This is a genomic window from Streptomyces jumonjinensis (assembly GCF_009600885.1).
In the GTDB taxonomy this organism is placed as follows: domain Bacteria; phylum Actinomycetota; class Actinomycetes; order Streptomycetales; family Streptomycetaceae; genus Streptomyces; species Streptomyces jumonjinensis.
In genome coordinates, this window is the sequence record NZ_VCLA01000002.1 from 1 (window position 1) to 57671 (window position 57671).

Genomic DNA, 57671 nt, shown 5'->3' on the forward strand with positions numbered 1-57671 from the left:
CGCACCGCACCCAGCCCACGCCGGAGCGGCCCGGAGCGGACCCCGGCCTCAGCACACCGCACCCAGCGGCACCCCGAAGCACCCGGACCCGGCAAGGACCCCAGCCCCGAAGCACCCCCGCCCCACCCCGAAGCCCCCGGAGCGGACCCCCAACCCCGCCCCACCCCACCCCCGTTCGTCTAGCATCGCCGCCATGGATGCCTCCGCCGCCGTCGCCGTCCGACTCGCGTCCGCCGCTGTGGCCCCCCTGGTCAAGAGACTCTTCGTACGGGAGGGCCCCGGCGCGCGCCTGGTCGAGGAGCCGGTGCGGATATCGGGTCTCGTCTCCTTCGGGGGCCTGCGGGGAGTCCAGGGCGTCCGGGGCGAGAAGAACAGCCTCGGCGAACAGGATCTGCGCAAGCTCACCGCCGAGCTGGTGGCCCGCGCTCTGCGGTCGTACGGCCCTCATGACGGCCCGGACGACGCCGTACGCGCGGAGCTCGCCGACGCGCTCGCCCTCGCCCTCCACAGCCTGGGCGATCTCGCGATGGACGACGTCCAGGCCGTACGCCTGGGACCTGGCGAGTTCGCCGGACGGCTGGCCCGCCCCGTCGCGCTGTCGGCGGACGCCGAGCCGTACTACGGGCCCCTGCTGGACACCGCCTGTCTGCATATTCTCAACTTCTTCACCCAGCGTTCCCACTTTGTCGCCCGCACCCTGGTGGAGCAGACCCGCTCTCTCGACCGGCTCGTCGCGATCGCCGATCTGCTCGCGGAACGCGTCCCCTCCCAGCGCGCGGAGGACACCCGTTTCGAGCAGCGGTACACCGAGCACATCACCCGCAAGCACAGCGAGCTCACCATCTACGGGCTCGATCTCGCCCAGGCCCGCGAGTGGCGGCTCGACTCCGCGTATGTCTCGCTGGAAGCCGTGGCCATGGGCGACACCGCCGTACCGCTGCCCGCTGAACGCGCGCTCGCCGGACGTGACAAGGTGCTGTTGCGCGGCGGAGCTGGCTCCGGGAAGACCACCTTGGTGCAGTGGCTCGCGGTCGCCGCCGCGCGCCAGGACTACGACGAGCTCGGCGAGCATCTCACCCATCTCATCGGCCGCCTCCCCTTCGTCCTGCCGCTCCGCCGGATCATCCGCGACGGCCTGCCGCCCACCCCCGACGACTTTCTGCGCGCCGTCCGCAGCGCCGTCGCCGGGGCCCAGCCGGACGGCTGGGCCGACCGGGTGCTGCGGGCCGGGCGGGCGCTGCTGCTGGTCGACGGCATCGATGAGATCCCGCGCCGTGAACGCGAGGAGACGCGCCGCTGGCTGCGCGAGCTGATGGGGGAGTTCCCGGGCAATCTCTGGCTGGTCACCGCCCGTTCCTCGGCGGTGGGCGAGGACTGGCTCGCGGGCGACGGTTTCACGGAGCTGACGCTCTCGCCCATGTCACGCGATGACGTGACCCGGTTCGTACGCCGCTGGCACACGGCCGCCGGTGCGGACCCCGCACTGGCCGACGCCCTCCTCGGGGCGATCCGCACCAGCGCCGACCTCGGCGGGCTCGCGGTCAACCCCTTGATGTGCGGGCTGCTCTGCGCGCTCCACCGCGAGCGGCGGGGCTTTCTGCCGCACGGCCGCCGGGATCTGTACGACGCCGCGCTGCGGATGCTGCTCGAACGCCGGGACACCGAGCGCGGCATCGCCCCGGGCGACGGGCTGCGTCTCTCGTCCGAGACCCAGACCCTGCTGCTCCAGAAGCTGGCCCACTGGCTGATCCGCAACGACAGTGTGGAGATGGAGCGCGCCGACGCGCTCACCCAGCTCGGCCGGGCGCTGGAGTACATGGCCCATGTCGACGCGCCGGTGGACCGGGTACTGCGCCATCTGCTGGAGCGCTCGGGGCTGCTGCGGGAGCCGGCGCCCGAGCGGATCGACTTCGTCCACCGGACCTTTCAGGACTATCTGGGGGCGAAGGCCCTGGTGGAGGAGGGTGATTTCCCGCTGCTGCTGAAGAACGCGTATCGCGACCAGTGGGAGGACGTGGTCCGGATGGCGGTCGCGCTGGGGCGGCCCGCCGAACGGGAGCGGATTCTGCGCGGTCTGGTCGCGGGGGTCGATCCCCAGGATCTCATCCGCCGACTGGGGCGTACGGGGGCGGGCACGGACCCCGAGTGGGCGCTGCGCCGGGTGCTGCTGGCCGCGACCTGTCTGGAGCACGCGACGGAGATCGCCCCGGGCATCCGGCGCCATATCGAGGAGCTGGTCTCGTCCTTCGTCCCGCCGAACGGTTCGCACTGGGCGCGGGTGCTCGCCGAGCAGGGCGGCCCCCGGGTCCTCGGTCTGCTCCCGGGGCCGGAGGGGCTGACGGAGCAGGAGGCTCTGCATGTGGTCGTCACCGCCGCCCGGATCGGCACGGACGCCGCCCTGCCCGTCATCGCCCGCTTCCGCGAGCATTCCTCGCTGCGGGTGCGCCGTCAGCTCACCTGGTCGTGGTCGAAGTTCGACACCCGGCAGTACGCGGATGAGGTGCTGGCCCATCTCGACCAGGGCGACCTCTACTTCACCGCCCATAACGTGGAGCATCTGGATGCGTTGAGGGCCATGGGCGGCCGGGCGCGGATCCAGCTCACTCGCGCCTATCCGCCCGAGAGCCTGGTGCGTCTGATCGACACGGAGCGGCTCACCCATCTCTGGCTGCACAGCGCCCGGACGCAGTCGGACTCCTTGGCGTGGCTGAGCGCCTTCCCCCGGCTGGAGGTGCTGGTGCTGCCCGCCACCGATGTGGCCTCGCGGCTCGGCATCCCCGGGCACATCACCGTCATAGACTCCAACGCCACGGCCAAGGACTGACGGCCACCGACACCTCCAGGACCAGGACCTGGCCCCGCCCCGGGCTCCTCAGTCCTCCTCGGAGTTGATGCGGGCGATGACCGCGTCCCGCTCCGGGGTGTCCTCCGGCTTGACCAGGCCGATCACGATGTACAGCACCAGTGAGATCGCGAGCGGCACGGACACCTGGTACTGAAGCGCCACATCGGTCCGCGCCGTCCCGTCGATCTCATAGTTGAGGAGGAAGAAGGCGACCAGTCCGGCCGCCCAGCTGGTGAGGGCGGCGGTGGGCCCCGACTTACGGAAGGGCCGGAGCAGCCCGAGCATGAAGGGGATCGCGATGGGCCCCATCAGCCCGGCCACCCACTTGATGACGACGGTGATGATGTCCTTGAAGGCGGGCGAGTTGACCTGTGTCGCGACCGCCATCGACAGGGCGAGGAAGGCGATGGTCGACCAGCGCGCGGCGAGCAGCGCGGCCCGTTCGCTCCATCCCCGGGCATTTCTGGAGAGCACCGGGGCGATGTCGCGGGTGAAGACGGCGGCGATGGCGTTGGCGTCGGAGGAGCACATGGCCATGGTGTGGGAGAAGAAGCCCACGATGACCAGCCCCAGCAGACCGTGCGGCAGCAGCTGTTCGGTCATCAGGGCGTAGCTGTCGGAGGCGTCCGGCTTGTCGCTCTTCACCAGCAGCGGCGCGCACCACATGGGGAAGAACAGCACCAGCGGCCAGACGAGCCAGAGCAGGGCGGAGAGCCGTGCGGAGCGGGTGGCCTCGCGGGCGTTCTTGGTGGCCATGTAGCGCTGGGCCTGGTTCCACATGCCGCCGTTGTATTCGAAGGTCTTGATGAAGAGGAACGCGAGCAGGAAGGTGACGGTGTAGGGGCCGGCGGTGGGCTCGGCGTGGCCTTGGAGCTGTGGTTCGTCCCAGACGGTCCACAGGGTGCTGAAGCCGTCGAGCTCGCTCATCACGGCGAAGAGCATCGCCAGCCCGGCGAAGAGCTGGATGATGAACTGGCCGAGTTCGGTGAGGGCGTCGGCCCAGAGCCCGCCGATGGTGCAGTAGACGCCGGTGATGACGCCGGTGATGAGGATGCCCTGGTTGAGCGAGATGCCGGTGAAGACGGAGAGCAGGGTGGCGATGGCGGCCCATTTGGCCCCCACGTCCACGATTTTCAGCAGCATGCCGGACCAGGCCAGCGCCTGCTGGGTCTTGAGGTTGTAGCGGGTCTTCAGATACTCCAGCGGCGAGGCGACATGGAGTTTGGAGCGCAGCCGGTTCAGCCGGGGGGCGAAGAGCTTCGCGCCGATGAAGATGCCGATGGCGATGGGGAGGGACCAGGTCACGAAGGAGGTGACGCCGTAGGTGTAGGCGATCCCCGCGTACCCGGTGAACATCACCGCGCTGTAGCCGGACATGTGGTGTGAGATCCCGGAGAGCCACCAGGGCATCCGGCCGCCCGCGGTGAAGAAGTCGCTGACGTTGTCGACGCGCTTGTGCGACCAGAGCCCGATGGCGATCATCACGCCGAAGTAGCCGATGAGCACGGTCCAGTCGAGACCGTTCATATGCCCCCTCCTGGGGTCCGCCTGGTGAACGACCGGCAGTGCACTCCGTCGGCGCGCTCGTTCCCTGGCGTCCCCGTGCGGGAGGAGGGGACTGCGGTGATTGAACTCCCCGTGCGGGGGTTGGTCAAGAGGGTCATCCTGGTCAAGGATGTGAACGCAGATCAGAAAGCAGAACGATTTTGCCTTTTCTTGGCTTACGGAGTCGTTGTCGCGCACCGGACGGCGGACCCACGATGAGCGGGCGCTTCGTCGGTACATCAGTGGGCGCGTCGGCTGTTGGGGCGCGGCTGGGCACGGCCGTCCGGGATGCGGGTCCCGTACGGCCGCGAGAAGGGGGTGAAGCAGGGGAGACGGGTTCCATGAAGGGGCTATCGCATCAGCTCCCCCGCGTTGACCAGCAGCGACTGTCCTGTGATCGCCCGTGCCCGGTCGGAGGCGAGAAACACCGCCGCCTCCGCCACATCCCCGTCCGTGGCCAGCTCGGGCAGCGCCATCCGCGCGGCGAGCCGGGCGAGCACCTCGCTCTCCGGCACCTCCTCGGTCTGCGCGGTGAACCGGACGTACGTCTGCACCGGCGGCCCCCACATCCAGCCCGGCAGCACGGTGTTCACCCGGATGCGATCGGGCCCCAGCTCCCGCGCGAGTGAGTACATCGCGGAGGTCAGCGCCCCCTTGGAGGCCGCGTAGGCCGTCTGCCGCACCTGGGAGGGGGCCGCAACGGACGACTGGGTGCCGATGATGACGACCGAGCCGCCGCGCTCGGCGAGGGCGGGCAGACAGGCCCGGGTCATCCGCAGCGTACCCAGCAGATTGACCTCGAAGACCGCGCGCCAGACGTCGAAGTCCGCGTCCGCGAGGCCCCCGAAATAGCTGTCCCAGGCGGCGACGTGGACCACGGCGTCGATCCGTCCGAACCGTTCGACGGCGAGCGCAGCGAGCGCCTCGCACTGGGACTCGTCGGTGATGTCGGTGGCCCGGTGGGCGGTACGGGAGCCGCCCGGGTCGATCTCGGCGGCGGACCGCGCGAGATTGCCCTCGGTGCGCGCCCCGAGGACCGCGTTGCCCCCGTCCCGTACGACGGTCGCGGCGACCTGATGGCCGAGTCCCGCGCCGACCCCGGAGACGACGACGGTCTTTCCTCGCAGCAGCATCGGGTGCCTCCCGGCTCTGGCGCATCATCTGACGGTTCGTCAGAGTAGGTGGGTCCACCGACGAGGGGAAGGGAGCCGTGGCGATGAGCGAGCCCGGAGCGACCGAGGACACCTGGAGCGCGACCTACGCCCGACTGGCCTCCGTCGGGCCCTATGGAGTGCGCCCCGGCCACGCCCTGATCACCATGGTCGAGCCGCACCCCGGCCATGAACGCCGCTATAACCGCTGGTACGAGGACGATCACGTCTACGCGGGGGCCATGGCGATGCCCTGGATCTACGCGGGCCGCCGCTGGGTCGCCACCCGGGAGCTCCAGCTGCTCCGCTACCCCGAGCGGTCGGCGGTCGCCCAGCCGGTCACCGCCGGCTGCTATGTCTCCGTCTACTGGATCACCGAGGGCCGGTACGCGGAGCATATGAAGTGGACCGTGGCGATCAACAAGCGGCTGAACCGCGACAGCCGGGTGTACCACGACCGTACGCATGTGTTCACGGCCTTCCAGGACCATGCGGCGACGGTCTACCGGGACGGGGCGGCCGGTCCGCGCGACTTCCACGCGCTGGACCATCCGTACGCCGGTCTGGTGGTCGAGGTCATCGACGCGGAGAGCCCTGAGCAGAGTGCCGAACTGCTGGAGTGGCTCCGGGTGAGGCATCTGCCCCGGCGGCTGGCGGGCTCGGCGGCGGCGATGGCGACGGTCTTCAGGCCGACGCCGCTGCCGGGGGACCGGATGACCTATGTGAAGCAGGTGGAGGGCGTCGGGACCCGGCTCACCCTGCTGTGGTTCCTGGAGGAGTCCCCGCAGACCTGCTGGGCGGACTCCTTCGCCGGGCTCGGGGAGGCGGTCGCGGAGTCGGGGCTCGGCCGGGTGGAGCTGGTCGCGCCGTTCATCCCGACCGTGCCGGGGACGGACCGCTATGTCGATCGACTGCGCTGAGCGAGGGGCCTCGGCGACCCGGCGGCTCGGCGACTCGGCGGCGGGCACGGCTGAGCGGAGGGGCCGAGGGGCCGAGGGGCGCGGCTGAGCCCCCTCGGCCGGGACGGCGGACCAGTCGAGAGGGCTCTTCGGTGTCGCTTATTCAGTTGTGCCACGAGCGGTACCGCCTGCGCACGCGTTGTGCGGGGAGCGTGCTGGGCGGCCTCACGCGGCTCGGCGGAGTACTCAGCCGAGATCGAACGCGCCCTGGCCCACCTCACTTACGAACGCGTTCCACGAGCCGGGGACGAAAGTGATCGCCGGCCCTTCGGTGACCTTGGAGTCCCGGACCGAGATCGCCCGCTCGATAGGGGACCTGACCTCGACGCAAGCCCCGTTCCCCCCTGAGTAGGAGGACTTCGTCCAGGTCTCCGTGGCTCCCTGAATGATGGCCATGTTCGCTCCGCTTCGGCGAGTGGTGTGAGCCAACGTTTTTGTCGGCGTGAGGGACGCTACTCGCCACCACCGGCCCATGCGGAATGGTTTCACCCGGTCGGATGGCATATTCCAGATGGCTCTTCCGCCATGTCGCGGCGGGGTGTACCTTGCGCGTCCTCACTCCCGCCCCGGGACTCCCACTCGGGACTCCCACCGCCGGTCCGCCGCTCAGCCGCTCAGCTGGTCATGTACCGCTTGACGATGTTCTCGATGAACGACCGCGTCTGGTCCACGTTCAGCGCCTGAGCACGCAGATGCTCGTACATCACGCTGTACTTGTGCACATCGTTGGCCTTCTCCAGATACAGATCGCTGGTGACGCCCTCGATGTAGACGCCGCTGGAGTCCGTCGCGTCCGGGAACTCCAGGATCGCGTACTGACCGTTGATGCCCGGATGCGCGCCCATGTCGAACGGCAGCACCTGCACCGTGACATGCGGCAGCTGGGACAGCTCGATCAGATACTCCAGCTGCTCGCGCATCAGGTTCTTGCCGCCGACGACCCGGTGCAGCGCCGCCTCGTCGATCACCGCCCACAGCCGCAGCGGCTGGCCGTCCGCCTTGACCCGGTCCTGGCGGCGCAGCCGTACGCTCACCCGCTTCTCGATGTCCGGCACGCCGCTCTCCGGCAGCGCGCCCGCGATCAGCGCCTCCGCGTACTGCCGGGTCTGCAAGAGGCCCGGCACCACCTGTGGTTCGTACACCCGAAGACTGGCGGCGTCGGTCTCCAGACCGATGTAGACGCTGTACGGGATGTCGCCGAAGGCGTGCCACCAGCCCTGCTGGCGGGAGTCCTTGGCCATCTGCATCAGCGAGTCCACGATGCGGTGGTCGTCGACCTCGTAGACCCCGCACAGATCGCGGACATCGCGCTGGCTGATGGAACGGCGGCCGTTCTCCAGCCGGCTGATCTTCGACTGGGACACCAGGAGACGCTCCGCAACCTCTTCGGCCGTCATGCCCTTGAGCTCCCGGAGCCGGCGCAGCTCCAGGCCCAATCGGCGTCGCCTGACGGTGGGATTGACGTTGGACGCCACGGAAACTGCACCTCCGGACTGCTTAGCTGAGCGTATCTACTGCTCAGCAGACTGCCACCAAAAGGCGTGGACGCGCGGTGAAACAGGCACACGGGCCGTATTCACGGCGCCGCGCACCGGGGTTTCTCCCGCACGGCGTCGTACATCTGCTCGTGCAGGGGAACGCGCGGGGCAGTGTCCTGGCTGCCCCGCGCGGTCTGTGCGGCTCTCGTCGTATCTCGTCGTGTCCTGTCGTGCGGGCACCACTGCGCCCGCACCACTGCGCCCGCACCGCGACGGCCGCCGCCCGGGCGGCTGTCGCTCAGTGCGCGGCGACGCGGGCCATGCTCCCGCGGCGCGGTTGCATCGGCACGGCCGCCTGACGGCCGCCGTTCGTCGCTGTGGGGTTACGGCGCGGCTGCGCGGCCACACCGTTCTGAACGTCCATCACGGCGTGCGCCACGAGTCCGCCCATGGGGTCGTGCCTGATGAGATCCCGCAGCCGGGATCGCGAGGAACGCCCCTCGTTGCCGGGGTAGAGATGCTTGCCGAGGCCGACCGCGTGGGCCAGCGCGGCGAGCGCCGCGGTCCGCGGGTCCGGCGGCACGCCGGTGCGGATCGCGCTGTCCAGCCGGGCTCTGATGTCCCGGCTGATCGCCGTCTCCGTCGCTTGGTAGCGAGTCGTCGGCAGCACTCCGCACATCTGGCCCGCCACGGCATGCACCATGCCGCACCGCTCCAGATGCGCGAGATAGATCTGGCGCAGCCCCAGCCGGGGCCCGCCGATCCAGTGGACGGCCCGAACCGGGCTGCCGCGTCTGCGCAGCAGTTCCAGCGCGGAGTCCAGTGTCGGATCTCCGGTCGGCCGTGGCATCACCACGGCGATACGATCCCCGTCAGGGGCTATCCGTCCTGCCAGAGCCAGCTCTACTAGCTGGGCTCCGGCAAGGCCGAGGTCGAGGGACTGCGGCTGCGCTGTGGTGCCCGTGGCCGGGTCCAGAGCGAGCAGCAGAAGCTCCTCGGGAATTGTTCTGCGGCTCCTGCCCATCCATGCCTCCCCGCGTGGATGAATGACAGGGTGACCCCTCTCACATTGGTCTGTCGAGAGCGCCTGGGGGCTTTGTATGGGAACCGTTAGGTATGTCGTTCTCGTCTAGCCCCGGGAGCCGTGTTCTCACACAGGACACTGAGAGATGGTTCGGACAACACGGGCTGCCGATGGACAGCGATTCGTAGTGCGCCCTTATGGCAGTGGCGCATGACTCATGGAGGAGGCACGGTGGCGGGCGAGTCCCCCGACAGGTCGGAGCAGCGGAAGTCGTCGGGGGAGACGGCTCGGGGCGAACGCGATCCGCGGGACGCCGTGCGCGACCGGGCGGGGTCATCGGGCGCGGATCAGCCGACGGCGGTCTTCAGGCTCCCGGAGGAGCCGGAGCGCCGTGCCGGCGGCGAGACGCCCGAACCGGGCACCGAGACGGGCTCGGTGGAGAAGGACCGGCGGCTGCGGTCGGCGGTGGCGGCATGGGTGGCGTCGGCGGACGACGAGCCGGGGGAGTCCGCGGGCGACGCGGACGGTGCCGGCGGTGCCGGCGATGCGGACGTGGCCGAGGAGACGGCTGTGCTGCCGGCGCCGGTGAAGCCGGAGGAGAAGCCGGACGCGAAGGCGGAGCCGGAGCCCAAGCCGGGCACGGACTCGGACTCGGACTCGGACTCGGACTCGGACTCGGACGCGAAGCCTGGCACGGACGCGAAACCGGACGCGGACCCGAAGCCGAAGCCGGACGCGAAGTCCAAGCCGGACACGGCCCCGAAGCCGGTCGAAAAGCCGAAGCCGAAGCCGGGCACGGCCCCCAAGCCGGACGCGGACACGGACGCGAACCCCGGTACGGACGCGGAGCTCAAGGCGGACACGGACGCGAAGTCCAAGCCGGACACCACCCCCGGCCCCCGCCCCGAGCCCGCCCCCGCCGAGGCCGCGCCGAAAACCCCCTCTGCGCGAAACGGTTCTTCCGACGACGACAGCCCCACCACGGCGCTCAAGGTCCCCCCGGCCCCCCGCTCCGAGGCATCCCCGGCATCCCCCGTCCCGGCGGCTGCCGCCGAGCGCCCCAGTGTCTTCGTACCGCTGCGCGGCGACGACGCCGTACGGACCCCGTCGTGGGGCCAGGACAAGGGCAAGACCAAGAGCGAGCCCGAGCCCGAGCCCGAGTCCGTGCCTGAGTCCGAGCCCGTGGCCGACGACGAGCCCACCACCGCCACCCCGGTGCCCGCGGCCCTCGCCGAGAACGAGCGGACCCGGCAGCAGCCGCTGCCCCCGCAGCCGCCCCTCGATTTGCTGGCCGAGCTGACGAACACCCCGCCGACCCCCGTGCGGTCGGCGATGCGCAGAGTCAGGATCTGGACCCCGCTGGTCTTTCTGCTGCTGATCGTCTTCGCGGTCGCACAGGTGCTGCGCCCGCTGCCCGCGCCCTCGCTCGCCCTCACCGGAGACGCGGTGTACACCTTCGGCGGCGACAAGCTCGACCTGCCCTTCCCCGACGACGGCCAGGGCGCGGTCATGGTCGAGGGCATCGGGACCGTCGGTGTGTACGGCGCGCAGAAGCCCGCGCCGATCGCGAGCGTCGCCAAGACGATGACGGCGTACGTCATCCTCAAGGAGCACCCCCTCACCGGCAAGCAGGCGGGGGAGAAGATCATGATCGACAAGCGGACCGACGAGGGGTACGAGAAGGGGCTCGCCAACTTCGAGTCCGTGGTCGACGTCAAGGAGGGGACCGAGTACACCCAGCGGCAGATGCTGGAGCTGCTGATGATTCCGTCCGCGAACAACATCGCGCGGCTCCTCGCCCGCTGGGACGCCGGGTCCGAGAAGGCATTCATCAAGAAGATGAACGACGCCGCCGCGGACCTCGGGATGAAGGACACCGTCTACACGGACCCGAGCGGATTCACCCAGACCACCCTGTCGACCCCGCGGGACCAGCTCAAGCTGGCCGAGGCGGTCATGCAGTTCGACGTCTTCCGCGAGATCGTCGACACGACCATGCTCAATATGCACGGCATCGACGGCACGATCTACAACAACGCCGACGCCGCTCTGCTGGAGCCGGGGGTCAACGGCGTCAAGACCGGCTCGTCCACCCCGGCCGGCGGCAATCTGCTCTGGTCGGCCAGTGCGGAGGTGGACGGCAAGATCTACCGCATCCTCGGCATGACCATGGGCGTCCAGAAGGCGTCGAAGCTGGAGAAGAAGAAAAAGCTGGCCATCGAGCACAGCATCCGGGTGATCAAGGCGGCCCAGCAGGGCCTCACCACGACCACCGTCATCAAGAAGGGCCAGGTCGTCGGCGAGCTCGACAACGGTCTCGGCGGCACCGTGCCCGTGGTGGCCACCAAGGATCTGAAGGCGGCCGGCTGGGGCGGTCACCGCGTCGAGGTCGCGATCGACGACCTCGGCGAGACCCTGCCCCACGCGGCCTCCGCGGGTGAGGTCGTCGGCGAGATCTCGGTGGGCTCCGGTTCGGCGAAGACCACCGCGCCGGTCGCGCTTCAGCAGGATGTGTCGGAGCCCGGTTTCGGCGAGAAACTGACCCGGGTCGGCTGAGCCGGGGCCCGGGCCCGTACGCTCACGGGGGTGTTCCGGACCGCCGGAGCGCCCCCCGGACCGATGTCCGGGCGGCTCCGGAACCGGCAGCCGGGCAACTTCGGGACCGATGGACGGCGTCCTGGACAGTGAGCTCCCCCGGCGGGGACCGGACGAGAAGTACGGGCAGACGTGACGACCGAACACGGACGGGGAGAGCGCCTCGTGAGTACTGCTGAGCCGGTTCGCACCGACGGCCACAGCATCCGGCAAGGAACACAGGCGACGCAGGCGACACAGACGCCACAGGCGACTGCTTCGCGGTCCGGCGGGGACCCGGAGAGACCGGGCGGCACGGGGGTGCTCGCCGATCTCTGGGACCGGCTGACCCGGCGTCCCGTCCTGGTCACGACGGTGCTCGCCGCGATCGTCCATCTGCTCTGGTTCCTGTTCTTCGCCAACAGCGGCGGCGATCTCGCGGCCCAGGACGCCTGGACGGAGTTCGTCGGCCGCCACCCGGACTCGGCGTACAACCTGGCCTGGTACGGCGGGATGCACCCGGTCTCGTACAGCGTGGTCTCGCCGTATCTGATGTCCCTGATCGGCGTCCGCCCCACCATGATGGTCGCGGGCACGGTCTCGGCGGCGCTGACCGCGCTGATCCTGGTCCGGGTGCGGGCCGTGCGCAATCCGCTGGTGTGCTCGCTCGCCGGGGTCTTCGCCTTCCTCTGCAACGCGCTGTCGGGCCGGGTCACCTTCGGCCTCGGCATGATGTTCGCGCTCGGCGCGGTCGCGGCGGTCTTCTGCTGGCCCCACCGCTGGCGGTACAAGCGCTGGGCGAAGGCGGCGACGGCGGCCCCGCTCGCGGCCCTCGCCACCGCCTCCAGCCCGGTCGCGGGACTCTTCCTCGGCGTCATAGCCGCCGCGCTCTTCCTCAACAAACGCAGGCCCGGGGCGTACGCGATCGGTCTCGCGCCGGTCGCCGTCGTGGCGCTCTCGTCCTGGCTGTTCCCCTTCTCGGGTACGCAGCCGATGTCGCTCGGGTCGACCTCGCTCCCGTTCGTCTACGGGCTCGCGGTCTTCCTCCTCGTACCGAAGGAGTGGCGCACGGTCCGGGTCGCGGCGGCCGTCTACTCGATCGGCACCCTGCTGACCTGGGCGATCGACTCCCAGATCGGCTCGAACATCTCACGGCTTCCGATGCTCTTCGCGGGTGTGGTGCTGCTGGCGGCGCTGCCGTACACGGTGCCGCGCTCCCGTAAGTGGTACGCGCTGGCCGTCGCGTTCATAGGGCTGAACGCCTGGATCGGCTTCAAAGCCGTCGACGATCTCGTCCGCACCGCTCCGACCGCGTCCTGGAACTTCGAGCTCGCGCCGCTGGTCAACAAGCTCCAGGAAGTGAACGCCGAACGCGGCCGGGTCGAGGTGGTCCCCGCCAGCAGCCACCGCGAGGCGTCCGCGCTCGCGCCGTACGTCAATCTGGCGCGCGGCTGGAACCGCCAGGCCGATATGAAGCGCAACCCGATCTTCTACGACGAGGACACCCCGCTGACCTCGGCGGACTACCGTGCCTGGCTGGAGCGCTGGGCCGTGCACTATGTGGTGCTCCCGAACGGTTCCCCCGACTCCAGCGCCCGGCAGGAGGCGGAGCTGGTACGGGGCGGGCTGCCGTATCTGGAGCGGATCTGGGGCGACGAGAACTGGCAGCTGTTCGCCGTGCGGAACCCGGTGCCGCTGGCCGAGCCCTCGGCCGTCGTGCGCGAGGCGGGCGCGGACGAGGTCCGGATCCGGCTGACGGAACCGGGCCGGGTGCTGATCCGGGTGCCCTACTCGCCGTGGCTGAGCCTGGTCGACGAGAACGGCGACAAGGTGGCGGGCCCGCAGGAGACGGCGGAGTCCCAGCGGCGGCCCGAGGGGGCGCCGAAGACCTTCGACAACACCGAGGGCTGTCTGATCAAGGCGGAGGAGAACGCGGAGGGCGACGAGTGGACCGAGCTCGTCGCGCCCCGGGCCGGTGAGTACCGGCTGGCCGCGCCGTACGACTTCCCGCGCGGCACGCCCTGCCCGGAGGAGCTCCACTAGGGCGTCGCTGCTCTCTCGCGGCCTGATCCCGTCCCGCCCCTGTCGGAGTGCGGTCCACTGATGCATAGTGGACTCGTTTCGCCGGCATACCGAACAGTCGGTATTAGGACCGCGGGTGTGGGATGGCATGCGAACGATGCGGTGGCGCGGGTGGTGCGCTGCCGGGGATGAGATGCCCGGAGTGCGGGGCGGGCTCGGGCTCCGCCGTCCCGGACGGGTCGCGGGGGTCGCCGGCCGGGGGCTGGGTGGCGCGGGAGACGGTGCTGGGGCGGCTGTCCCTGCTGTCACGCTCGGGAAAGCTGCTGCTGGCGGGCGGGGTCGCGCTGACCGCGCTGGCGTTGGCGGCGTCGGTGGTCACGCTGTCGGGGGACGGTTCGGCTGGTTCGTCTGGTTCCTCCGGGACTGAGCAGGTGGCCGGGTCGGGGACGCCGGCCGACAGGCCCGGGGATCTGAGGGGCGTGCCGGAGCGGATCGAGCCGTCGGCACCGCCGTCGCCGCTGTCCCCGCGGCTGCCCTCGCCGCCGTCGAGCGCCGCGCCGGGTACGCCGGACGCCTCTGCGGACACTCGTGAGGAGGCTCCTGCGGACGCTTCTGCGGATGCCCCCGCGGACACTCGCGCGGACCGTGAACGCCCACCGTCCACGGGCCGTCCGTCGCCCCGTAAGACCCCGGTGTACCGGGCCTGGGCGGGCCCCGGCTGTTCCGGCGGCGGGCGCTACCAGGAGCACGGCCGCTACCGGGACGGCGAGGACGGCTGGTACACCCGGGACGGCGGGGGCCACCGGGGCGACGGCTGCGACGGGCGCTTCAGCGCCGTTCCGATGTCGGGGAGCGCGTCGAAGGACAGCGGCGGCGCGGCGACCTGGTCGTGGTACGTCGGCAGCGGCTATACGCGGTGCTCGCTGGAGGTGGTGGTGCCCCGGGGACGGCGGGACGCCGACGCGGCGGGCGACCCGACGGTGTACCGGGTCCTCGCGGACCCGGACGACGCGCACAGCTCGCTCACCGTCTTCGAGATCGACCAGACGGCGCTGCGGGGCCGGACCACGACCGTCCGGAACCTCCCGGTCCACGACCAGCGCCTGACGGTGCGGCTCCTGGACCGGGGCGAGGACTGGGGCGGCTCCCGGGAGGGCGCGCACCACGCGGCGGCGCAGATGCGGGCGGAGTGCCGGGACTGAGCGGCCGGGGCCGGGGCACCTGGACGCGGGGACGGGCGGGGCGGCGGTTACCCGTCACCGCCGCCCCCGGACCTGGAGGCCGCCCCCCGGCCGGTCCGCCCACCGTCCACCGTCCACCGTCCGCGCGGCTCTACTCCGTACGCAGTCCCTCCGGCCGCATCATCCGCCAGAGCGGCGGCAGGCTGAGCAGGGTGACGAGCAGGATCAGCGCGACCCCGACCCCGGTGACCGGCAGGAACACCCACCAGTCCGCGACCGGTTCGCCCACCATGGCCAGCAGGACCACTCCGAGCACCAGCCCCCCGAGGACGGCGAGCGTCAGCCCGAGCAGAACCGGGATGGCCGTCTGCCAGAGCACCGACCAGCTCAGCGTGGCACGCCGGGTGCCGAAGGCGACCAGCACGGAGAGCAGCCGCCGGCGGTCGCGGAGCTGCTCCAGTGTGGAGACCAGCAGCGAAGCGCCGATCAGCAGCATCGTCAGGGTCGCTCCCACGAAGAGCCCGGTGCGCACACTGGCGAACTGGCTGGTGTACTTGGTGTCGTGGAGCGCGTCCACCTGGGCGAGCGGGTCGAGACGGGCCGCTGTGTTCCGGACGTATTCCTCGGCTTCGGGCACCTCGGCGTCGAGCCGGAGCAGCGTGCTCACCGTGGGCCGCGACAGCTTGGCGAGATCGACGGCGGACGGGGTGGCCAGCACCCCGCCCGTCTGCTCGCCCATGGGCCCGGTGCGCATGCTGACCTGCTCGGCGGAGGCGGGAACGCGCCACAGCACCGCTTCGGTCTTCAGCGGCTCGCCGTCCGGCCCGAGGCGCTCCTCCGCGAGGTCGACCCGCTCACCGGCGCGCGGGAGATAGGGGTAGGAGTTCAGCTCGCGCTTCTCCCGGACCGTGAAGACGTCGCCGTCCTCGCAGGAGGGCAGGCTCGCCAGCTCGCGCAGCGAGGGACAGTCGCCGACGGTGAGCCGGGTGAAGGGGATGAAGTCCTCGTCCGCGCGCCGGGGTCCGGGACGGCTGATGGTCGCCTCGATGGTCCCGAACACGGCGTCGACGCCCTTGGTCCCGGCGTACGCCTCGAAGACGCGCGGCGCGACGGAGCCGTCCCGTACATCGGCGCGCGACGACAGCTGGGCCCGGCCGCTGTCCGCGCCGGTCGACAGGGTGAACCGGCTCTCGACGGAGGTGAACAGCATCTGGAGCGCGATGGCCCCCGCCGCGGCCACCACGATGCCGCTGACCGCGCGGGCCGCCGTGCCGCTGCTCAGCTGGAGCCGGCGGATGGCCAGCTGCCAGGGGACCGGGCCGCCGTCCAGCCGGCTGACCACGGCCTCCACCAGCCAGGGCACCAGCACGGTGACGCCGATGAGCACGAGGATCGCGCCGGCGGCGATCTGGTACGTGGCGATGTCGGCGCTCCCCATGGTGACCTCGCCCGCCTGGAGCAGCAGCAGCGCGAGGCCCACGGCCGGGGCGAGCAGCCGCCACCACACCCGGCGGCTGCTGCTCGCGGCGGCGTTCCGTACGACGCCGAGCGGTTCGATCGCCACATCGCGCAGGGCGAAGAGGGTGACCGCGACCGAGGCGATCGGCACGGCGGCGGAGATCAGCACGGCGAGCAGAGGGTTCGGCACGATATCGACGGAGAAGGCGTTGACATCCCAGATCGTCACCTCGCTCGCCGACAGGCGTGCCAGCGCGAAGAGCACCGCCCCGGCGGCCAGCCCGAGCAGCGCCCCGCCGAGCGACTCGCCCGCCGCGATTCTGCGGGTCGTCGCGCGGTCCGCGCCGACCAGCCGCAGCGCGGCCAGCCGCCGGTCGCGCTGCTCGCCGCCGAAGCGCACGGCGGTGGCGATGAAGACGGCCACCGGCATCAGCAGGGCCACACAGGCCATCAGAATGACGAGCAGCAGCACCGCGCCGAGCGGTTCGCCCTGCTGCTTGACGCCGCCGAACGCATCGCCGCGCCCGTCCGCGCTGTCGTCGTCGAGGGAGGTGACGCCCGCGTAGTAGCGCAGCTCGCCCGGCCCGATCAGCCCGGTGTCGCCGATGGTGACGGTGGTCCGGTAGGGCAGCCGGTTCTTGAGCAGCGCGCTGTCCGGGGAGGCGAGCAGTTCGGCGAGCGCGGGGGAGACGGCCATCTCGCCGGGGCCGGGCAGCCGTGTCAGCCCGGGCGGGGCGGCGGTCGGACCCCGGCCGTCCGGGCGGAAGACGGTCCCGGTGATCACATCGCCGCGGTAGCGGGTCTCGGTCTCGGCGAAGAGGAACGAGCGGTCGGACGGCGGCTTTCCGTCCAGGGCGCTCACCCGGCGGTCGTCCTCGCGGGCGTCCCGGCTCTGGAGGGCGTGCGGCAGGGACGCGGCCACCAGCAGCAGCGAGACGCCCAGCCCGACGCCGATGGCGGTGAGCGCGGTACGGGTCCAGCCGCGCCGGCCGCCGGTGACGGCGAACCGGGCGCCGAGGGCGAGATCGCGCACCCAGCCGCGTACCCCGGTGGCCTCGGTACGGCCGACCTCGATGGCGCGGCCGGGGTCCACGGCCCCGGTCCTGAGGCCGCCGGACCTGGTTCTGAGGCTGTTGTTCACAGCGGTTCTGCGGCTGTTGTTCACAGCGCGCCCGCCATATCGCGCACCGTGCCGTCGCGTACGACGACTTCGCGGTCGGAGTACGCGGCGACGCGGGCCTCATGGGTGACCAGGACGACGGCGGCGCTGGTCTGCCGGGCCGCGTCGGTGAGCAGTCGCATCACCCGCTCGCCGTTGAGGGAGTCCAGCGCACCGGTCGGCTCGTCGGCGAAGACCACGCGCGGCGAGGCGACCAGAGCGCGGGCCACGGCGACCCGCTGCCCCTGCCCGCCGGAGACCTCGCCGGGGCGCTTGCGGCCGACGTCGTCGACCTCCAGCCGCTCCAGCCACTCGAACGCGGTCCGCTCGGCGGCCTTGCGCCCGGCCCCGGAGAGCCGCAGCGGCAGGGCCACATTCTCGGCACAGCTCAGCTCGGGCACGAGCTGCCCGAACTGGAAGACGAAGCCGAACTCCGTACGCCGCAGGGTGCTGCGCTCGGCGTCGGTCATGGCGGTGAGATCGCGCCCGCCGTAGCCGATGGTCCCCGAGTCGGGGCGGACGATCCCGGCGAGGCAGTGCAACAGGGTCGACTTGCCGGATCCGGAGGGCCCCATGACGGCGACGACCTCGCCGGCCCGGATGGCGAAGGAGGCCCCGGCGAGGGCGGGGGTGGGCCCGTACGCCTTGCGCAGATCGCAGGCCGAGAGGAGCGCCTGTGCCGGCTCGCTGTGCTGCTGGCTCATGTCACTGTGCTGCCCGCTCACGCGCCGACCTCCTTCGCCAGCCGGTCCAGACGCGCCGCCGTCAGCTCCAGCCAGCGCAGATCGGCTTCCAGATGGAACAGGGCGTGATCGCAGACGAGTTGATCGGCGAGGTCGCCGCCGCGCTTGCGATCGGTGAGCACCCGCATCATCCGCAGATGCTCGGCCCGCTGCGTATCGAGCAGCCCGGCGGCGCTGCGCCCGGTGAGCAGCGCGAGAACGACCTTGGTGTAGAGGGTCGACTGAAGGTACGGCTCGGGTTTCTCGGGCTGCGTCAGCCACTGCCCGACATCGGCGATCCCGGCCTCGGTGATGGCGTACCGCTTCCGCTCGGGCCCGTCGCCGGGTTCGATGCCGTCGACGTCCACCAGCCCGTTTCTGAGCAGCCGGGACATGGTCGAGTAGACCTGCCCGTAGTGCAGCGGCCGGTCGTGCCCGAACTTCTCGTCGAAGGCGCGCTTGAGGTCGTAGCCATGGCGCGGGCCGGACTCAAGGAGCCCGAGGAGAGTGTGACCTATGGACATACGAGGGACTCTACACCGTGTGTATACATGGAGTGTATAGCTGCTTGGGCGGGCTTCCTGGACGGCGGCGACTGGCCGCTCAATAGGCGTGCAGGTCCTCAGTGAGCCCTGGCGGCGTCGTTCCCCGCGCGGCTGCGAATTGCGCGGCCGTGCTGTTATTCGATACGGGTGAGCACGCCCGGGATGTCCAGGTCGGTGATGGGAATACCGTCGGGGGTGCGGCACTCGAAGAGAGTCAGACGGCGCAGGCTTTCGAACCGGGTGAAGGCGTTACGGTGAGGAGGCACGACGCAATGGCGCAGATTCAGATGAGTCAACGACGGCGGCGCGCTCTTGAGCCCCGTGAGCCAGGCGTCCACGTCGTGCTCGTAGAGCAAGATTTTGTCAAGACGGGTCATGCTCGCGAGCTCATCGAATCCTAGCGGCGTGGCCTCGTCCTCCCCGAGCAACTCCATGATCCGGAGGCCGGCGAGCCTGGTCAGCGGGCTGAGGTCGGTCTCAGCCTTGGTTTGGCGCAATTGGAGGACTTCCAGCTCGGGAATCAGGCGCAAGATGTTCAAGTCCAGGTCCCCAGTGAGCGAAAGTGCCAGCGAGCGCAGTTCAGTGAGTTCCGTGAGAATCGATGTCCCTCTCATCGGGCCCTTGCCGAACAGCATGAGTTGCCGCAGACCGGGATGGCCCCGAAGGGCGGACAGGTCGGCCTCCTTGAGCATGCCGACCCACAGCTCTTGCAGGGGCGGGAGCTCGGCGAGAAACCCAAGTCCCCCCACTGGGTTATTTGTTCGGACGTACGTCAGGGAACGCAACCGGCTTGCCGCGCGCTGCTGACCGGAATGGGCGAGCCACACACTGTGTTCCGCCAGCGGCAACCGGGACAGAACATCGTCGGCGTAGACATCCGCGTCGAAGTAGTCCCATGCGCGGATGAGTTCATCGACGACATCCTCTCGCTCGTCTCCCACATAGCCCGCCAGCAGTTCCAGGGACTCCTCGCCCCCGATCAGCGCCACGGTCCGTATCGTCTGTACTGCGGCTTTCTCGGTCAGCTCCCCCAGGGACCGCGGCAGCCAACGCAGCAGTCCGGGCCCCACCGCCGCCAGCGCGGGCGGATCCGTCTCCCGTCTCGCCGGAAGCAGCTTGTTCACGGCCTCGTCCAGACGGTCCGCGAGCCCGTCCGCGATGGAGGGCAGCGTCTCCTGGCAGGCTGCCGCCAGCAGGCGCAGCGTGCGCGCGTGGCGGGGCTCCTCCTCGGCGCGGTCGAGAATGCCGCCGAGGAGCTCTTCCCGCTGGCGGGTGTTGGCGTGGCCCGCCGTCATGATGATCGTCTCCCGCCAGAGATCCAGATGCGCTCGGCTGACCAGGTTGCCGATGCGGTCCTCCTCGGCGGCCTCCTTGGCGGCGAGGTACTCCTGGAAGGTGCGGTGCACGAAGTCCATACGTCCGTCGGCGGGGGACCGGAGAATCCCGGAGCGGTGCCGTAGCTGCTCCAGGACCTCGTCGCCGTCCAGAACCTCCAGATGACGCATCGCCCGCAGCTTCGCCGAGACGAACACGGCCGCCTTCTTCAGGTCGATCTCGCTTCGGTTGTTGTCCGACAGCCGCCATGCGAGATCCCGCAGTATGACGAGTTTGTCGCCGAGGCTGAGCTTGCTGTCCACCGCACTCGGCACGTTTCGGTCCGCGTCCCGGTCGTGGATCAGGGTGTGCAGGGCGTTGCGGTACAGCTCCATGCGATCGCGCGGCAGCTGACGGCCCCTGTTCAGGTGCATCGCGCACAGCATGGCGGCCAGCAACGGCGTACCGGCCAGCGATTGGAGATGCGCGCGGTCCTTGAGGCTGGTGAGGAGGGACTGTTCGTACTGCGGAAGCTCGTCCACGGCGCAGGGCAGCTCGTCGCCCAGTTCCCGTACGGCGTGGTGCCACTGGCGTACGAAGGCCGCGAGGTCCGGTGGCGTCATCCGGTCCAGGTGGAGGGCGGTGAAGTCCTCGCGGCGCAGCCAGTCCACGCCGGCCGCCGTGGGGCGCGAGGTGATGACCACGCGTATGCCGTCGTACTGCCGCAGCAGCTTGCGCAGCCAGTCCCGTACCGCTCGGCGCTCCCGTTCGAGCAGCTCGTCCACGCCGTCGATGAGGAGCAGCGCCTTGCCGCCGTGGAGCTGCCGCTCCACCCAGCCCTTGGGCATGATCCCGGTGATGGGCCCGGCGATCCCGTCGAGCATCGCCTCCGGGCCCGGCGGCGTCCGGCCGCCGTACTCACGCAGCTTGATGAAAATGGGGGTGAGCCCGTTCCAGCAGGCCAGCTCACCCGTGAAAGCCCCGCGCGCCGCCATGACGGCCAGCCAGCGCAGCAGCGTCGTCTTGCCCGAACCGGCCTCGCCCCGCAGCAGTACCCGGGACGCATCGCTCAGCGCGGCCTCGACCCGCATGCCGGAGCTGTCGCCTCCGGCTTCTTCCCAGAGGCTCATATCGGGCCTGAGCTGCGGCCGGGAGCGGGCGGTGCGCCGGCGCCTCCCGTCGTCCCCGGTGGCCCGCAGGCTGACGTACGCGACCGACAGCCGTACGCGCGGTGCGGTCGCCTGCTCGGACGTACGGCGGAACAGCTCCACTTCGTCGAGGTCCCTGCTGACCAGCTCCAGGTACGTACGGCGGAAGGCCGTGTCCTGGTCCGTGCCGTCCGGCGCGAACAGCGACCGATCCGGCAGGCGCTCCAGAATGCGCGCCACCTCGGCACCGAGCGTGGCCGTCCGCGCCAGCAGCTCCGCCGCCGCCCGCTCCTCGAAGACGGGCAGGCTGCGCACGATGCGGACGTAGTACTCGACGCACTCGGCGAAGAGCATCTCGTACAGGCCGGTCTCCGCCTCGTTCAGTCCGACCGGCGCGCTGACGGAACCGGTGATGTGGCGGATGAGCTCGGCCGGGCGGGCGTTCGCGGCGAGGAGCGCCTCATCCGAGAGGTCCGCCTGCGTGAACATGTCGGCCACGGCGTCGATCACGGCCTGCCGCCCGCCCTCCTCCAGGCGCTGGAACGCGTGCTTCAAAAACGGTTCCAACCGGTCGAACACCGCATTGGCGATCTGCTCGAACTGCTGCCTGACCTCCCGCTGCAACCGCACCCCGGGCACCCGCACCCGAACGAGCTCCTCCATCGGCAGCAACCGCTCCTGCTTCCGCTGCCTGCTCCCCAGCCACCACTGCCCCGCCGCACTCGCCACGGTCGTCCCCAGCCGCAACGCCGCCGTCTCCGCGATCACCGAAACCCCTCCTTCGCGCGAACCTGGGCATTGTGGCAGCCGACTTGGCGTACACGGCATGGCGTTACCGAAATATCAGCGCCCAGCAGCCCTCACCGGACGGGCCTGTCCTCACCGCCATGCTGCGGGCTGCCCGCGAGCTGTCATGGGTGCCCGTGGGCGGGTCTCCGCACATCGGATGACGCGGTTCATGTCGGCGGGGCACAGCTGTACGGGAAACGCCGGAGGCCCTGTCGTCCCTCGGGTGACAGGGCCTCCGGCCTGCTGCTCTGCTGTGCCCCGGCAGGATTCGAACCTGCGACACCCGCTTGAGGAGATTTCTCGGGACGAGGCCGTGACCTGCGTAAACGTGGCCTCCAGTGTGCCTGAGCTGCGAAATCACTCCTCTACGGTTCTCGCGTGTTCTCGGCCCTTCCCGGCCTCATGTGTGCCGAATCCATTCCGGCTGGCCACTTGGTTGGGGCGGTCCCTGTTGACGAGAACGACCAGGCGCACGCCGTAAGAACTGCCGCTGTCGCTCGGCGGCCAGGCCGACGGACGCCCCGCTCATCCCCAAGGTTATGAGCGGGCAGGCGGAAACCCGTAGCCTGGGACCAGCAGCAGTACGCAGCCCGATGCGCGCGGAGGGGATGCCGATGACCACAGCTCCGAGCGGTGTGCCTCACCCGCCGTGCCCGTCGACACATCCGCTGCGGACCATCCGTGACATCCGGGAGTCCCTGCCTGAGGACCAGCGTCGGCACTTCGACGCGGAGCTCGCCGACACGGAGCTCGAAGCTCTACCCGAGATGCTGCACCGCTGGGTGACGCTGAGCAACGACGGCTTCGAGGAATTCCTGCTCTCCCAGCCCTTCGAGGGGCTGGAGTTCGGCGCCCGCTCCTACGATGCGCAGACGGACGCCGAGTGATCTACCTCTTCGACGCCAATGTCGTCGCCGAGCTCACGACCCGGGCGAAGCCCGACCCGCGCGTCCTGGCCTGGTTCCGGTCCACGGCCCGACCCAACCGCTTCCTGAGCGTGATCACCGTGGCCGAGATCGAGGCCGGTGTAGCCGCCGCCCCGGACCCCGAAAGGCAAGCCCGCTACGCACAAGCCCTCGCTGCGGTACGGCACGAATTCCGTGACCGCATCGCACCGACCGGCGAACCGGAAGCGGCTGCCTACCTCGCTGTCCACAAGACACTCAAGGCCGCCGGCACCAGCATCGACCCACCGGACGCCCTGATCGCCGCCACCGCCCTGGCCAACGGCTGGACGGTGGCCACACGGAACATCAAGCACATGGCCCGAACCGGGGCTCTGGTGGTCAATCCGTGGGAGCAGCAAGTGTAGGTGGCCGCGGTGTCGTTGCCGTATGTGTGCCGCCACCGCAGAGGCCCTCCCGTCTGCCGGACGGAAGGGCCTCTGACCAGGTGTTTCTCTGTGCCCCCGGCAGGATTCGAACCTGCGACACCCGCTTGAGGAGTTCTCCCGGGGCGGGGCTGTGACCTGCGGAAATGTCGGAGGTGTGCTCCTTGACCTGCGAACACACTCCTCCCTGGTTCTCGCGTGTTCGCGGGGCTTCCCAGCCTCATGTGTGCTGAATGCGTTCCGATGCGGGCAGCAGGTGACGGCTGCCGGTCCACCCTGGTCGCTCGCCGGCATTCATGGCCGAAGGGCTGTCAGCGCAAGCCGTAGGCGTGGCGTAGCACTCGGTAGCACCCGGTGCTACCGTGGTTGATATGAGTGTTCAGCCTGAAATCACCCAGCGGGATCTGCGCAATCGGTCCCGAGAGATCATGGACGCGATACAGGGTGGTCAGTCGTTCACCGTCACTCGCGACGGACACCCGGTCGGCCAACTCGTCCCCCTGCGGCGACGCCGACGGTTCGTCTCCCGCCAGGAGTTCGCCACGATGTCTCGGGCCGCTCCCGATATCCACCTCGACACGTTCCGCGCCGACCAGGACGCCACGGCTGACACTTACCTGGACGACCCCTATGCCCACTGAGCGTTCGACGTACGAGCAGGGACTCCTCGACACCAACATCATGATCCTGCGCCGGTGGGTGGAGCCCGAGGAGCTTCCAGACCAAATGGCGATCACTGCCATCACCCTGGCCGAGCTGTCGGCAGGGCCGCACGAGGTCCGTCGCAACGACGAACAGAGCGGCTATGACGAACACGCCGAACGTGCCCGCAGGCTCGATGTCCTCCAGCGTGCCGAGAACGAGTTCGATCCCATCCCCTTCGATGCCGAAGCGGCTCGCATCTACGGCCGCATCTGCGCCGCCGTGATCAGTGCGGGCCGCAAGCCGCGCCGCCGGGTGGCCGACCTGATGATCGCCGCCATCGCCGTGGCCGAGGACCTTCCCCTCTTCACCACCAATCCCGACGACTTCAAAGGGCTGGACGACCTACTCACCGTCGTACCGGTCACCCGCCCGAAGGCGCCCCACGAAGGCTGACGCCAGAGCCGGGGCCCGGGTGGGGGCGATCTCATAGGCTGCACCGTGCGCGTGTGGCGTGCATGCGAGCGATACTCGCGAGATCAACTCCCCGTCTGCTCACGCAAACGGCCCCGGACGAGGAGTCCGAGGCCGAGCGGAGCGCCTTCCTGGGGGAGAAACCCCAGGTCAGAGCGGTAATGCGTTGTGCCCCCGGCAGGATTCGAACCTGCGACACCCGCTTTAGGAGAGCGGTGCTCTATCCCCTGAGCTACGAAGGCGAAGGCGGGGACCTGTCGATAAACGTGCCGGAAAAGGGGGCGCGCATGCGACCGCTCTCTGGCGTGTTTTGGACAGGCGTGTGATCGACCGGTAAGGGTCTGCTCGCGGCCAGTGTAGCGGGTGGTGTGCTCGACCGGCTTACCGGTGGTGTGCTCGATCCACTGGGGGATGCTGCTCGCCGAGGGGCTTGTGCGGGGTGCCGAGGCGGCTGCGAGGCGGTCGCGCGGTCGTGCGGTGCCCGGCGGCTTGGCGGTGAGGGGCTGCGGGGCGGTGGCGAGCGGTCGCGGGCCGGGGTGTCGCCGGTCGCTCACCAGGCCCATCGCGGCTTCGGCGGCGGGGGCCGTCGAGGCGGTACGGCTGCCTTCGCCGTCGGTGGCGGTGAGGCGGCGGCCGTCGACCGCGAAGGGCCGCACCGCCTGACCGGATGCCGCAGAGCCACACGGTCGGGCGACCGTGTAACGGACATCGAGTAACCTGCCGTCATTTCGTGTCGAGGTTGAGTTCTTTCTGGGGCGGAACTGTGGCTTCCGTCACAGCGAGGTGCGCGGGGGGATGGTGAGGTGAACCATGATCATTCGGTTGCCCGGACATCCCTTATCCGGAAGTTTGGGTTCCGGCAGCATGTTCTCGAACGGGGTTGTCGTGCGGTGCAGGGGGATCATGGGCGGGGGCCGGCGATGCGGGGGGCCACGTCACGACGGATCGCCTCGCCGGTCTGCGAGTCCCCGGCATCGCGCAGCGCCGCACAGGGCTGTTCATCGGCGGTCCGGCGGGCCTCGGGCCGGACTCGGCGGAGGTGACCTGTTGAGGGCCACATGGCGGCGTCGGCTGTCCGGCCGGGACTGGAGCGGGTGCCAGATGCCGCCCACACCGGCATCTGCGCCTGTACCCGCACCGACGTCCGCAGCGGCTTAGCCGGTCCCGGAAGGTGTGCGGCAGCAACGAGTGCTCCCCCAGGACGGCCGCTGCGCCGATCCGTGTGGTCCGGAGCCCGCGAGTTCCTGTCAACAGTGCTAGAGGATTGAGCCTTGCGTTCGCTTTCGTTCAAGCTGTTGGGGCCGCTCACGGTTGAGGCGGACGGCGAACCCGTCCCACTCGGCGGGCCTCGGCAGCGTACTGTCCTGGCGACTTTGCTGCTGTCGGCGGGAACGCCCGTGCCCGTGGACGTGCTGATCGAAACGGTGTGGGGCGGTGCGCCGCCGGTCACCGCCCGCAATCAGATAGCGGTGTGCATCAACTCGCTGCGGCGGATCTTTCGTGACGCGGCTGGTGACGACCGGCTCATCGTGACCGGCCACCGGAGTTACGCTCTCGCTCCCGGGCAGCACGGCATCGATGTCCACGTGCTCGACCAGCTGGTCTTCCGTGCCCGGAATCTGGCGGGAGCCGATGAGTGCGCCGAGGCGGCGGAGTGCTTCCGGCAGGCGCTGGCGCTGTGGAACGGCACGGCACTGGAGGGGGTGTCGGGGGGCGACCTGGATGCCGCGCGGGCCTGGCTCACGGAACTGTGGCTCGATGTGAGCGAAGAACACGCCGGTCTTCTGCTCCGGTTGGGTCAGCACCGGTCGGTGGTGTCCCAGATGACGACCGTGGTGGAGAAGTGGCCGTTGCGGGAGCAGGCGCGGTTCCACCTGATGGTGGCCCTGTGCAGATCCGGGCGCAGGGCGAGGGCGCTGGAGGTCTACCGGTCCGGACGCAGGATCTTCATCGAGGAGATCGGTGCGGAGCCCGGCCCCGCGCTGCAGCAACTGCACCAGAGCATCCTGAGGGACCTGGTCACGGCCGAGCGGCCCGAGAACGGCGCCCTGACGGCCGCACCGGCGGCTGCCCCGGCGGCGACCGCGCTCCCCGCCCAGCTCCCGGCATCCGCAGCCGCCTTCACCGGCCGTGCGGCGGAGGTCGCGGAACTCGACCGGCTGATCGACGCCGCGAAGGGCGATGTGCCCCTGGCCGTCGCGGCGATCTCCGGTACCAGCGGTGTGGGCAAGACGGCGCTGGCCGTGTACTGGAGCAACCGCGTCGCCGGAAACTATCCCGACGGGCAGCTCTTCGTCGACATGCGCGGTCACGACGGGCACCGGCCTCCGGTCACGCCGATGCGGGCGCTGAACCGGTGCCTGCGGGCCCTGGGCGTTCCCAGCGCGGACATCCCCGACGACCTGGACGGGCGCTCCGCGCTGTACCGCAGTGTGCTCGACGGGAAACGGGTGCTGGTCCTGCTGGACAACGTCCGGTCGGTGTCGCAGATCCTCCCGCTCATCCCGGGCGAGGGCCTGTGCTGTGTCGTGATCACCGGCCGGGACTCCTTCGACCGGCTGGCGGGCGACTACGCGACGGTGAAACTCGGCCTCCAGCCGCTGGATCTCGAACACTCCGACCGGATGCTGGCCGCTGTCGCCGGACGCGCGTACACCGAGGCCCACCCGGACCACACGGCGCGGCTGCTGGAGCTGTGCGGCGGGCTGCCGCTGGCCCTGCGCATCATCGGTTCCTCTCTGATCGCCAAACCCTACGGCTCCGTACAGCTGGTGGTCAGGAGGCTGGAGGACAGGCGCCGCCGGCTGGATGTGCTCAGCCCTCATGAGGGCGGGGTGCGCGGCGGGATCTGGAACAGCTACCGGGAACTCCCGGCCGAGGCGGCACGGCTGTTCCGCCTGCTGGGGCTGCTGCCCGTGGAGGACTTCGCCGCCTGGGTGGGCGCGGCCCTTCTGGACGTCTGCCCGGAGCGCGCCGAGGATCTGCTGGACCGGCTGGTGGAGGCGCAGCTGCTGGAGGTGCGGTCCGGCGCGTCCGGGATGCCGCCGCGCTTCGGCCTCCACAGCCTGCTGCGCCTGTTCGCCTGGGAACGCGGCGTGGCCGAGGAGCACCCGGAGGAACAGCAGGCCGCGCTGGAGAGGGCGTTCAGGGCATGGCTCACCCTGGCCGACCGCGCGCACGAGCAGCTGCGCGGGCCGGGCCATGTCGCCGTGCTCCGCGACTGGGCGGGTCAGGAGCGGCCCCACTGGTTCACGGCCGAGGAGCCCTGGTCCGATCCGATGGCGTGGTTCGAGTCCGAGCGGCAGGCCACGGCCGAGCTGATCGGTCACTGGCGGGACGCGAACCATCCGGGGCACCCCTGGGAACTGGTCGTGCGCATGGTGCCGTTGTTCGAAGCGCACAGCTACCTGGACGCATGGCGTGCCGTCGCCGATACCGCATTGCAGGTCGCCCGTGCGACCGGGGACACCGAGGGCGTCGCGGCGATGCTGAGCTCCCTCGGCACGCTGGAGATCTATCAGCGCGACTACCCCCGGGCCAGGTCCCGGCTCCTGGACGCGAAGTCGATGCTCGAGGCCGGGGGAAACGCCCGTACGAGGGCCACCGTGCTGCGCAACCTCGCGCTGTGCGCCCGCTTCTACGGTGAACTCGACGAGGCCGGCGTTCTGTGCCGTGAGGCCATCGAATTCTTCGTACGGGCCGACGACCCCGCCGGGCGCTCCCATGCGACCGGGCTGCTCGCCCAGATCGAACTGGAGCGGGGCGAGAACAGGTTGGGCATCGCGCTGATCAGGGAGGCCATCGCCACCGGCCAGGGCAGCAGCTCGCTGCGCGTCGAGGCCCAGAACCTCTACCGGCTGGCGGAGACGCTGCTGCGCGAGGGGGAGGCCCACGAGGCCGAGCAGACCGGCCACGAGGTCGTCGCCATCTCCCGGTCCGAGGCGGACCGCCTGGGGGAGGCCCATGGGTGGCGCGTGTGCGGGGAGGCGCAGTGGCGGCAGCAGCGGACCGAGCGGGCCCTGACGTCGTTGAGTCAGGCCTTCCAGGCAGCCGCCGAGGTGGGCGACACTTTTCTGCAGGCCCGTATCCACCTCGACCTGGCCTGCGCCACGGCACTGCGGCAGACTCCCGTGGAGGCACGTGCGTATGTCGAGTCCGCCCTTTCCCGGCTCCGTGGCCTGTCCAGTCCTCACTGGGAGCAGCGCGCCGAGCGGCTGTACCGGTTCCTGGTCTGGATCAAGCCGGGTACCCCTGTTTCGCCGGGCGACCTCGTGCGGCTGATCGACGGCTCGGTCGCGTCCGAAGGGTCGGTCGTGCCCGACAACTCGGCCGCGCCCGACGGCCGTACTCCGTAGCGACGAGGCGGCCACGTGCAGCGACGAGGCGGCCACGCGGCGCCTCGGTCAGCGGACGGCTGGATGATGTCAGGTCCAGGGCAGGTCGTTGAGGACAGGGGGCGGGCCGGTCGGGGTGTCCTTCCCCGAGTGGGCGGTGTACGCGGCGTCCTGCCCCGACTGCCCGGCGAACGGGGCCGCCGCCGGGTGGAGAGAGACGCCGGACCCGTCCGGGTGCGTGGTCGTGGCCCCCAGGCCCACCGTCAGAGCCGCGCCAGCGGCAATGAACCAGGCGGTCACTCTTACAGACATGCGCACAGAGCCCTCCTTGTTTTTCTCGCACAACTGCTGCCAAACCTAAGCAGAGCACGGGATTTTCGAGGTTTTGCTTTTATTTTTTATGCGCCACATGACGGAAAAAGGCGAGAAATAGCCGGTCGTTACGCTGCCCGCAGAAGCTGTCTGGGACGTCTGCCGACGAGACCGCTCGGCCGGTGGACACCACTGTGACATGGGGGAATCATGGAAGACGACCTGGTCATGCTGGAGCAGCGACTTGAGAAGTGTCCGATAAGGGCCGTTCCTATCGACGTGCTGAAGCTCGTCGATTCTCCGAGAGTTGTCGGTGAGGATGACGGTCACATCCGGGCGCTCGCCGAATCGGAGGAGGACTTCCCCCCGATAGTCGTGGACGCCGGCACGATGAGGGTGATAGACGGGGCCCACCGAGTGCGGGCCGCCGCCCTGCGCGGACGGTCGGAGATCCGCGCCCGCCTCTACACGGCGGTCGGGGACGAAGCGTTCGTCCTGGCCGTTCTGCTGAACTCCCGCCACGGACTCCCGCTCACGACAGCCGACCGCCGGGCCGCGGCGGCGCGGATCATGGTCGGCTGCCCGCAGTGGTCCGACCGGAGGATCGCCCGCCTCGCCGGCCTGTCCCCCACCACGGTCGCGGGCCTGCGCAACCGTTCGACCGTCCGGAATGAACAGTCGAACACCCGGGTGGGAGCGGATGGCCGCACCCGGCCGGTCAGCGGTGCCGCAGGTCGGCTCCAGGCGAGAGAACTCCTGCTCGGCAAGCCCGAGATGTCTCTACGGGAGCTCGCGAGGGCGGCCGGCATCTCCGCGTCGACAGCGGCCGATGTACGAGCTCGCCTCAAGGCCGGCGACGATCCGCTGCCGCCGCGTCTGCGCGGGACCGCGCCCGCTCCCCGGCGGATCCGCGGCGACGCCGGCGCCCCCGTGACCGCGCTGCCACACCCCGCGCCATCGCACCCCGCGCCGCCACACCTCGCGTCGCCGCACCCCGCGCCGTCCGAGAGGGCGCTGCTTCTGCAGCGACTGCGCAACGACCCGTCGCTCCGGTTCAACGAGAGCGGACGGAGCCTGCTGCGCTGGCTCAGCCAGCACCCCGCCCACTCCGCCGAGCTGGCGGGGATCGCCGAGAACGTGCCCGCGCACTGCGCCTCGACGGCGGCGGCGCTGATCCGGGCGAACCTTGAGGTGTGGGCCGCGTACGCGGAGGAACTCCAGCGGCGGGCGGATTCGGTGACCGGCTCGTCCGATGCGCTGTGCATGCGTTGAGTTCGACGCACATTGACCGCCCGTCGGAACTGCCATACGTTCATAACGAATTCGAGAGCAGCGCCGGTGACGGCGCAAGAGATAACTGTCGGGGGGCGAAGTGAGTCATCAACAAGAAGTGAACGTCGAGTTCATTCCGGTGCTCGCTGAAAGGGATGAGAAGCTTCTTGACGAAGCGCTCTCCCAGCTGTTCTCCTACGTTTCGACGGATGGGCCGGTCTGGCGGACTGCCGCACAGCGCCAGCGCATCGTGAGGGACGAGCGGAAGTCTCATCTGGTGGTCCGAAGTTCCGGCCGTACGGTGGGCGCAATCAGTTGGTGGGCAGGTCAGACGCCCGGATTCTTCCAGCTGAGCGTTTCCTCCAGTGACGACCGTGCATGGACGATTCAACTGGTGGATGCTTCCCTGCGGGAGGCGGTTTCCCTGCTGACCCGCTCGTCCGAGGTGAAACGTGTTGAACTGCTCGTTCCCACCTACAGCGACGTGCTCATCGAATATCTGACGGAGCGCGATTGCTTCGAGGTCGAAGGGGTTCTCCGGAATCGCTTCTTCATCGATGGTGAATACTGGCCGGCAGTGATCTGCTGTGCGAATATCGAGGCATTCATCGATCGGGACCGACGGCAGCCGGGTGACCGTCAGGAACTGCTCGCCGCACTGCGGAAAAAGACGCTGGAGGATCTGACAGCCGCGCACGACGGCACGTCGTGGAGCGCGTGAACACAGACGTGGAGCGCGTGAACACAGATCCTCGCGTCACCCCATGAGCCACCGCCGGTAACGGCGGTGTTCCCAACCGCTTCTACCTTTCCGAGAGGAGGAAAACACCATGGACCTCACCAACGTGATCGACCTTCAGGGCACCGAGATCATCGCCGACGGCGTTGAGCTGCCCGTCAGCACCAACAGCGACGGTTGCTGATTTGGTAGTGCGTGCCGGCTGCCCGAAGTGATTTCACTCGGGCAGCCGGCCCGCCGGCCTCCCCGACCCATTCCATTCGGTCAACCAACGTCGAGAGGGACCACTGTGCCCACATGGGAACTCGCCCCGATCAGCCTGCAGAGTGTGGGACTGGCCCTGCCCGGCAGGGTGGTTTCGAATGCGGAGCTGTGCGAGACGCTGGACACCACTCCGGAGTGGATCGAGGAGAAGACGGGAATCCGCGAGCGCCGCTTCCTCGCCGATGACGAGACCGTCACCGATCTGGCGGTCGAGGCCGCGGAGAAGGCCATGCGCCTCGCGGGACTCGAAGCGCGCGACATCGACGTGCTCATCGTCACCACCAGCTCGCCCGAATGGATCGTGCCGTCCATGGGAGTCGTCGTCGCGGAGCGGCTCGGCATCGGGACGCCCCGCATCCTGGATCTGGCCCAGCACGCCTGCGCCTCGATCGTCTACGCCCTTCACACCGCTTCCTGCCTGCTCCAGGAGCCCGGTCTGCGGAACGCTCTCGTGGTGTGCGCCGAGGGCGCCTCCCGGCTCCCCGACCCGCTCGACCGCACCGTGCGCATCTTCTTCGGCGACGCGGCGGGAGCCACGGTCCTGACCAGGACGGAAGGCCCGGGCGGTCTTCTCTCCTACGACCTGGGCAACGCCTATTCGCCGGCCGTCGCGCTGGCGGGCCCGAGCCTGCTGAACCACGCGCGCAACACGCCGGGCCACGAGGCGGTCGACCCCTATCTCCAGATGGACGGCCGCGTGGTGTGGCAGGAGGCCACCACCCGCCTGCCCAAGTCCGTCAGCGAGACGCTGGCCGCGGCCGGTGTGGACGCGGCCGAGGTCAACGGGTTCGCCCTCCACCAGGCCAACGTCCGGCTCCTGCGCTATATCGCCCGCACCATGGGCGTCGCCCCCGAGAAGGTGCCCATCACCGCCGACGTCCTCGGCAACACCGGTGCGGCATCGGCGATGACCGCGCTCTGGCGCCTCGCGGCCGACGGACGGGCCAAGGCCGGCGACCTGATCGTCCTCAGCGCCATCGGGGCCGGGTTCCTGTGGGGCTCGATGTGTTTTCAACTGCCGAACGACATCAAGACGGAGGAGTGACCCGTGGACGAGCTGCGCAAAGTGTTCATGGATCTTTTCGGGGACCGGCTCGACGGCGAGGTTCCCGACGACGACGCCCTCGTCTTCGGCTCGGGCAACAAGTACGGCCTGGAATCCATGGACACCATGCGATTCGCCTCGGCTCTCCTACAGCCCTTCGGTGACAAGGTCTACGACCTCAAGGTCGAGAACTTCACCACGCTGCGGAGCATCCATGACCAGCTCCAGAACGGATAGATGGCGACCATCCGGTGAAAGGTCTGCTCTGCCGCATCCTGCCCGTCTCGGAAGAATCGCTCGGCACCGTGGCGAAATGGCTCAGCGCAACGGAATGCGAGACTCTGCTGCGCGGGACGTCGAGCCGACTGGTCCGTGAATCCCAGTACGCCTCCATGGAGAACGAGCACAATCGTGCGGCCCTGATCGCGGACTCCCACGGCAATGTCGTAGGGCTGGCGCACTTCTGGCGCCTGGGCGAAGGGGTCTATGAGATCGGGGGCGCCGTCGGTGACGCGAAACTGTGGCGCACCGGCATCGGCCTGGAGGCGGCGATGCTCCTCTTCGACTATCTCTTCGAGGTGCTGAACTGCCAGCGGGTCCAGGTCACGACGGGAGTCCACAACGAGGCCACGGTCAAACTGGGGCTGGCCGACGACATGTCGTTCGAAGCGGTGTGCAGGGATTATCTGCAGACGCCGGAGGGCACCGTCCCGGTGCTGATGTCGTCGCTCACCCGGGCGGAGTTCTACCAGCCCTATCCCCATTACCAACCCCGTGTGGGGCGGCGCATCGACAGGGAACGTCTGTCGGCGCTCAACCGGAATCTGGCACAACGTATCGACATGCGCGCGATCGCGGGCAGGCTGGGCGGAGAGCAGTGATGAGTGAGAATCACACGCCGAGCTACCGGAACGTCCTGGTCATCGGCGGCACCGGCGGCCTGGGCCAAGCGGTGGCACGGGAGTTCGCAGGACATGCGGAAACGGTTCACCTGACGTACCACGGCCGACGGGCCGCGGCGGAGGAGACCGCCGCGGCGATCACCGAGGACGGCGGGGCGGCTGAGATCCACCAGCTCACCCTGCCCGACCCGGACCCCAGGGGCCCGTCCATCCGCAAGCTGCTCGCGCGGGTCACCCCGTGCGACGTCGTCGTGAACTGCGCTGTGGCCGGCCAGGCGGCCGTGGCGACCGTGGCCAATGCCGAGATATTCAAGTCGATCATCGACGCCAATGTCTTCGGGGCCTACCAGGTCAACTCGGTCAGCGCGCAGGCCATGGCGGGCACCGGCGGCGGCAGCGTGGTGAACGTCTCGTCGGTCATCACCAGGCGCTACATCGTGGGCGCGGTCGGATACGTCGCAGGCAAGGCGGCGGTCGAGGCGATGACGCGCGGCTTCGCCCGTGAGTGGGGTGCGGCCGGGGTGCGCTTCAACACGGTCTCACCCGGCGCGATCCAGGACACCCGGCTGCTGGAGATGGTCCCCGCGCAGGTGAGGGACGGCCTGCCGGCCTCCGGATCCGAGGGGATCACGGTGCCGGCGCGGAAGGTGGCCTCGGTGATCCGGCATGTCGTCGGCCCCGACTTCGCGGCCATGAACGGTGAAGTGATCGTCGTCGATGGAGGACTCTCGCTGTGAGCAGCACCGGCGCATACATTTTCCCCTCCCAGGTGCACGTGGACGACGAGCTCCGTCGGCGCGGTCTGTCGAAGCCGATGGACGTCATGCTGGACCTCGCGAGTGACACCCTCAGGATGGACTTCAGAGCCATCCTGAGGAACGGCACCGAGGAAGAGGTCAACGACCCCCGCTTCCGGCGCCCGCTGATCAACCTCATGGGAGTCGCCGGCTGGCAGCGGGACCTGCGCACCCGGGACATCCAGCCGGTCTGTGTGGCCGGGATGAGCCTGGGATACCTCTCGGCCGCCGCGGCCGTCGGCTGGGTGTCGCTGGAGGACATGGTGCGCATGTCCAGCCTGATGGCCTCCATCGAGACCGAGGTCTTCGGCGAGACGGACTACGTCAGCGTCTTCTTCTACAACTGCGACCCCCTCAGGGTCTTCGACGAGCTGCGCGCCCAGGGCCTGGACTCGCTTCTCCACCTCGCCGCCACGGTGTCGAGCAACCAGTTCCTCGGAGCCTGCCGCCTGTCGGATCTCGACGCGATGAAGCCCGCGCTGATGAAGGCGGGCGCCCTGTACCGGGCGATACCCCACAGCTTCCCCGGGCACTGCGCTCTGATGGAGACCGTGCGCAAGCGCTTCGCCGACGAGTGGACGTTCCAGGACCCCTACGGCAACACCGCTCTCCCCCTGGTCAGCATCAACGACTGCCGCCCGTACACCAGCGGTGAGACCATCCGGCAGCACATGATCGACCAGTTCACCACGGTCCTCGACTGGCGCGGGATCATCGACTATCTGGCCGGCCTCCAGCTGGACGTCTATGTCGTACTGGAGCCTTCGGCGTTCGTGGTCAAGTCGATGATTCTCGACCCGGAGTGCGGACTGACTCCTGTCACGGGCGGCGTCACCGGTGACCTCTGACCGAGCCCTCGTCGTGCCGGGGCTGCTTCCGCTGACCGAGGCCGAACTGACCGCGGTCCTGGCCATGCCGGACGAACACCTCCGGCACGCCGCGCGGATCTGCCGGTTCGACCCGGCCGGGGTCGACCCGGCCGAGGGCAGCACCGGGCTGGTCTCCACGGTGCACGAGGCGCTGCTGGCCGTCTCCCTCATCAGGCGTCTGGCGCAGGAACCCGCCGACTGGCGGGCGTACGGCGGGCTCAGCGCAGGCTGTCTGACCGCACTGCTCTTCGCCGGTGTGATCACCGAGGAGACGTGCTTCGAGCTGATCCGGGAGACCAACACCCGGCAGATCGAGGCGGACGCGGTCCGCCGCAGCGGAACGTTTCTCGCTGTGCTGCCCTCGTCGGAGGGGGACGCCTACCGGCTCGTCGACGTGCTGCGCGCATTCGACCCGCAGCCGTGGCTCTCCGTCGACCTCGGGGCCGGTGTGATCGCCATCAGCATCACCGGCACCGAGACCGAGGCGGTGCGACGGATCCTGACCAGGCTCGGCGTCGCTGTCCTCGATGTGCTCGAACGGGCCGAGCACTGCCCCTACGCCGCCCCCGGCCGGGCCGCATTCCAGTCCATGCTGGCCGGCGTCGAGTTCCTGCCCGCGACCGCGGCCGTCATCTCCCCGTGCACGGGCAAGCGGGTGGACGACACACCGGCGGCGTACCGGGAGATGCTGACGGAGCAGTGGTTCGACACGGCGAGCCTGCCCCTGCTGATCGACGGTCTCTGTGCCGTGGATCAGGTCACCGCCGTGGATCTGGTCGGGCCGGCCAAGTCGTTCCTGGCGACCCGCGTGCGCGACCTGCTCAGCGGACGGGCCGAGCACCGGCTCCTGGCCGCCCCCAACCCTGTCGTGGACCGAAACAGAAGGAATGATCATGCGGGAAATTGCTGATCTCCCCGCGGTGAACGCGTGGAACGAGTGGGATCCCCTGCGCGAGATGGTCGTCGGCTCCGCGGCGGGCGCGGCCTTCGAACCGGCCGAGCCCGGCAATAGACCCCAGATCCGCGGCCGGGCCGGTGAGCCGTTCCCGGCCGGTCCCAAGCCGGCCGAGGCCGTGGCCCGTGCCGAGGAGGAACTCGACGGCCTGGCCGCTCTCCTGGAGACCCAGGGGGTGACGGTCCGCCGCCCCGAGGCGCTCGACTTCTCCCGCCCGCTGCGGACTCCGCACTTCGAGGTCGAGAACCAGTACTGCGCGGTGTGCCCGCGTGATGTGATGATCACACTCGGCAACGAGATCATCGAGGCGACCATGTCGCGCCGGGCCCGCTACTTCGAGTACGAGCCGTACCGGAAGCTGGTGTACGAGTACTGGGAGGCGGACTCCCGGGTGTCGTGGACCGTCGCCCCCAAGCCGACCATGGCCGATGGGATGTACCGGCGGGACTTCTGGGAATGGCCGCTCCAGGAGCGCCACGCCCGGATGCACGCGTCGGAGTTCTGCATCACCCAGAAGGAGATCGTCTTCGACGCCGCGGACATGAGCCGGATGGGGCGCGACATCCTGGTGCAGGAGTCCATGACCACCAACCGTGCCGGAATCCGCTGGCTGAAGCGGACCCTGGAGCCCAAGGGGTTCCGGGTCCACCCGGTCCACTTCCCGCTGGACTACTTCCCCTCCCACATCGACTGCACCTTCGTCCCGCTGCGGCCCGGCCTGATCCTCACCAACCCGGACCGGCCTCTCCGCGACGACGAGCTGCCGATGTTCGTCAACGACGGCTGGAAGCTGATCGAGGCCCCTGAGCCGGTGCTCTCCAACGACGAGATGCCCGACTACTGCCAGTCGTCCAAGTGGCTCTCCATGAACGTGCTGAGCCTGTCCCCCGACAAGGTCATCTGCGAGGAGCAGGAGAAGCCCCTCCAGGACCTCCTCTCCAGCCTCGGCTTCGAGGTCCTGACGGTCCCCTTCCGCAATGTCTTCGAGTACGGCGGCTCCCTGCACTGCGCCACCTGGGACATCCGCCGGGACGGAGTCAGGGAGGACTACTTCCCGTCGGTCTCGTACCAGCCGGTGGGCTGAGGACGGACAGCCAGGCGTACGGACCCGGGCGCGAGCCGAACACGAAGAGGAACCATGCCGAACCACCTTTCCGAGGACCCGGCGACCGGAGTGCACCAGCTGGTCGCGCGGCACGCCCGGGGCCCGCACGCCGACACCATCGCCGTGGTCCACGGCGCCCGCGAGGTCAGCTACCGCCGGCTCGCCGGGATGGCGGAGCGGGTGACCGCCGCGCTGCGGCGGGCGGGCGTACGGCAGGGCGACTTCGTCGGGGTACGCATGGCACGCGGCCCCGCGGCGATGGCGGCCATGCTCGGGATCATGCGGGCGGGCGCGGCCTATGTACCGATCGATCCGGCCGACCCGGCCGAGCGGATCCGCCATGTGATCGACACCGCCGGCATCTCCCTGGTCGTCGCCGACCGTACGACCCTGCCGAACCCGGCTACCGCGCTCCTCGCCCTCGACGAGGAGTGCCGGCCGCTACCGGGTGCGGACCGCAGGGCCGGCGAGCCCGCGCCGGACGAGCCCACGCCGTACGGCACCGAAGCGGACGCCACCGCGCCGCACGGCACCGCACCGGACCTCCGTGACACCGCCGCGTACGCGATCTTCACCTCCGGCTCGACCGGGGTCCCCAAGGGCGCCGTGATGACCCACTCGGCCCTGCTCAACCTGCTGCACTGGCACCACCGCACCCGGCCGGACAGCTGCGGTATGCGCACCGCCCAACTCTGCGCCGTGAGCTTCGACTTCTCCTTCCACGAGATCTTCTCCACCCTCTGCTTCGGCGGAACGCTCGTCGTCGCCGACGACGAGGTGCGGCGCAATCCGTACGCCCTCGTCGAATTCCTCCGCAAGGAGCGCGTCGAGCGGCTCTTCCTGCCGGTACCACTGCTGGAACAGCTGGCACGGGCGGCTGCGGAGGCGCCGGAAGGGCCCGATCTGCGCGAGGTCGTCACCACGGGCGAGCAGCTGCGGATCGGCCCCCACATCCGGAGGTTCTTCTCCCGCACGGACGCGCGCCTGCACAACCACTACGGCGCGACGGAGTTCCAGGACGCCACCTCCCACACGCTGGACGGCGATCCCGGCGACTGGCCCGCGACCGCCCCGATCGGGCGGCCCATCGACGGAGTACGGGTCCACATCCTCGACCGGAACCTTCAGGAAGTCCCCGAAGGCGCGGAGGGCGAACTCTGCGTCGCGGGCGCAGGAGTGTCGCCGGGCTATCTCGGCAGGCCCGATCTGACCGCCCGGAAGTTCGTGGACGATCCGTTCGGCGACGGCCGGCTCTACCGGACCGGAGATCTGGGCCGTCGTCTGGCGGACGGCACGATCGAACATCTCGGCCGGATCGATACGCAGATCAAGGCCCACGGCGTACGCGTCGAGGCGGGCGAGATCGAGACGCTGCTGCTGGAACACCCCGGTGTCGAGGCGGCGGTGGTGGTCGCCCACGAGATCGACGGCCACCGCCGCCTGGTGGCTCATATCGTTCCCGGTCCGTCCCTCGGATCCGAGGGGGCCGCCCGGGTGCTGCACGCGTTCCTCGCCCCGAAGCTGCCCCCGCTCATGCTCCCCGAGGCGTACAGCCTGCTGTCCGCGCTGCCCCTCACCACGAGCGGCAAGACCGACCGCGCGCGGCTGCTGCCGCCCAGCACCTTCGCGCGGCTGTCGGCACGGGCCACGGCCGCGGCCCGTACCGGCACCGAGCGGCTCCTCGCCGAGGTGTGGCGCACCGTGCTGCGGCTCGACGAGATATCCGTCGACGACCGGTTCTTCGACCTCGGCGGCACATCCCTGATGCTGGTCGCCGTGCGTACGGAACTCGTCCGCGCGCTGGGCCGCGATGTGCCCATGACGGACCTGCTGCGCCATCCGACGATCAGGGCCTACGCGGCCCACCTCGACCGGGACGGCGACGCGGCGGGCGAGGGCGTGCCGCGGACCGGCGCCGAGCCCCGGCGGCGGCGCCCGAGCGGCGGCGCCGGTGACATCGCGATCATCGGGATGGCGGGACGCTTCCCCGGCGCCCGCGACATCGAGACCTTCTGGAACAACCTCCTCCAGGGCGTGGAGTCGGCGGGCAGGCTGCCCGGCACCGGCGAGGGGCAGCGCGACCGCGGCATCGCCGAGCACCCCGACTTCGTGCCGGCGGGAGCGGTGCTCGCGGACATCGACCGGTTCGACGCGCCGTTCTTCGGCATCGGCGCCAGGGAGGCCGAACTCCTCGACCCGCAGCAGCGGCTCTTCCTGGAGTGCGCCTGGGAGGCGCTGGAGAACGCGGGGCACGCTCCGGGCGACGAACGGGACGGGCGGGCCGGGGTCTTCGCCGGCGGCGGTATGAGCACCTACCTGCTCAACAACCTGCTCCCGCACTTCGGCTACGGGCGGTCCAAGGCCCTGACCGAGTCCGACCTGGAACAGTTCCAGCTCCAGCTCGGCAACGACGGCGGCTACCTCGCCACCCGGGTGTCGTACGCCCTGGACCTGCGCGGTCCGAGCATGAGTGTCCAGACGGCGTGCTCGACCTCCCTGGTCGCCGTCCATCTGGCCTGCCGGAGTCTGCTGGAAGGGGAGAGCGATCTCGCGCTGGCCGGCGGGGTGCACATCGTGGTGCCGCAGGAGGCCGGCTACCTCTACGAAGAGGGCATGATCATGTCCGCCGACGGCCGTACGAGGACCTTCGACGCCGATGCGACGGGGACCCTCTTCGGCAACGGCTGCGGCATCGTCGTACTGAAACGGCTCGACGACGCCGTCCAGGACAACGACCGGATCATCGCCGTCGTGAAGGGCTCGGCCGTCAACAACGACGGCGCCGACAAGGCCGGCTTCACCGCGCCGAGTCCGGCGCGTCAGGCCGAGGTCGTCCGGGACGCGCTGGAGGCGGCCGGGGTCGATCCCCTGGACGTGGGGTACATCGAGGCGCACGGCACCGGGACCGCCCTGGGCGACCCGATCGAAATGGCCGCCCTCACCGAGGTGTTCGGATCAGGAGCGGACGGGGCCGGCACCCGCGCCATCGGTTCGGCCGGCGCCCGCGCCATCGGTTCGGCCGGCGCCCGCGCCATCGGCTCGGTGAAGAGCAACATCGGGCATCTGGACGAGGCGGCCGGAATCGCCGGCCTCATCAAGGCGGCGCTCTGCGTCGAGCGCGGCACGCTCGTGCCCAGCCTGCACTTCGCCACGCCCAACCCCGAGATCGACTTCGACCGCTCCCCCTTCCGGGTCAGCACCGGCACCGCGCCGTGGACCACCGATGGACGTCCGCGCACGGCCGGTGTCACCGCGCTCGGTGTGGGCGGAACCAATGCCCATGTGGTGCTCCAGGAAGCTCCCCCGCGGACGGAGGCCGCCCCGGCGCCGCCCCACCAGCAGGATCCGCGGGTCCTCGCGCTCAGCGCCCGCACCGAACAGGCCCTGGCCGACCTCGTCCGCCGTTACGCCGACTTCCTCGGCTCGGCCCCGGACCCGGCCCGCTTCGCCGACATCTGTTTCACGGCCGGCGCCGGCCGCCGCCACTTCCCGCACCGCCGCGCCGTGGTCGCCGCGACCGCGGCGGGGGCCCGGGAGAAGCTCCTGGCGGAGGGCGGCGGAGGTCCGGCCCCCGCACCCGGCCTGCTCGCGTTCCTCTTCGCGGGCCAGGGGTCCCAGTACGCGGGCATGGGCCGGGAGCTGTACCAGCGGCAGCCCGTGTTCAAAGCCGCCCTGGACCGGTGCGCCGACCTGCTCGGAGCGCGCTTCGGCGTGCCCCCGCGCTCCGTGCTCCCCACCGCGCCGGACGAGCCGTCCCCCATCGACGAGACCAGCCACGCGCAGCCCGCGCTGTTCGCCTTCGAGTACGCGCTCGCGAAACTGTGGGAGTCATGGGGGGTACGCCCCGACGTCATGCTCGGACACAGCCTCGGGGAGTACGTCGCGGCGTGCCTCGCCGGAGTGTTCTCCCTGGAGGACGCGCTGACCCTGGTGTACACCCGCAGCCGGCTCATGCGGGATCGCACCGAGGCGGGAACCATGGTCACGGTCTTCGCCGACGAGGCGACCGTCTCTCCGCTGCTCCGGCCGGCCACATCCATCGCCGCGGTCAACGGCCCCCGTTCCACGGTGATCTCGGGCCGCACCGGCGAGATCGAGGAGATCTGCGCCCGGCTGACCGCCCAGGGCATCGGACACCGCAAGCTCAAGATCTCCGTCGCCTGCCACTCGCCCCTGATGCGACCGGCCCTCGCCGAATTCGAGGCCGTCGCCCGGACCGTCACCTACCACGAGCCCCGTACGGCGATCATCTCCACGGTGACCGGCAAGGACATCGGTCCGGACATCGCCGACGCGCGCTACTGGGTCGAACAGATGATCAGGCCCGTGCGCTTCCACGACGCGGCCACGGCCTTGAGCGGGCTCGGTGTCCACACCCTGCTGGAGATCGCCCCGAAGCCGACGCTGCTGCAACTCACCGAAGAGCTCTTCGACGAGCCCGGTACGGCACTCGTCCCCAGCACGCGCCCGGACCACCCGTGGACCCAGCTCCTCGACGCGGTCCGCCGCCTCTACGAGAACGGCGTCGACCTCGACTGGCACGCGGTCACCGCGGACCCGGCCCTGCGGCGGGTGCCTCTTCCCACCTATCCGTGGCAGCGCGAGCGGTACTGGATCGCCGCCCCCGGCCCGGCGACACCGGTCGCGGGGCCGAGCACGGCCCCGCTCCTGGGAAGCCGGCTCGACCTCGCGGACGAGGGGGGCGTCCGCTTCGACTCCCTCGCCGGCGTGAGCACCCTGCCGTGGTTGCGCGATCACCGGGTCTTCGGCTCCCTGGTACTGCCCGGCGTCGCCTATCTGGAGATGGCGTTCGCCGCGGCCCGCGAGGTCTTCGGGCCGGTCCCCGCCGAGCTGGCGGATTTCCACATCCACCACGCCATGGCCTTCCCGGACGACAGCGCCCTGCGCCAGACGCAGATCGCCCTCAAACCGGAGGAGGAGGGGGGCTACACCTTCGAGGTCCACTCCCGCCCCGCGGCCACGGGCGAGGAGGCCCCGCGCGCCCGCCACAGCTGGACGCTGCACGCCTCCGGCAGCCTGACGGCCGCCGCTCCCGGCGCCACCCGGCCGTACGGACCCGACCGCCTCGACCGGGAGCGGAACGCGCTGGACGGCCATGAGCTGCGGCCGGACGAGATCTACCAGCGCGAACGCGAACGCCAGATCGACCTCGGGCCGCTGTTCCAGGTCACCGAGCAGCTCTGGCAGCACGGCCCGAACGCCCTGTCGAAGGTACGCCTCGGCCCGGAGCTGCGCTCCGAGGCGGCTCGCCACCGGGCGCATCCGGTGCTCATCGAGGCGTGCTTCCTCGCGCTGACCGTGACGTACCCGGAGAAGCTGGGCCGCAGGACGTACGTACCGCTCGGTGCGGACCGCGTACGCATCGGGGACATCGCCGCGGGAACCGAGGCATGGTGCCACGCACGGCTCCGTCCCACCGATGAAGAGGACCCGGAGGTGCTCCGTGCCGACATCGACCTGATCGCGCCGGACGGTGCCCTGGTCCTGGCCCTGGACGGTGTCCTGCTCAAGCGTGCCGCGCGGGAGGCGATGATCCCGGCACGGCGCGAGAGCTGGCGGGGATGGCTCTACTCGACCCGTTGGGCCCCCAGCGCGCTGCCGGAACCGGCGGCCGTGCCGGACTCCCGGTGGCTGGTGATCGACGACGGCCCACTGGGCCGGGAGCTCGCCGCCTTCGCCCGGGTCCACGGAGTCGGCTGCGAGGTCGTCGACGGCTACGGGGAGGACGTGGACCTCGCACCGTACGACCTGGTCGCCGTCTGCCGTGGCGGCAACGGGGGCACGGACGACGCCGGCGCCGAGGCCGTGGCGGAAGCCGGACGCATGCTCCGGCTCACCCAGCGGCTGGCCATGCTCGACGCCGCCGCGCCGCGGCTCTGCCTGGTCTCCAGCGGCGCCCAGCCCGTGGCCGGGCGCCCTGTCACCTGGCCCGCGGGCGCCGGGCTGTGGGGCCTGGGGCGGGTGACCGCGGGCGAACACCCGGAACTGTGCATCACCCAGATCGACCTCGACCCCGACACCGGCGCCCGGAGCCGAGCAGCCCTGCTGTACGCGGAACTCGCCCTGCTCAGCGGCGTGACCCAGCAGCCCGAGCAGCACCGGGTCGGCTACGAGGGCCACCGCAGGCACGTGGAGGTGCTCACCCGCGCGGAACCGGCCGGCACACCGGCCGGCACACCGGGCGCCGCCCTGCCGGCCGAGCACCCGGTACGCCCTGACGCCACCTACCTGATCACCGGTGGGCTCGGCGGGCTCGGCCTGGAGGCGGCGCGGCTGCTGCACGACTCGGGAGCGCGCCATCTGGCGCTGCTCGGACGGACCCCTCCCGGGGAGGAGGCGGGCCGGCTGATCGAGCGACTGCGCGCCGGTGGCACCACCGTGGCGGCGTTCACCGCCGACGTCGCGGACCTGGACGCGCTGTCGGAGGTGTTCGCGCACATCGACGCCGACCCCGCTCTCCCGCCGCTGGGCGGGGTGCTGCATCTGGCCGGCGTCCTGGACGACGGGGTCCTGCTGCTCCAGTCGCCGGAGCGGTTGGCACAGGTGATGGCGCCCAAGGCGCTGGGGGCGTGGCATCTGCACACCCTGACGGCCGGCCGGCCGCTGGACTTCTTCGCCCTGTTCTCCTCGGCGTCGTCACTGCTCGGCACTCCGGGGCAGGCCACCTACGCGGCGGCGAACGCGTTCCTCGACGGCCTGGCCTCCCATCGGCGGGGCCTGGGACTGCCCGGGCTCGCGATCCAGTGGGGATCGTGGGGGGAGACGGGTATGAGCGCGCGGGCGGGCCTGAACGCCGTCCTCGTCGGCAAGGGCGAACACGTGATTCCGACCTCCGACGGCCTGGCCGCCCTGGCGCTGCTGCTCCGGGGCGGGAGCCCCGATCCCGTCGTCGCCGTACTGCCGGCCGACTGGAACCGGTTCGAGGACCGCAACGCGCCCTCACTGCGCGGCCTCCTGGCCGACATGCCGGGCGGCAGGCGTGCCGGAGCCGATGACGACGCCGGTGACGCCGATGACAGCGTGCGGGCCATGCTCGAAGGGTCTTCGCCGGAGATCCGCCGGGCCCTCCTGCTCTCCCACGTACGGGACCAGGTGGGGCGCGTGCTCGGGGACGGCGCCGGCGGTCTGACGGACGATCACGATCTCTTCGCCCACGGCCTGGATTCGCTCAGGGCCATCGAACTGAGAAGTCGTATACAGCGGACTTTCGAATGCAAGGTGCCACCGTCGATAGTTTTCGACAATCCGACCGTCGTCGCCCTGTCGGACCGGCTGTTCGACATGGTGAGCAGTGGGGGAGATGCGCGGTGACGAAACTGGTGTGCCTCCATCACGCGGGCGGAAACGCCTCCTTGTTCCGTCCTTGGGGCCGGCACGCGCCGGCCGGTCTGGAAGTCGTGCCGGTCACCATTCCGGTATGCCGGGAATCGGGCCGCAGACTTCACCGCAGTACCGAGGATCTGATTCCGGCGCTCGCCGCCGAAATCGAACCGCACACACATGGGGATTTCGTGTTGTTCGGGAAGAGTATGGGCGGGCTCCTCGCCTATCTCCTCGCCCGGCACTTCGAGCAGTGCGGCGAACGGCGGCCCAAAGCCCTGGCGGTCGCCGCCTTCGGCGCCCCGCACATGCCGTGGGGCGGATTCGTGGCCGAGGGCGCCGAGGGTGCTGAGGACGACGAAGACGCGCTCCTGGCCCGCCTGCGGTCCATCGGCGGCATCCCCGACTGGCTGGTCCAGCATCCTGCCTGGGTCAGGCCCTTTCTCGGCCTGTTGCGGGACGACACGCGCATGTGCGCCGAGTACCGCCATCAACCGCAGGGGCGCCCGCTGTCCGTACCGGTCAGAGTCTTCGCCGGCGATCACGATCCGCTGGTCCCCAGGGACGCATTCGCCGGATGGAAGGAGCTCGGGGACGACGTGGACGTACGTTTCATCCCCGGCGGGCATTACCTGGTGTCGCAAGATTTCGGCCTGCTCAGGCAGGCGATTTTCAGCCTCTCCCTGTGCGATCCATCCCCGGCATGTAAAATCCCGGCCGTCAACTGACAAGCTGTGCAAGCTGGTTCAACCCGGGCCTCCGGATATGGCGGGCAAAGGAAGGGGCGATCGATCGTGTCGACAAGTCTGAAGAGGGTTCTCGGGATTGCCCTCGCCGCGGCAGGCGTGGTGCTCCTCGTCGCCTTCCCGGATACCAGGTTCATCTGGTTCGAGGGCAGGCCCGTCGGTATTGCGCTGATCCTCTTCGGAGGTCTTGAATTCCTGGAGAGCTATCGGCGTACCAAGCCCCGGGGAATTGTTGAGGAATTGCGCAGTGACTTCGGCCTGAAGTCTTCGGAAGAGCGCCGCCGGGACGAGGACCGCCGACGGTACGAGGACCGGGGCCGGTACGACGACCGGGGCCGGGGCGAGGACCGCCGACGGTACGACGACCGAGGCCGGGATGACGACCGCCGACGGTACGACGACCGAGGCCGGGACGAGGACCGCCGCCGGGATGAGGACGGCAGGCAGCGCTGGGACCTGCGCGATGACTGACCGCAGCAACGCAAGCAAGGAAACGGACGTGAAAGCGATGCCCCGGCTGGACCAGAGTGACGCGGCGAGGGCGCGAGGGGCCAACCTGTTCCTCGTCGCCACCGGCACACTCTCCACCGCCCACCTGCCGTTCTGGCTCAACTGGCTGTCGGCGAACCGCCCCCGCTACAAGGTGACGGTGGGACTGACCGACTCCGCGGAGCACTTCGTGAGCGCGTCGGCCCTCGCCACGATGACGGGGACCCCGGTCGTCTCCAACACCTGGGAAACGGCTTCCGGCCGACGGGAGCCGGTGCACACCCGGATCGCGGCCGACTACGACGGCATCATCGTCTTCCCCGCGAGCGTCGCCTTCCTGTCGGGGCTGGCATCGGGGGCTGGCACCTCGCCCTTCTTCCTCGCCGCGCTCGGTACCGCCGCTCCCGTGGTGATCGCCCCGTCCTTCCCGCCCGGGGTCGCGCAGAACCCGATCATCGCCGACGTGCTGGCCCGTCTCGCCGGCGTTCCGAACTATCACCTCATCGAGCCCCAGAAGGGCACGAGCCGTTCCACGGGCGCCGAGACCGAGGTGACCGCTCCCCTGTGGGACGCGATCGCCACCTTTGAGGCGGCCACCACCGTGGCGCCGGACACCGAGACCGCAACCGCAACCGCACCTGTGAACGCGTAAAGAGGCCGGGCATGGAGCACTTCTTCTACACCTTCGCCGATCCCGAGTCGTACGACGAGATCGCCCGCTGGAAGGCCGACCCCGGCGACAGCAGGTTCCGGGCGATACGGCGCGGGCTGGTGCCGGTCGTCCACGCCGACGGGTGGCAGTACGCCCAGCACGGCATCTGGACGGCCGCCCGGCCCGGCGGCGTACCCGTCACCGGCCAGGGGTGGAAGATCCACATCTCCGTCACGCCCGACAACTTCGAGGCGCTCCGGGAGAAAGTGTCGGCGTTCTGCTTCGCCCGCGGCGTCCCCTTCAAGTTCCTGGCACGGTACGAGTACGTGTGGCTGGTCAACGCCAAGTACGCGCCCCGGCAGGTCAGCGGTAAGGGACTCGTCCTCTACCCGGCCACCGAGGAGCAGTCCATCGCCCTCTCCGGTGAGCTGGTCGGCCTGCTCGCCGACGCGGAAGGCCCGCGTATCCTCTCCGACCTCCAGATCGACCGGAGCGTCGTCCACGTCCGGTACGGCGCCTACACCCGCCGGTACTGCCGTACCGGCGAAGGCAAGCCGATCCTCGCCCTGGAGCACCCCGACGGCCACCTCGTGCCCGACCGTAGGTCCGTGCCGTTCAAGGCCCCGTCGTTCGTAGTGATCCCGGACGCGTTCAAGCCGGCGGCGCCCATCGCGGACGGCCCGGTTCCGCCGTACCGCATCGACAAGACGCTGCACTTCTCCAACAGTGGCGGTGTCTATCTCGCCACCGACCGGGACACCGGCCGGCGACTGGTGCTCAAGGAGGCCCGGCCCTTCGCCGGATACGACCTGATCGGCGGCGACTCGGTCGCCCGGGCCGTCAAGGAGTACGACGCGATGCGGACCCTCTCCGCACTGCCGGGCATCCCCGAGGCGTACGACCAGTTCAGCTGGCAGTCGCATGTCTTCACCGCGATGGAGTACGTCGACGGGACCACCCTCCAGGAATGGTGCGCCGCCAGGGTTCCCTTCCTCGTCCGCCCCGACCCCTTCGCGCCGCCGACACCCGAGGACATCAGGGGCTACCGCGAAGACATCGACGCCATCCTGGTAAAGGTCCGCCGCGCGATGGACGCGATCTGGGACCGCGGCTACGTCTTCGGGGACCTCCACTCGGGGAATGTGATGGTCACCCCCGACCTCGACATCAAGCTCATCGACCTGGAGACCTGCCTCCCCGAGGACGAGCCCCGGCCGTTCCCCGGAGCGCCCGGCTTCACCGATCTGACCAGGACCGGACGAGCCGCCGACGAGTACGCCCTGTGCATGCTGGAACTCTCCTGCTACATGCCGCTCACCCATCTGATCCGGATGGACGGGACCAAGCTGCGCCAGATCGTCGAGAACTGCCGGACGTGGTACGGCCTGTCCGAGGAGTGGGCGGACCGGATGCTGCGCGCCGCGCGCCGTGCGGACACCGCACTCGACGGCCCGGTGACGCTCGCCTCCAGCCACCTCGACGACTCGCTCGGCTTCGAGACCTGGGCCGCGCAGATCGTGACCGGGCTCCGGGCCACCATGGACCAGGACCGGACCGACCGCCTCTTCCGGGGGGACTACACCGGGTTCTCGCTCTCCCCGGTCTCCCTGGCCACGGGGGCCTCCGGAGTGCTGTGGTCGCTGCTGGGCACAGAAGGATTGGACGTACCCGATCTCACGGAGCGGGTGACCGAGTGGATCGCCGTCCGCGCCCGGGAATCGGCCCACCGGCTCGAACGCGGCCTGTACGACAGCGAGCTGGGCGCCGGCTACGCCCTGTGGAAGGCCGGGCGCCACGACCACGCCCGGTGGCTGGTGGAGACGAGCCTGGCGAAGGACCGCGACGGAATCGGGCTGAGCGTCTTCAGCGGCCTCGCCGGAATCTCCCTGGCCGCGTCCGAGATGGCGTCGGGCCCCGAACCGCTGGTGCCGGAAGGGCTCGCCGAGCAGCTCGGCGCCGAACTCGCCCAGCGGGCACGGGCGTACCTCGACCGCCTGGTGCAGAGCGAACAGCCGGACGTCTCGCACTTCGGCCTGATGCACGGTGTGGCGGGCATCGCCCTGGCCGTCCACCGCCACGGCCTGCGCACCGGGGACACCGCCGCGGTCGACCTCGCCCGGGAACTGCTGGAGTTCGAACTCTCCGGTTATGTCCGGTGCGCGGACGGCTCCCTCCAGTTCAACGAGGCCGGACGCAGAAGCCTTGGCTATCTGGAGGTGGGATCCTGCGGCGCCGCGCTCGTCCTGGCGGAGCTCACCCGCCACGAGGGCTGGACCTCCGCACAGGCATCGGTGGTGGATCTGGTGCGGGCGACCGGTCCTGAACTCATGGTGCAGAGCGGTCTGTTCCGTGGGCGTGCGGGCTTCGTCGCCGGTCTGTCCACACTCGCCCGGAACGGGATCGCCGAAGAGCGGGCCCGCGCGCTGGTCGACCGGCACACGCGGCAACTGGGCCTGCATGAGATCCGGCCACGCGAGGGAGAGCTGCACTTCCCGGGCTCGCGCAACTTCAAGTTGTCGAGCGATCTGCGGACGGGCAGCGCGGGCGTCCTCACCGGTATCGCCTTCGCCTCCGGCCGCCGGGACAGCTGGCTCCCCGGGGTCTTCTAGTGGATGTGCTGGGCCGCATCATTCCGCTGGCCTTGATGGACACCCTGAGCGTGTCCACCCTGGCCATACCGGTCTGGTTCCTGCTGACGCCGCGGGCGCTGCGGATGGCGAACGTCTTCGGCTATCTGCTGATCGTCGCCGTCGGCTATCTGGCGCTGGGCCTTCTGATGCTGAGCGCGCTCTCGGCCGTACGCGAGCCCCTGGGCTCCGCCCTGGACTCGCCCGCCGGGGACATGGCGACGGCGGGGGGCGGCGTGGTGCTCATCCTCATCGGGGTCTGGTACGGCCTGCTGCGGCGCGAGAAGGCGGGGGAAGGGCGCTTCACCCAGTGGCGCGAGTCGGCGGTCGGCGCGTCGGCCACGGCCCGAGGTGTGGTCGCCGTGGCGCTGATGGCCATCGCGCTGGAGATCGTCACGATGTTCCCGTACCTCGCGGCGATCGACGACCTCGGCGGGTCCGGCCTCCCATGGCTCGCGCAAGCCGCCATGCTGGCGCTGTACTGCCTGGTCATGATCGCCCCCGCGGGGCTGATTGCGCTCGGCAGACTCGTCTCCCGACGGGCGGTGCAGCCCGCTCTGCGCCGGATCGACCACTGGCTCAGGGCCAATGCGCGGGAGAACACGGCATGGCTGTTCGCGCTGGTGGGCTTTCTGGTCCTGTCCGGCACCACCGCCTACGAGAAGGCCATGGACCACCTCACCGGGTAGGCCGGCCCTCCACGAGGAACCGATGACACGCGCTCTCGCACACCGCGGCGGCCGGCATCCGGTTCGACCACCGACGAAACACGACCGACAGGTGCTCCGTCCCGCACCGACCGCCCGGACATCGGCAAGGAGAGCGACATTGACCAGGCCACGACGCACCACGAGGCGGGGTCCGGCATGATCCGCACCCCCGTACTGGTCGGCCTCGGCGCCATGGTGCCCCCGCGCGTGGTGGACAACGAAGAGCTGTCGCAGCGGCTCGACACCGACGACCACTGGATCCGCACCCGGACAGGGATCACCCGGCGGCACTGGGCCGGCCCCGGGACCGCCACGGGCGATCTCGCGGTGACCGCGGCGCAGCGCGCCCTGCGTTCCGCCGGCGGCGGCCCGGTCGACATGCTCATCCTGGCCACCAGCACCCCCGACCACCCCATGCCGGCCACCGCCCCGGGCGTCGCCGCACGCCTCGGCCTGGGGCCGATCGCCGCGTTCGACATCTCGGTCGCCTGCGCGGGCTTCGTCTACGCCCTCGCCACCGCCGCCGGCGCCATCGCGGCGGGGATCGCCGAGCGCGTCGTGGTCGTCGGCGCCGACATCTGGTCCACCCGGCTCGACCCGCAGGACCGCACCACGGCGGTCATCTTCGGCGACGGCGCCGGCGCGGTGGTCCTCCGGGCCGGTGAGCCGGATGAGCCGGGTGCGCTGGCCGGCTTCGACCTCGGCGGCGACGGCACGTTCAAGGATCTGGCCCTCGTCCCCGGCGGAGGCTCACGCGGGCGCTCCGAGCCCGACGGCGCGGGCGAGGCGGACGACTACGTCACCATGCACGGCAAGGAGATCTTCACACACGCCGTGCACCGCATGGCGGAGTCCTCGGCACAGCTGCTCAAGAAGATCGGCTGGTCCGCCTCCGACATCGACTGGGTCGCGGCGCACCAGGCCAATGTCAGGATCCTCCACACCGTCGCCGGCCTTCTCAAGGTCGACCGGGCCCGCGTGCTCGTCCACCTCGACCGCGTGGGCAACACATCCGCCGCCTCCATCCCCCTGGCCCTCACCGACGCGGCGGCCGGCGGACGCCTCGCCCCGGGACAGCGCGTCCTCATGACCGCCTTCGGCGGCGGCCTCAGCTGGGGTTCCGCCGCTATGACCTGGCCGCCGATCCAGGTGTCCGACGTCGTCTCCTGACATTCACACCCCCCACGAGAAAGGCACCACACCATGACCGCCGACGCCCTCAAGGAACAGCTCGTCACCCTTCTCACCGACACGCTCGACGTCAAGGGAGACGTCACCCCCGAGACCCCCTTCACGGAGCTCGAACTCGACTCCCTGGTCCTGCTTGAGTTCTCCGTGCTCCTCGGGCAGCACTACAGCGTCGAGATACCCGAGGAGGACCTCCTGGACGCCGGCGACGTCGCCGCCGTCGCCTCTCTCGTCCTCGCGCGGCAGGACTCCGCGACGCCCCGGGTCTGACCACCCCTCATCTGAGAAATGGAGTAGCCGCGATGGAGACGGCAATTTCGGCGGAGGGTCTCCGCAAGCGGTACGGCGACCACCAGGCGCTGACCCGCGTCGACCTCGCCGTACCCGCGGGCACGATCCTCGCCGTCCTCGGCCCCAACGGCGCGGGCAAGACCACCACCGTGCGGATTCTCACCACGCTCCTGGAGCCGGACGAGGGGCGTGCCACCGTGGCCGGCTACGACCTGGCCACCCAGGCGCGCGAAGTGCGCGGCAGCATCGGTCTGGCGGGCCAGTACGCGTCCGTGGACGAGCGGCTCACCGGACGCGAGAACCTCCGGCTGATCGGCGTGCTGCTGCACCTCGGGCGGCGCGGGGCGAAGACCAGGGCCGATGAACTCCTTGAGCAGTTCGGGCTGGTGGCGGCGGCCGACCGGCCGGCGAAGACGTACTCGGGCGGGATGCGCCGCCGTCTCGATCTCGCCGCGAGCCTGGTCGGCCGGCCCCGGGTGCTCTTCCTCGACGAGCCGACCACGGGCCTCGACCTCACCGGCCGGCGGACGCTCTGGGACATGATCCGGAACCAGGTGGCCGAGGGGGTGACCGTGTTGCTGACCACCCAGTATCTGGAGGAAGCCGACCAGCTGGCCGACCGGATCGCGGTCATCGACCGGGGCACCGTGATCGCGGAGGGCACCCCCGACCAGCTCAAGCGGAAGGTCGGGGGCGAGCGGCTGGAGGTGTCGGCGGCCTCCGTCGCCGATCTGGCGGCCGTGGAGCGGACCCTGTCCGGCCTTGCGTCCGGGGAGACGGTGACGAATCAGGAGACCCGTACGGTCTCCATACCGCTGACCGAGGGTATGAGCACGATCGCCGCAGCCGCGAACGGTCTCGAACTGCTCGGGATCGAGCCGGAGGACTTCGCCGTGCGCAGATCGACGCTCGACGACGTGTTCCTCGCCCTGACAGGGCAGCAGGGCACGCCGGAGCCGGAGCCGGAGTCGGAGTCGGAGTCGGAGTCGGAGCCGGGGGCGACCGGGGCCGTCGCCGCGTCCGAGGGGAAGCGGGCGGCATGATCGAAGCGGTCAGCGACTCGTTCGCACTCGTCGGCCGCCGGATGCGGCACATCCGCCGGATGCCGGAACACCTGATCGGCGTCACCGTGATGCCGGTGGCGTCCGTCATCGTCCTCGGCTACCTCTTCGGCAGCGCCATGCAGGCGCCAGGACCGGGCGGCTACGAGGAATACATCATGGCCGGCATCTTCGCGCAGGTGATGCTCACCAACATGACCACCACCGGGGTCGGCGTGGTCAGCGATCTCAACAACGGCCTGGTGGACCGGTTCCGTGTCCTGCCCATCTCCGGTTCCTCCGTCCTGGTGGGGCGGACCGTGGCGGACGGCGTGCTCGTCGCCTGGAGCTGTGCGGTGATGACAGTCGTCGGATACGCCATCGGCTGGCGCGCGCACAACGGCCCGCTCCAGACGCTGGCCGGTTTCGGGCTGCTGCTCCTGATGGGCTTCGCGATGTCCTGGCTCGGCGCTCTGCTGGGGCTCGTGCTGCGCAATGTGGAGACGGTGAGCGCGGTGTCCGGCGTGATCATGATGCCCCTCGCGTTCCTGTCCAACGCGTTCGTGCCCCTGGACGGGCTGCCGGGCTGGTTGCGGGTCCTCGCCGAGTGGAACCCGGTCAGTGCGGTCGTCTCGGCGAGCCGGGACCTGTTCGGCAACGAACGGGGTCCGACCAGCGGGGCGTTCCCCGCGGAGTATCCCCTTCCCACCGCGCTGGCGGTGCTCGTGGCTCTGCTGGCCGTGGTGGTTCCGCTGGCCGGACGGGCGTACCGGAAGGCGTCCGCGCAGCGCTGACGGGGCGGTCCGGGGGTGGCTTCGGCGGGGGCCGGGGCCGCCGGTCTTGACGGGGTGCGGGGGCGTGCATAGCGTCGCGAGACAGGACCAGGAGCGCGCTGGGGAGAGGGGGCGCTGTGGCGTACGGCGGTCGGGGAGACGGTCGTGGCCGGCAGCGGGCCGTGGAGGCGCTCATCGCGCCGGGGGCGCCCTTTGCCGTGGTGCGCGGGGAGGACGGGGAACTGCGTTACGCGGATGGGCCCCGGACGCTCAGAGAGGTCGTCGAGGTCACCTGGGCCTTCGGGGACCACCCGTTTCTCATCGGCGAGAGCGCGAGCTACACCTACCGGGAGTTCTCCGCCGCCGCCTGCGCCCTCGCGCGGCGCTTCGCCGATGAGTACGGGCTGCGGCCCGGGGACCGTGCGGCCATCGCCATGCGGAATCACCCCGAGTGGCAGATCGCCTTCTGGGCCGCCCAGCTCGCCGGGCTCGTCGCCGTACCGCTCAACGCCTGGTGGACCGAGGAGGAGTTGACGTACGCCCTCGACGACTGCACGCCCCGGCTGCTGCTCGTCGACGGGGAACGGCTGCCGCGCGTCAGCGGCTGGTCCCGGCGGGCCCGGGCGCGGGTGATCGTCTTTCATGGAGAGCGGCACGGCGACCGGCACGGCGACCGGGAGGGAGACCGAGGCGGCGACCTGCACGGCGGCCTTGAGCGGTACGAGGACTTCGACGCCCCCGACCCCCTGGGCGTGCCCCCCGCCGTCGACGTACGCCCCGAGGACGACGCCACCGTCATCTACACCTCCGGGACCACCGGCCGGCCCAAAGGCGCCGTCGCCACCCACCACGCGCAGGCGGGGGCCGCCCTGCACCCCCGGTTCCACGCCGCCGTCGCCGCGCTCGCCCGGGGCGGGGTGCCGGGGCAGGGGTCCGCGCCTGTGGCGCTGATGACCTTCCCCTTCTTCCATGTCGCCGCCTTCACCACCCTCTACTCGATGATGGGCGTCGGCGGCACCCTCGTCCTCATGCGGAAATGGGACGCCGAACGGGCTCTCGCGCTGATCGCCGAACACCGGGTCACCCACTACGCGGGCGTCCCCACCACCGCGCTCCAGCTGCTGGACGCCGCCGAGCGGCACGGCGACGGCCTGGCGACCCTCGTCAACCTCGGCACCGGAGGGGCCCCCGCGCCCGCCCGGCTCGTGCGGCGGCTGACCGCCCGCTACGGACGGCGCATCGAGCCCCGGAACGGTTACGGCCTCACCGAGACCAGCGGCGGCGTCCTGGTGAACTCCGGCGAGGAGTACCGCCGCGACCCGGCCGGAGCCGGCCGGCCCGCCCCCGCCGTCGAGGTGCGGATCGCCGACGGCGACGGCCGCCCGCTGCCCGAGGGCGAGACCGGTGAGCTGTGGCTGCGCGGACAGTCCCTCGTACGCGGGTACTGGCGCGATGAGCGGGCCACCGCCGAGGCGTTCCGCGACGGCTGGTTCCGTACCGGCGATCTCGCGGTCGTACGGGACGGCGGCTGCGTCACCATCGTCGACCGGATCAAGGACATGATCCTCCGGGGCGGGGAGAACGTGTACTGCGCCGAGGTCGAGTCCGTGCTCCAGGCGCACCCGGACGTCGCGGACGCCGCCGTGCTCGGTGTGCCGCACCCCCTGCTCGGCGAGGAGGTCGCGGCCGTCGTGCAGCTGCGGGACGGGGTCGACCAGCTGGGGGACGGGGCCGATCAGCCGCGGGACGGGGTCGTACGGCCGCAGGACGGTGCCGACGAGCCGCGGGACGGTGCCGACGAGCCGCGGGACGGTGCCGACGAGCCGCAGGACGGTGCCGACGAGCCGCAGGACGGTGCCGACGAGCCGCGGGACGGTGCCGACGCCACCGCCGAGCGGCTGCGGGAGCACGCCGCCAAGAGCCTCGCCGCCTTCAAGGTGCCCTCCCGTCTGATCCTGGGCGAGGTGCCGCGCAACCCGACCGGGAAGATCCTCAAGCGGGAGCTGAGGGACCGGTTCACCAGCGAGTGACCCGTACCCGGTACTCGCCGCGCTTCTCGCCCACCACCGTGATCTCGATCCCGTTCTTCTCATCGGTGAAGGTCTGGCCCGGCCGGAACGGCGCGTCGGACAGCTCCGCGTGCACATTGGGCCGCCGGGTGCAGCCGCCGCTGTCCTCCTGGCTGTCCAGGACCGTCACCGGGCCCTGTCCGGTGTCCACGCCGCTGTCCACCCGGTAGATCAGTACGCCCGGACGGCAGACCGCCTCGTCATTGCCCGCCCGGGTGCGCACCTCCAGCGCGTACCCCGAGTCCGCGGTCAGCGGCACGATCGTCATCTTCGCCCCGCCCTCCACGGCCAGCGGCGTCAGCCGGTACTCGGCGGTTCCCGGGGCGGAGGCGCAGGCGATCTGCTCCGTGTCCAGCCAGCCGAGCTTCCATTTGTGCCAGCCGAGCAGATCGTTGTTGGCCCCCCAGTCCTCGGACATGATGTCCCAGTGCCCGACCGTGCCGCCGCCCTCGGAGGTGTAGAGGTCGGGCAGGCCGAAGACATGACCGTTCTCGTGCGGCAGCACCCTGAAGCCGGTCTCGGCGTACGATCCCGAGCCGTCGTCCTGGCGGCTGTAGACGAAGGACGCGTTCGCGAGCGGCGTGCCGTCCGCTATCGGCGCGTCCGTGTTTCCGGAGAAGGTCACGGAGAGCACGGTGTCCAGCGCCGAGGGCCCGGCGTTGGGGGTGACGAGCACATTGACCAGGTCGTACGCGCTGAAGTCCACCTGGGGGTCGGCGACCGTGATCAGATCCTCGGCGAGCCTGCGGTATCCCGGCTCATAGGGTGAGCCGCGGTCGATGCCGTACTCCTCGAACGGCAGCGGCATCCGCAGCCAGTCGGCGACGGGCGTGTGCGGCTCATAGCTGAGGCGTCCGTACGAACTGGTGCTGAACCAGTCCGAGGTCTGCGGGAAGAACTCCGCCACCCGGTCCAGCGCCCGCCCCTCGCCCTCCGCGTCCGGGAAGTCGATCATCAGATTGAGGGCGCGTATCGCTCCGGTGGAGCGGGAGTAGCCGGGTGGGGTGGGTATCCCCTCCGACATCTGGATGTCCGTCGCGGCGGGGATGCGGCATGGTCCGACGCCGGTCCGGTCGGCCGTCGCCACCGGTTCCACCGGTCCCGCGGAGGCTCTGGGAGGGCCGGGGAGACGGGCGTCGCCGGTGGCCAGGGCCGTGAACGCGAGCGCCGCGCAGGCGGCCAGCCAGCGGATGCGGCGGGCCCGGCCGGTCTCCCGGCGAGGGCGGGCCGCGCCGGGTATCCGGCGTATCCGGTGGCGCGGATGCTGCATACGGCCGCCCTCGGTCGGTGGCAGCAGGCTGTGCTCCGGCTGCGCCTTGGCTGCGCTCTGTCCGATCAGCCTGGGGCGGATGGGGACGGGGCGCGCGCGGGGTGGGCCGTCCGGGGGATTCCCGACAGGGGGTGGTGAGTGACGCAGGTCACGGAAGGCGGGGAAATAACCGGGGAGTGACTCCCCGTTTGAACCCATGTCCTTGAAACGGGGACTCGGTCCCCGTTTGGGGTCCACACGGTGAGAAGGGGAGTGGAATCGTGAAGCCGACCGGCCTTCGGACGCAGGACGGCACCGCGGTACTCGACATCGGCGGGGGTGGTGGCGGGGGCGATGGCGACACTGCCGGTGTCCACGGCGCCGATGTACGCGACCACGACGGGGGTACGGCCTGTGTCCGCGGTGCCGACGTACGCGACGACGACGGCGGTACGGTCCGCACGCGCCGCGCCCCGGCCGCCGCACCCCGGCCCCGCGCGGACGCCCTGCGCAACCGCGAGCGGATCGTGACCGCCGCGCGCGAGCTGTTCGTGGTGCGCGGGTCCGGTGTGCCGCTGGACGAGGTCGCCCGTCGCGCGGGCGTCGGCAATGCCACGCTCTACCGCCACTTCCCCGACCGTACCGCCCTGATCCACCAGGTCGTTCTCTCCGTGATGTCCCGTATCACCGGACGCGCGGAGGAGGCTGCGGCGGCGGAGGCCGACCCCTTCGAGGCCGTACGCCGCTTCGTTCACGCGGCGGCCGACGAGCGCATCGGGGCCCTGTGCCCGATGCTCTCCGACTCCTTCGACCATGACCATCCCGAGCTGCACGCCGGGCATCACGCCCTGGAGCGGGCCGTGGACGGCCTCATCGAGCGGGCGCAGACGGCGGGGCGGATGCGCTCCGACGTCGCCGTAGGGGATGTGATGGTCGCCCTCACCCAGCTCACCCGGCCGCTCCACGATCACGCGTGCATGGACGTCGACCGCTTCGCCCACCGCCATCTCCAGCTGTTCCTGGACGGACTCGAAGCGCCCGCGCGCTCCGAACTGCCGGGCAGGGCCGTCACTCTGGAGGATCTGCGAGCCCCCATGGCCGACTAGCCCCACGCGCCGCCGGTCCGCAGCCGCCGATGATTCGGCGGCTGCGCGGGCCCGCGGCCCCGACCGGCAGAAGACGCCCGACGACCCGCTGAGAACACCGCCGAGGCGGTGGCGGTGCGCGCCCTCACCGGCCGCGCCGCGGGTCCAGTGCGTCGCCGCATATCCGTTTTGTGAAATTTCCGGTATTTCAAAACCTTAGGTGCCATATCCATGGAAAAGTCACCCGGCATAGCCAACGCCGACCCCAATCGCTGGAAGGCCCTGGTCTTCATCGCCCTGGCCCAGCTGATGGTGGTGCTGGACGCGACGATCGTGAACATCGCGCTCCCCACCGCCCAGCAGGACCTGGGGATCTCCGATGGAAACCGCCAGTGGGTCATCACCGCCTACGCCCTCGCCTTCGGCGGTCTGCTCCTCTTCGGCGGCCGTATCGCCG

At 70.4% G+C, this 57671-nt stretch carries 43 protein-coding genes and 1 tRNA gene (1 of these 44 running past the window's edge); 32 read left to right on the forward strand and 12 right to left on the reverse strand.

Annotation, left to right across the window (positions count from 1 at the left end; translation table 11 throughout):
- Window positions 1-193 precede the first annotated feature (193 nt).
- Window positions 194-2824: an NACHT domain-containing protein gene (locus FF041_RS00035; protein WP_153520436.1), complete on the forward strand. Its 2631-nt coding sequence runs from the start codon at window positions 194-196 to the stop codon at window positions 2822-2824.
- Between the two features lie 48 nt (window positions 2825-2872).
- On the opposite strand, the gene FF041_RS00040 is transcribed toward FF041_RS00035, so the two are convergent.
- Window positions 2873-4372: a sodium:solute symporter family protein gene (locus FF041_RS00040; RefSeq protein ID WP_153520437.1), complete on the reverse strand. Its 1500-nt coding sequence runs from the start codon at window positions 4370-4372 to the stop codon at window positions 2873-2875.
- Between the two features lie 368 nt (window positions 4373-4740).
- Window positions 4741-5523: an SDR family oxidoreductase gene (locus FF041_RS00045; RefSeq protein WP_153520438.1), complete on the reverse strand. Its 783-nt coding sequence runs from the start codon at window positions 5521-5523 to the stop codon at window positions 4741-4743.
- Window positions 5524-5606: 83 nt separating this feature from the next.
- On the opposite strand from FF041_RS00045, the gene FF041_RS00050 reads away from it, so the two are divergent.
- The gene (locus FF041_RS00050; protein WP_153520439.1) at window positions 5607-6461 is read left to right on the forward strand and encodes a hypothetical protein; all 855 of its coding nucleotides are present in this window, start codon (window positions 5607-5609) and stop codon (window positions 6459-6461) included.
- A 225-nt stretch (window positions 6462-6686) separates the two neighbouring features.
- On the opposite strand, the gene FF041_RS00055 is transcribed toward FF041_RS00050, so the two are convergent.
- The 3 genes from FF041_RS00055 to FF041_RS00065 all read right to left on the reverse strand — a co-directional run bounded on the left by FF041_RS00055 (window position 6687) and on the right by FF041_RS00065 (window position 9002).
- Window positions 6687-6896: a DUF397 domain-containing protein gene (locus tag FF041_RS00055; protein WP_153480820.1), complete on the reverse strand. Its 210-nt coding sequence runs from the start codon at window positions 6894-6896 to the stop codon at window positions 6687-6689.
- Between the two features lie 218 nt (window positions 6897-7114).
- A complete protein-coding gene (locus tag FF041_RS00060; protein WP_323390828.1) occupies window positions 7115-7975 on the reverse strand; it encodes a helix-turn-helix domain-containing protein in 861 nt (286 codons plus the stop codon).
- A 301-nt stretch (window positions 7976-8276) separates the two neighbouring features.
- Window positions 8277-9002: a GOLPH3/VPS74 family protein gene (locus FF041_RS00065; protein WP_153480819.1), complete on the reverse strand. Its 726-nt coding sequence runs from the start codon at window positions 9000-9002 to the stop codon at window positions 8277-8279.
- A 210-nt stretch (window positions 9003-9212) separates the two neighbouring features.
- Between FF041_RS00065 and FF041_RS00070 the strand changes: the two genes are divergently transcribed.
- The 3 genes from FF041_RS00070 (at window position 9213) to FF041_RS00080 (ending at window position 14800) form a co-directional block, all read left to right on the forward strand.
- Window positions 9213-11558 carry a serine hydrolase gene (locus tag FF041_RS00070; RefSeq protein WP_153520440.1) on the forward strand — a complete coding sequence of 782 codons (2346 nt, stop codon included), beginning with the start codon at window positions 9213-9215 and terminating at the stop codon, window positions 11556-11558.
- Window positions 11559-11762: 204 nt separating this feature from the next.
- On the forward strand, window positions 11763-13619 hold the full coding sequence (locus FF041_RS00075) for an MFS transporter (RefSeq protein WP_407698089.1): 1857 nt from the start codon (window positions 11763-11765) through the stop codon (window positions 13617-13619).
- A gap of 167 nt (window positions 13620-13786) precedes the next feature.
- Window positions 13787-14800 (forward strand): adhesin, encoded by a 1014-nt coding sequence (locus FF041_RS00080; protein ID WP_228387927.1) that lies wholly within the window; start codon window positions 13787-13789, stop codon window positions 14798-14800.
- 130 nt (window positions 14801-14930) lie between these two features.
- Here FF041_RS00080 and FF041_RS00085 read toward each other — a convergent pair whose 3' ends face one another.
- The 4 genes from FF041_RS00085 to FF041_RS00100 form a co-directional block, all read right to left on the reverse strand.
- Window positions 14931-17330, reverse strand: coding sequence for an ABC transporter permease (locus FF041_RS00085; protein WP_323390830.1), 2400 nt, complete (start codon window positions 17328-17330; stop codon window positions 14931-14933).
- A gap of 68 nt (window positions 17331-17398) precedes the next feature.
- Window positions 17399-18100: an ABC transporter ATP-binding protein gene (locus FF041_RS00090; protein WP_153520474.1), complete on the reverse strand. Its 702-nt coding sequence runs from the start codon at window positions 18098-18100 to the stop codon at window positions 17399-17401.
- Window positions 18101-18117: 17 nt separating this feature from the next.
- The gene (locus FF041_RS00095; RefSeq protein ID WP_153520441.1) at window positions 18118-18642 is read right to left on the reverse strand and encodes a PadR family transcriptional regulator; all 525 of its coding nucleotides are present in this window, start codon (window positions 18640-18642) and stop codon (window positions 18118-18120) included.
- A gap of 155 nt (window positions 18643-18797) precedes the next feature.
- On the reverse strand, window positions 18798-21893 hold the full coding sequence (locus FF041_RS00100; RefSeq protein WP_323390831.1) for an NACHT domain-containing protein: 3096 nt from the start codon (window positions 21891-21893) through the stop codon (window positions 18798-18800).
- Window positions 21894-22528: 635 nt separating this feature from the next.
- On the opposite strand from FF041_RS00100, the gene FF041_RS00105 reads away from it, so the two are divergent.
- From FF041_RS00105 to FF041_RS00120, 4 genes are all read left to right on the forward strand, one after another.
- On the forward strand, window positions 22529-22801 hold the full coding sequence (locus tag FF041_RS00105) for a hypothetical protein (protein WP_153520443.1): 273 nt from the start codon (window positions 22529-22531) through the stop codon (window positions 22799-22801).
- The gene (locus FF041_RS00110; protein ID WP_323390832.1) at window positions 22798-23226 is read left to right on the forward strand and encodes a type II toxin-antitoxin system VapC family toxin; all 429 of its coding nucleotides are present in this window, start codon (window positions 22798-22800) and stop codon (window positions 23224-23226) included. Before FF041_RS00105 ends, FF041_RS00110 begins: the two co-directional genes overlap by 4 nt.
- A 389-nt stretch (window positions 23227-23615) precedes the next feature.
- Window positions 23616-23885, forward strand: a complete 270-nt coding sequence (locus FF041_RS00115; RefSeq protein WP_153480811.1) for a type II toxin-antitoxin system Phd/YefM family antitoxin — start codon at window positions 23616-23618, stop codon at window positions 23883-23885.
- Window positions 23875-24342 (forward strand): type II toxin-antitoxin system VapC family toxin, encoded by a 468-nt coding sequence (locus FF041_RS00120; RefSeq protein ID WP_153520445.1) that lies wholly within the window; start codon window positions 23875-23877, stop codon window positions 24340-24342. Before FF041_RS00115 ends, FF041_RS00120 begins: the two co-directional genes overlap by 11 nt.
- 187 nt (window positions 24343-24529) lie before the next feature.
- Here FF041_RS00120 and FF041_RS00125 read toward each other — a convergent pair.
- Window positions 24530-24602 (reverse strand) — tRNA-Arg (locus tag FF041_RS00125).
- Between the two features lie 1053 nt (window positions 24603-25655).
- Here FF041_RS00125 and FF041_RS00130 point away from each other — a divergent pair.
- The gene (locus FF041_RS00130; protein ID WP_228387930.1) at window positions 25656-28715 is read left to right on the forward strand and encodes an AfsR/SARP family transcriptional regulator; all 3060 of its coding nucleotides are present in this window, start codon (window positions 25656-25658) and stop codon (window positions 28713-28715) included.
- 69 nt (window positions 28716-28784) lie between these two features.
- Here FF041_RS00130 and FF041_RS00135 read toward each other — a convergent pair whose 3' ends face one another.
- Window positions 28785-29006 (reverse strand): hypothetical protein, encoded by a 222-nt coding sequence (locus tag FF041_RS00135; RefSeq protein WP_153520447.1) that lies wholly within the window; start codon window positions 29004-29006, stop codon window positions 28785-28787.
- 210 nt (window positions 29007-29216) lie between these two features.
- Between FF041_RS00135 and FF041_RS00140 the strand changes: the two genes are divergently transcribed.
- The 20 genes from FF041_RS00140 to FF041_RS00235 all read left to right on the forward strand — a co-directional run bounded on the left by FF041_RS00140 (window position 29217) and on the right by FF041_RS00235 (window position 54841).
- Window positions 29217-30278, forward strand: a complete 1062-nt coding sequence (locus FF041_RS00140) for a ParB/RepB/Spo0J family partition protein (protein ID WP_228387928.1) — start codon at window positions 29217-29219, stop codon at window positions 30276-30278.
- 118 nt (window positions 30279-30396) lie between these two features.
- Window positions 30397-30999, forward strand: coding sequence for a hypothetical protein (locus FF041_RS00145; RefSeq protein WP_153520448.1), 603 nt, complete (start codon window positions 30397-30399; stop codon window positions 30997-30999).
- Window positions 31000-31306: 307 nt separating this feature from the next.
- On the forward strand, window positions 31307-32326 hold the full coding sequence (locus tag FF041_RS00150) for a 3-oxoacyl-ACP synthase III family protein (RefSeq protein ID WP_194291876.1): 1020 nt from the start codon (window positions 31307-31309) through the stop codon (window positions 32324-32326).
- Window positions 32327-32329: 3 nt separating this feature from the next.
- Entirely contained in the window at window positions 32330-32563 is a 234-nt protein-coding gene (locus FF041_RS00155; protein WP_153520450.1) for a hypothetical protein, read from the forward strand.
- 14 nt (window positions 32564-32577) lie between these two features.
- A complete protein-coding gene (locus FF041_RS00160) occupies window positions 32578-33207 on the forward strand; it encodes a GNAT family N-acetyltransferase (RefSeq protein WP_153520451.1) in 630 nt (209 codons plus the stop codon).
- Window positions 33207-33965, forward strand: coding sequence for an SDR family NAD(P)-dependent oxidoreductase (locus FF041_RS00165; protein WP_153520452.1), 759 nt, complete (start codon window positions 33207-33209; stop codon window positions 33963-33965). The genes FF041_RS00160 and FF041_RS00165 overlap by 1 nt, the downstream gene beginning before the upstream one ends.
- Window positions 33962-34873, forward strand: a complete 912-nt coding sequence (locus tag FF041_RS00170) for an ACP S-malonyltransferase (RefSeq protein WP_153520453.1) — start codon at window positions 33962-33964, stop codon at window positions 34871-34873. Before FF041_RS00165 ends, FF041_RS00170 begins: the two co-directional genes overlap by 4 nt.
- The gene (locus tag FF041_RS00175; protein WP_153520454.1) at window positions 34863-35804 is read left to right on the forward strand and encodes a hypothetical protein; all 942 of its coding nucleotides are present in this window, start codon (window positions 34863-34865) and stop codon (window positions 35802-35804) included. The genes FF041_RS00170 and FF041_RS00175 overlap by 11 nt, the downstream gene beginning before the upstream one ends.
- Entirely contained in the window at window positions 35788-36933 is a 1146-nt protein-coding gene (locus FF041_RS00180) for a glycine amidinotransferase (protein WP_153520455.1), read from the forward strand. Before FF041_RS00175 ends, FF041_RS00180 begins: the two co-directional genes overlap by 17 nt.
- Window positions 36934-36987: 54 nt before the next feature.
- Window positions 36988-44286: a type I polyketide synthase gene (locus FF041_RS00185; protein ID WP_153520456.1), complete on the forward strand. Its 7299-nt coding sequence runs from the start codon at window positions 36988-36990 to the stop codon at window positions 44284-44286.
- Window positions 44283-45023 (forward strand): thioesterase II family protein, encoded by a 741-nt coding sequence (locus FF041_RS00190; RefSeq protein ID WP_194291877.1) that lies wholly within the window; start codon window positions 44283-44285, stop codon window positions 45021-45023. Before FF041_RS00185 ends, FF041_RS00190 begins: the two co-directional genes overlap by 4 nt.
- A 66-nt stretch (window positions 45024-45089) precedes the next feature.
- A complete protein-coding gene (locus FF041_RS37650) occupies window positions 45090-45512 on the forward strand; it encodes a hypothetical protein (protein WP_194291878.1) in 423 nt (140 codons plus the stop codon).
- A gap of 37 nt (window positions 45513-45549) precedes the next feature.
- Window positions 45550-46182: a flavoprotein gene (locus FF041_RS00200; protein WP_228387934.1), complete on the forward strand. Its 633-nt coding sequence runs from the start codon at window positions 45550-45552 to the stop codon at window positions 46180-46182.
- Between the two features lie 11 nt (window positions 46183-46193).
- On the forward strand, window positions 46194-48791 hold the full coding sequence (gene lanKC, locus FF041_RS00205) for a class III lanthionine synthetase LanKC (RefSeq protein WP_153520459.1): 2598 nt from the start codon (window positions 46194-46196) through the stop codon (window positions 48789-48791).
- Between the two features lie 5 nt (window positions 48792-48796).
- A complete protein-coding gene (locus FF041_RS00210; RefSeq protein WP_323390836.1) occupies window positions 48797-49498 on the forward strand; it encodes a GAP family protein in 702 nt (233 codons plus the stop codon).
- 177 nt (window positions 49499-49675) lie between these two features.
- Window positions 49676-50689 (forward strand): beta-ketoacyl-ACP synthase III, encoded by a 1014-nt coding sequence (locus FF041_RS00215; RefSeq protein ID WP_153520461.1) that lies wholly within the window; start codon window positions 49676-49678, stop codon window positions 50687-50689.
- Between the two features lie 33 nt (window positions 50690-50722).
- The gene (locus tag FF041_RS00220; RefSeq protein ID WP_153520462.1) at window positions 50723-50977 is read left to right on the forward strand and encodes an acyl carrier protein; all 255 of its coding nucleotides are present in this window, start codon (window positions 50723-50725) and stop codon (window positions 50975-50977) included.
- 32 nt (window positions 50978-51009) lie between these two features.
- On the forward strand, window positions 51010-52041 hold the full coding sequence (locus FF041_RS00225; RefSeq protein ID WP_153520463.1) for an ATP-binding cassette domain-containing protein: 1032 nt from the start codon (window positions 51010-51012) through the stop codon (window positions 52039-52041).
- Window positions 52038-52832 (forward strand): ABC transporter permease, encoded by a 795-nt coding sequence (locus tag FF041_RS00230; RefSeq protein ID WP_153480784.1) that lies wholly within the window; start codon window positions 52038-52040, stop codon window positions 52830-52832. The genes FF041_RS00225 and FF041_RS00230 overlap by 4 nt, the downstream gene beginning before the upstream one ends.
- 116 nt (window positions 52833-52948) lie before the next feature.
- Window positions 52949-54841, forward strand: a complete 1893-nt coding sequence (locus FF041_RS00235; protein WP_323390838.1) for a class I adenylate-forming enzyme family protein — start codon at window positions 52949-52951, stop codon at window positions 54839-54841.
- Here the strand turns inward: FF041_RS00235 and FF041_RS00240 are convergent.
- Window positions 54828-56150 carry a M6 family metalloprotease domain-containing protein gene (locus FF041_RS00240; protein WP_153520464.1) on the reverse strand — a complete coding sequence of 441 codons (1323 nt, stop codon included), beginning with the start codon at window positions 56148-56150 and terminating at the stop codon, window positions 54828-54830. The two genes, FF041_RS00235 and FF041_RS00240, sit on opposite strands and share 14 nt — an antisense overlap.
- Window positions 56151-56635: 485 nt before the next feature.
- On the opposite strand from FF041_RS00240, the gene FF041_RS00245 reads away from it, so the two are divergent.
- Together FF041_RS00245 and FF041_RS00250 are read left to right on the forward strand one after the other, a co-directional pair.
- Window positions 56636-57235, forward strand: a complete 600-nt coding sequence (locus FF041_RS00245; RefSeq protein ID WP_153520476.1) for a TetR/AcrR family transcriptional regulator — start codon at window positions 56636-56638, stop codon at window positions 57233-57235.
- A gap of 210 nt (window positions 57236-57445) precedes the next feature.
- On the forward strand, window positions 57446-57671 hold the 5' portion of the coding sequence (locus FF041_RS00250) for an MFS transporter (protein ID WP_153520465.1). The gene runs 1289 nt beyond the window's last position; the window shows 226 of its 1515 coding nt (coding positions 1-226); it begins with the start codon at window positions 57446-57448; the stop codon falls past the right edge of the window.

What these genes read in the sequence shown, in the direction of transcription:
- FF041_RS00035 (WP_153520436.1), top strand. Translation starts at nt 194, where the DNA reads ATGGATGCCTCCGCCGCCGTCGCCGTCCGACTCGCGTCCGCCGCTGTG.
- FF041_RS00040 (WP_153520437.1), bottom strand. Translation starts at nt 4,372, where the DNA reads ATGAACGGTCTCGACTGGACCGTGCTCATCGGCTACTTCGGCGTGATG.
- FF041_RS00045 (WP_153520438.1), bottom strand. Translation starts at nt 5,523, where the DNA reads ATGCTGCTGCGAGGAAAGACCGTCGTCGTCTCCGGGGTCGGCGCGGGA.
- FF041_RS00050 (WP_153520439.1), top strand. Translation starts at nt 5,607, where the DNA reads ATGAGCGAGCCCGGAGCGACCGAGGACACCTGGAGCGCGACCTACGCC.
- FF041_RS00055 (WP_153480820.1), bottom strand. Translation starts at nt 6,896, where the DNA reads ATGGCCATCATTCAGGGAGCCACGGAGACCTGGACGAAGTCCTCCTAC.
- FF041_RS00065 (WP_153480819.1), bottom strand. Translation starts at nt 9,002, where the DNA reads ATGGGCAGGAGCCGCAGAACAATTCCCGAGGAGCTTCTGCTGCTCGCT.
- FF041_RS00070 (WP_153520440.1), top strand. Translation starts at nt 9,213, where the DNA reads ATGACTCATGGAGGAGGCACGGTGGCGGGCGAGTCCCCCGACAGGTCG.
- FF041_RS00080 (WP_228387927.1), top strand. Translation starts at nt 13,787, where the DNA reads ATGAGATGCCCGGAGTGCGGGGCGGGCTCGGGCTCCGCCGTCCCGGAC.
- FF041_RS00090 (WP_153520474.1), bottom strand. Translation starts at nt 18,100, where the DNA reads ATGAGCCAGCAGCACAGCGAGCCGGCACAGGCGCTCCTCTCGGCCTGC.
- FF041_RS00095 (WP_153520441.1), bottom strand. Translation starts at nt 18,642, where the DNA reads ATGTCCATAGGTCACACTCTCCTCGGGCTCCTTGAGTCCGGCCCGCGC.
- FF041_RS00105 (WP_153520443.1), top strand. Translation starts at nt 22,529, where the DNA reads ATGACCACAGCTCCGAGCGGTGTGCCTCACCCGCCGTGCCCGTCGACA.
- FF041_RS00115 (WP_153480811.1), top strand. Translation starts at nt 23,616, where the DNA reads ATGAGTGTTCAGCCTGAAATCACCCAGCGGGATCTGCGCAATCGGTCC.
- FF041_RS00120 (WP_153520445.1), top strand. Translation starts at nt 23,875, where the DNA reads ATGCCCACTGAGCGTTCGACGTACGAGCAGGGACTCCTCGACACCAAC.
- FF041_RS00135 (WP_153520447.1), bottom strand. Translation starts at nt 29,006, where the DNA reads ATGTCTGTAAGAGTGACCGCCTGGTTCATTGCCGCTGGCGCGGCTCTG.
- FF041_RS00140 (WP_228387928.1), top strand. Translation starts at nt 29,217, where the DNA reads ATGGAAGACGACCTGGTCATGCTGGAGCAGCGACTTGAGAAGTGTCCG.
- FF041_RS00165 (WP_153520452.1), top strand. Translation starts at nt 33,207, where the DNA reads ATGAGTGAGAATCACACGCCGAGCTACCGGAACGTCCTGGTCATCGGC.
- FF041_RS00180 (WP_153520455.1), top strand. Translation starts at nt 35,788, where the DNA reads ATGCGGGAAATTGCTGATCTCCCCGCGGTGAACGCGTGGAACGAGTGG.
- FF041_RS00185 (WP_153520456.1), top strand. Translation starts at nt 36,988, where the DNA reads ATGCCGAACCACCTTTCCGAGGACCCGGCGACCGGAGTGCACCAGCTG.
- FF041_RS00200 (WP_228387934.1), top strand. Translation starts at nt 45,550, where the DNA reads ATGCCCCGGCTGGACCAGAGTGACGCGGCGAGGGCGCGAGGGGCCAAC.
- lanKC (WP_153520459.1), top strand. Translation starts at nt 46,194, where the DNA reads ATGGAGCACTTCTTCTACACCTTCGCCGATCCCGAGTCGTACGACGAG.
- FF041_RS00215 (WP_153520461.1), top strand. Translation starts at nt 49,676, where the DNA reads ATGATCCGCACCCCCGTACTGGTCGGCCTCGGCGCCATGGTGCCCCCG.
- FF041_RS00220 (WP_153520462.1), top strand. Translation starts at nt 50,723, where the DNA reads ATGACCGCCGACGCCCTCAAGGAACAGCTCGTCACCCTTCTCACCGAC.
- FF041_RS00225 (WP_153520463.1), top strand. Translation starts at nt 51,010, where the DNA reads ATGGAGACGGCAATTTCGGCGGAGGGTCTCCGCAAGCGGTACGGCGAC.
- FF041_RS00230 (WP_153480784.1), top strand. Translation starts at nt 52,038, where the DNA reads ATGATCGAAGCGGTCAGCGACTCGTTCGCACTCGTCGGCCGCCGGATG.
- FF041_RS00240 (WP_153520464.1), bottom strand. Translation starts at nt 56,150, where the DNA reads ATGCAGCATCCGCGCCACCGGATACGCCGGATACCCGGCGCGGCCCGC.